The 51,806-nt window shown below is 55.7% G+C and carries 46 protein-coding genes, 1 tRNA gene and 2 rRNA genes (1 of these 49 running past the window's edge); 27 read left to right on the forward strand and 22 right to left on the reverse strand.

Translation table 11 applies throughout. The features are described 5' to 3' along the window. From LGM20_RS25300 to LGM20_RS25310, 3 genes are all read right to left on the reverse strand, one after another. Positions 1-152 (reverse strand): 23S ribosomal RNA (locus LGM20_RS25300); it reaches 2,750 nt to the left of the window's first position. Between the two features lie 190 nt (positions 153-342). Beyond that, positions 343-418, reverse strand: a tRNA-Glu gene (locus LGM20_RS25305). Positions 419-503: 85 nt separating this feature from the next. Next, a 16S ribosomal RNA gene (locus LGM20_RS25310) occupies positions 504-2,043 on the reverse strand. The 16S and 23S rRNA genes sit together here with 1 tRNA gene alongside, the layout of an rRNA operon. Positions 2,044-2,521: 478 nt before the next feature. Between LGM20_RS25310 and LGM20_RS25315 the strand changes: the two genes are divergently transcribed. Both LGM20_RS25315 and mdtD read left to right on the forward strand, forming a co-directional pair. Continuing rightward, the gene (locus tag LGM20_RS25315; RefSeq protein ID WP_023291487.1) at positions 2,522-3,223 is read left to right on the forward strand and encodes a FadR/GntR family transcriptional regulator; all 702 of its coding nucleotides are present in this window, start codon (positions 2,522-2,524) and stop codon (positions 3,221-3,223) included. 12 nt (positions 3,224-3,235) lie between these two features. Beyond that, a complete protein-coding gene (mdtD, locus tag LGM20_RS25320) occupies positions 3,236-4,633 on the forward strand; it encodes a multidrug transporter subunit MdtD (RefSeq protein ID WP_044525114.1) in 1,398 nt (465 codons plus the stop codon). On the opposite strand, the gene rbsR is transcribed toward mdtD, so the two are convergent. From rbsR to kup, 7 genes are all read right to left on the reverse strand, one after another. Further along, entirely contained in the window at positions 4,630-5,622 is a 993-nt protein-coding gene (gene rbsR / locus LGM20_RS25325) for a ribose operon transcriptional repressor RbsR (RefSeq protein WP_087672188.1), read from the reverse strand. The genes mdtD and rbsR overlap by 4 nt on opposite strands. Before the next feature lie 3 nt (positions 5,623-5,625). Then, positions 5,626-6,555 carry a ribokinase gene (gene rbsK / locus LGM20_RS25330; protein WP_023291484.1) on the reverse strand — a complete coding sequence of 310 codons (930 nt, stop codon included), beginning with the start codon at positions 6,553-6,555 and terminating at the stop codon, positions 5,626-5,628. 103 nt (positions 6,556-6,658) lie between these two features. After that, positions 6,659-7,549: a ribose ABC transporter substrate-binding protein RbsB gene (rbsB, locus tag LGM20_RS25335; protein ID WP_004202323.1), complete on the reverse strand. Its 891-nt coding sequence runs from the start codon at positions 7,547-7,549 to the stop codon at positions 6,659-6,661. 27 nt (positions 7,550-7,576) lie between these two features. Next, complete coding sequence (gene rbsC / locus LGM20_RS25340; protein ID WP_004202322.1) at positions 7,577-8,542, reverse strand: ribose ABC transporter permease; 966 nt, start codon at positions 8,540-8,542, stop codon at positions 7,577-7,579. A 5-nt stretch (positions 8,543-8,547) separates the two neighbouring features. Then, the gene (gene rbsA / locus LGM20_RS25345) at positions 8,548-10,053 is read right to left on the reverse strand and encodes a ribose ABC transporter ATP-binding protein RbsA (RefSeq protein WP_044525113.1); all 1,506 of its coding nucleotides are present in this window, start codon (positions 10,051-10,053) and stop codon (positions 8,548-8,550) included. A gap of 10 nt (positions 10,054-10,063) precedes the next feature. Further along, positions 10,064-10,483, reverse strand: a complete 420-nt coding sequence (rbsD, locus tag LGM20_RS25350; RefSeq protein ID WP_004202320.1) for a D-ribose pyranase — start codon at positions 10,481-10,483, stop codon at positions 10,064-10,066. A gap of 185 nt (positions 10,484-10,668) precedes the next feature. Beyond that, positions 10,669-12,537 (reverse strand): low affinity potassium transporter Kup, encoded by a 1,869-nt coding sequence (gene kup, locus LGM20_RS25355; protein WP_004202319.1) that lies wholly within the window; start codon positions 12,535-12,537, stop codon positions 10,669-10,671. Positions 12,538-12,754: 217 nt separating this feature from the next. Between kup and ravA the strand changes: the two genes are divergently transcribed. Both ravA and viaA read left to right on the forward strand, forming a co-directional pair. Beyond that, positions 12,755-14,254 (forward strand): ATPase RavA, encoded by a 1,500-nt coding sequence (ravA, locus tag LGM20_RS25360; RefSeq protein WP_044525112.1) that lies wholly within the window; start codon positions 12,755-12,757, stop codon positions 14,252-14,254. Then, positions 14,251-15,699 (forward strand): ATPase RavA stimulator ViaA, encoded by a 1,449-nt coding sequence (gene viaA, locus LGM20_RS25365; RefSeq protein WP_032454444.1) that lies wholly within the window; start codon positions 14,251-14,253, stop codon positions 15,697-15,699. Before ravA ends, viaA begins: the two co-directional genes overlap by 4 nt. Positions 15,700-15,702: 3 nt before the next feature. Here the strand turns inward: viaA and asnA are convergent, their stop codons facing one another. Then, positions 15,703-16,695, reverse strand: coding sequence for an aspartate--ammonia ligase (asnA, locus tag LGM20_RS25370; RefSeq protein ID WP_023291478.1), 993 nt, complete (start codon positions 16,693-16,695; stop codon positions 15,703-15,705). 151 nt (positions 16,696-16,846) lie between these two features. On the opposite strand from asnA, the gene asnC reads away from it, so the two are divergent. The 22 genes from asnC (at position 16,847) to LGM20_RS25480 (ending at position 40,698) form a co-directional block, all read left to right on the forward strand. Further along, positions 16,847-17,305, forward strand: coding sequence for a transcriptional regulator AsnC (gene asnC, locus LGM20_RS25375; protein ID WP_002882510.1), 459 nt, complete (start codon positions 16,847-16,849; stop codon positions 17,303-17,305). A 99-nt stretch (positions 17,306-17,404) separates the two neighbouring features. Then, positions 17,405-17,845 (forward strand): FMN-binding protein MioC, encoded by a 441-nt coding sequence (gene mioC / locus LGM20_RS25380; protein WP_017899651.1) that lies wholly within the window; start codon positions 17,405-17,407, stop codon positions 17,843-17,845. Positions 17,846-18,226: 381 nt separating this feature from the next. After that, positions 18,227-20,116: a tRNA uridine-5-carboxymethylaminomethyl(34) synthesis enzyme MnmG gene (gene mnmG / locus LGM20_RS25385; protein WP_044525111.1), complete on the forward strand. Its 1,890-nt coding sequence runs from the start codon at positions 18,227-18,229 to the stop codon at positions 20,114-20,116. Between the two features lie 115 nt (positions 20,117-20,231). Next, complete coding sequence (gene rsmG, locus LGM20_RS25390) at positions 20,232-20,855, forward strand: 16S rRNA (guanine(527)-N(7))-methyltransferase RsmG (protein ID WP_044525110.1); 624 nt, start codon at positions 20,232-20,234, stop codon at positions 20,853-20,855. Positions 20,856-21,471: 616 nt separating this feature from the next. Further along, a complete protein-coding gene (gene atpI, locus LGM20_RS25395) occupies positions 21,472-21,852 on the forward strand; it encodes a F0F1 ATP synthase subunit I (RefSeq protein WP_004202310.1) in 381 nt (126 codons plus the stop codon). 8 nt (positions 21,853-21,860) lie between these two features. After that, complete coding sequence (atpB, locus tag LGM20_RS25400) at positions 21,861-22,676, forward strand: F0F1 ATP synthase subunit A (RefSeq protein ID WP_023291475.1); 816 nt, start codon at positions 21,861-21,863, stop codon at positions 22,674-22,676. A 48-nt stretch (positions 22,677-22,724) separates the two neighbouring features. Next, complete coding sequence (atpE, locus tag LGM20_RS25405) at positions 22,725-22,964, forward strand: F0F1 ATP synthase subunit C (RefSeq protein ID WP_000429386.1); 240 nt, start codon at positions 22,725-22,727, stop codon at positions 22,962-22,964. Between the two features lie 50 nt (positions 22,965-23,014). After that, complete coding sequence (gene atpF / locus LGM20_RS25410; RefSeq protein WP_004107293.1) at positions 23,015-23,485, forward strand: F0F1 ATP synthase subunit B; 471 nt, start codon at positions 23,015-23,017, stop codon at positions 23,483-23,485. 14 nt (positions 23,486-23,499) lie between these two features. Then, entirely contained in the window at positions 23,500-24,033 is a 534-nt protein-coding gene (gene atpH / locus LGM20_RS25415) for a F0F1 ATP synthase subunit delta (RefSeq protein ID WP_004202307.1), read from the forward strand. Between the two features lie 12 nt (positions 24,034-24,045). Then, the gene (gene atpA / locus LGM20_RS25420; RefSeq protein ID WP_004144995.1) at positions 24,046-25,587 is read left to right on the forward strand and encodes a F0F1 ATP synthase subunit alpha; all 1,542 of its coding nucleotides are present in this window, start codon (positions 24,046-24,048) and stop codon (positions 25,585-25,587) included. A gap of 50 nt (positions 25,588-25,637) precedes the next feature. After that, on the forward strand, positions 25,638-26,501 hold the full coding sequence (gene atpG / locus LGM20_RS25425; protein ID WP_004144996.1) for a F0F1 ATP synthase subunit gamma: 864 nt from the start codon (positions 25,638-25,640) through the stop codon (positions 26,499-26,501). A 26-nt stretch (positions 26,502-26,527) separates the two neighbouring features. Then, positions 26,528-27,910: a F0F1 ATP synthase subunit beta gene (gene atpD / locus LGM20_RS25430; protein ID WP_023291474.1), complete on the forward strand. Its 1,383-nt coding sequence runs from the start codon at positions 26,528-26,530 to the stop codon at positions 27,908-27,910. A 20-nt stretch (positions 27,911-27,930) separates the two neighbouring features. Further along, complete coding sequence (locus LGM20_RS25435; protein WP_004107274.1) at positions 27,931-28,350, forward strand: F0F1 ATP synthase subunit epsilon; 420 nt, start codon at positions 27,931-27,933, stop codon at positions 28,348-28,350. 696 nt (positions 28,351-29,046) lie between these two features. Beyond that, complete coding sequence (glmU, locus tag LGM20_RS25440; RefSeq protein ID WP_044525109.1) at positions 29,047-30,417, forward strand: bifunctional UDP-N-acetylglucosamine diphosphorylase/glucosamine-1-phosphate N-acetyltransferase GlmU; 1,371 nt, start codon at positions 29,047-29,049, stop codon at positions 30,415-30,417. 186 nt (positions 30,418-30,603) lie between these two features. After that, positions 30,604-32,433, forward strand: a complete 1,830-nt coding sequence (gene glmS, locus LGM20_RS25445; RefSeq protein WP_023291472.1) for a glutamine--fructose-6-phosphate transaminase (isomerizing) — start codon at positions 30,604-30,606, stop codon at positions 32,431-32,433. A 339-nt stretch (positions 32,434-32,772) separates the two neighbouring features. After that, entirely contained in the window at positions 32,773-33,813 is a 1,041-nt protein-coding gene (pstS, locus tag LGM20_RS25450; RefSeq protein ID WP_023291471.1) for a phosphate ABC transporter substrate-binding protein PstS, read from the forward strand. Between the two features lie 127 nt (positions 33,814-33,940). After that, entirely contained in the window at positions 33,941-34,900 is a 960-nt protein-coding gene (gene pstC / locus LGM20_RS25455; RefSeq protein WP_004145004.1) for a phosphate ABC transporter permease PstC, read from the forward strand. Further along, entirely contained in the window at positions 34,900-35,790 is an 891-nt protein-coding gene (gene pstA, locus LGM20_RS25460) for a phosphate ABC transporter permease PstA (RefSeq protein WP_023291470.1), read from the forward strand. The genes pstC and pstA overlap by 1 nt, the downstream gene beginning before the upstream one ends. 45 nt (positions 35,791-35,835) lie before the next feature. Further along, entirely contained in the window at positions 35,836-36,609 is a 774-nt protein-coding gene (gene pstB / locus LGM20_RS25465; RefSeq protein ID WP_004145006.1) for a phosphate ABC transporter ATP-binding protein PstB, read from the forward strand. Positions 36,610-36,659: 50 nt separating this feature from the next. Then, on the forward strand, positions 36,660-37,385 hold the full coding sequence (phoU, locus tag LGM20_RS25470; protein ID WP_004145007.1) for a phosphate signaling complex protein PhoU: 726 nt from the start codon (positions 36,660-36,662) through the stop codon (positions 37,383-37,385). Positions 37,386-37,861: 476 nt separating this feature from the next. After that, complete coding sequence (locus LGM20_RS25475) at positions 37,862-39,493, forward strand: carbohydrate porin (RefSeq protein ID WP_044525107.1); 1,632 nt, start codon at positions 37,862-37,864, stop codon at positions 39,491-39,493. Positions 39,494-39,531: 38 nt separating this feature from the next. Further along, positions 39,532-40,698 carry an esterase gene (locus LGM20_RS25480; RefSeq protein WP_044525106.1) on the forward strand — a complete coding sequence of 389 codons (1,167 nt, stop codon included), beginning with the start codon at positions 39,532-39,534 and terminating at the stop codon, positions 40,696-40,698. A gap of 163 nt (positions 40,699-40,861) precedes the next feature. Here LGM20_RS25480 and yieH read toward each other — a convergent pair whose 3' ends face one another. Then, complete coding sequence (gene yieH, locus LGM20_RS25485) at positions 40,862-41,527, reverse strand: 6-phosphogluconate phosphatase (RefSeq protein ID WP_044525105.1); 666 nt, start codon at positions 41,525-41,527, stop codon at positions 40,862-40,864. Between the two features lie 169 nt (positions 41,528-41,696). Between yieH and LGM20_RS25490 the strand changes: the two genes are divergently transcribed. Then, complete coding sequence (locus LGM20_RS25490; protein ID WP_023291466.1) at positions 41,697-43,034, forward strand: NCS2 family permease; 1,338 nt, start codon at positions 41,697-41,699, stop codon at positions 43,032-43,034. A gap of 45 nt (positions 43,035-43,079) precedes the next feature. Here LGM20_RS25490 and LGM20_RS25495 read toward each other — a convergent pair whose 3' ends face one another. The 10 genes from LGM20_RS25495 to rpmH form a co-directional block, all read right to left on the reverse strand. Then, positions 43,080-43,646, reverse strand: coding sequence for an NADPH-dependent FMN reductase (locus LGM20_RS25495; protein WP_023291465.1), 567 nt, complete (start codon positions 43,644-43,646; stop codon positions 43,080-43,082). Positions 43,647-43,682: 36 nt separating this feature from the next. Then, on the reverse strand, positions 43,683-44,258 hold the full coding sequence (locus LGM20_RS25500; protein ID WP_072096716.1) for a 4'-phosphopantetheinyl transferase family protein: 576 nt from the start codon (positions 44,256-44,258) through the stop codon (positions 43,683-43,685). A 309-nt stretch (positions 44,259-44,567) separates the two neighbouring features. Then, complete coding sequence (gene yidZ / locus LGM20_RS25505; protein ID WP_004202291.1) at positions 44,568-45,527, reverse strand: HTH-type transcriptional regulator YidZ; 960 nt, start codon at positions 45,525-45,527, stop codon at positions 44,568-44,570. Further along, positions 45,496-46,680 carry an MFS transporter gene (locus LGM20_RS25510; RefSeq protein WP_044525103.1) on the reverse strand — a complete coding sequence of 395 codons (1,185 nt, stop codon included), beginning with the start codon at positions 46,678-46,680 and terminating at the stop codon, positions 45,496-45,498. Before LGM20_RS25510 ends, yidZ begins: the two co-directional genes overlap by 32 nt. 99 nt (positions 46,681-46,779) lie before the next feature. Further along, the gene (locus LGM20_RS25515) at positions 46,780-47,199 is read right to left on the reverse strand and encodes a GNAT family N-acetyltransferase (protein ID WP_044525102.1); all 420 of its coding nucleotides are present in this window, start codon (positions 47,197-47,199) and stop codon (positions 46,780-46,782) included. A gap of 118 nt (positions 47,200-47,317) precedes the next feature. Further along, positions 47,318-48,682: a tRNA uridine-5-carboxymethylaminomethyl(34) synthesis GTPase MnmE gene (gene mnmE / locus LGM20_RS25520; protein WP_023291461.1), complete on the reverse strand. Its 1,365-nt coding sequence runs from the start codon at positions 48,680-48,682 to the stop codon at positions 47,318-47,320. 122 nt (positions 48,683-48,804) lie between these two features. Beyond that, positions 48,805-50,451: a membrane protein insertase YidC gene (yidC, locus tag LGM20_RS25525; RefSeq protein ID WP_023291460.1), complete on the reverse strand. Its 1,647-nt coding sequence runs from the start codon at positions 50,449-50,451 to the stop codon at positions 48,805-48,807. A 2-nt stretch (positions 50,452-50,453) separates the two neighbouring features. Continuing rightward, positions 50,454-50,711: a membrane protein insertion efficiency factor YidD gene (yidD, locus tag LGM20_RS25530; protein WP_004151536.1), complete on the reverse strand. Its 258-nt coding sequence runs from the start codon at positions 50,709-50,711 to the stop codon at positions 50,454-50,456. Then, positions 50,675-51,034: a ribonuclease P protein component gene (rnpA, locus tag LGM20_RS25535; protein ID WP_004151535.1), complete on the reverse strand. Its 360-nt coding sequence runs from the start codon at positions 51,032-51,034 to the stop codon at positions 50,675-50,677. The genes yidD and rnpA overlap by 37 nt, the downstream gene beginning before the upstream one ends. Before the next feature lie 15 nt (positions 51,035-51,049). Beyond that, the gene (gene rpmH, locus LGM20_RS25540) at positions 51,050-51,190 is read right to left on the reverse strand and encodes a 50S ribosomal protein L34 (RefSeq protein WP_000831330.1); all 141 of its coding nucleotides are present in this window, start codon (positions 51,188-51,190) and stop codon (positions 51,050-51,052) included. Positions 51,191-51,806 lie beyond the last annotated feature (616 nt).

Below are 51,806 nucleotides of genomic sequence, written 5' to 3' on the forward strand. Positions count from 1 at the left end.
CGATAGTGCAACGAATTGCACTGGGTTTCCCCATTCGGACATCGCCGGTTATAACGGTTCATATCACCTTACCGACGCTTTTCGCAGATTAGCACGTCCTTCATCGCCTCTGACTGCCAGGGCATCCACCGTGTACGCTTAGTCGCTTAACCTCACAACCCGAAGATGTTTCGTAAAACATCATCGTGTCGCGAAAATTTGAGAGACTCGAACACACATTAACTGTGTGTCGTTTCAATTTTCAGCTTGATCCAGATTTTTAAAGAGCAAATATCTCAAACGTCACCCGAAGATGAGTTTTGAGATATATCGGTACGCGTCTTTCACTCACGAACCAGCAAGTGGCGTCCCCTAGGGGATTCGAACCCCTGTTACCGCCGTGAAAGGGCGGTGTCCTGGGCCTCTAGACGAAGGGGACACTGAAGTCTCAATCGCAAGACGCCTTGCTTCTCTACTTTCATCAGACAATCTGTGTGAGCACTACAAAGGCAGGTTCTTTAAGGTAAGGAGGTGATCCAACCGCAGGTTCCCCTACGGTTACCTTGTTACGACTTCACCCCAGTCATGAATCACAAAGTGGTAAGCGCCCTCCCGAAGGTTAAGCTACCTACTTCTTTTGCAACCCACTCCCATGGTGTGACGGGCGGTGTGTACAAGGCCCGGGAACGTATTCACCGTAGCATTCTGATCTACGATTACTAGCGATTCCGACTTCATGGAGTCGAGTTGCAGACTCCAATCCGGACTACGACATACTTTATGAGGTCCGCTTGCTCTCGCGAGGTCGCTTCTCTTTGTATATGCCATTGTAGCACGTGTGTAGCCCTGGTCGTAAGGGCCATGATGACTTGACGTCATCCCCACCTTCCTCCAGTTTATCACTGGCAGTCTCCTTTGAGTTCCCGGCCTAACCGCTGGCAACAAAGGATAAGGGTTGCGCTCGTTGCGGGACTTAACCCAACATTTCACAACACGAGCTGACGACAGCCATGCAGCACCTGTCTCACAGTTCCCGAAGGCACCAAAGCATCTCTGCTAAGTTCTGTGGATGTCAAGACCAGGTAAGGTTCTTCGCGTTGCATCGAATTAAACCACATGCTCCACCGCTTGTGCGGGCCCCCGTCAATTCATTTGAGTTTTAACCTTGCGGCCGTACTCCCCAGGCGGTCGATTTAACGCGTTAGCTCCGGAAGCCACGCCTCAAGGGCACAACCTCCAAATCGACATCGTTTACGGCGTGGACTACCAGGGTATCTAATCCTGTTTGCTCCCCACGCTTTCGCACCTGAGCGTCAGTCTTTGTCCAGGGGGCCGCCTTCGCCACCGGTATTCCTCCAGATCTCTACGCATTTCACCGCTACACCTGGAATTCTACCCCCCTCTACAAGACTCTAGCCTGCCAGTTTCGAATGCAGTTCCCAGGTTGAGCCCGGGGATTTCACATCCGACTTGACAGACCGCCTGCGTGCGCTTTACGCCCAGTAATTCCGATTAACGCTTGCACCCTCCGTATTACCGCGGCTGCTGGCACGGAGTTAGCCGGTGCTTCTTCTGCGGGTAACGTCAATCGACAAGGTTATTAACCTTATCGCCTTCCTCCCCGCTGAAAGTGCTTTACAACCCGAAGGCCTTCTTCACACACGCGGCATGGCTGCATCAGGCTTGCGCCCATTGTGCAATATTCCCCACTGCTGCCTCCCGTAGGAGTCTGGACCGTGTCTCAGTTCCAGTGTGGCTGGTCATCCTCTCAGACCAGCTAGGGATCGTCGCCTAGGTGAGCCGTTACCCCACCTACTAGCTAATCCCATCTGGGCACATCTGATGGCATGAGGCCCGAAGGTCCCCCACTTTGGTCTTGCGACGTTATGCGGTATTAGCTACCGTTTCCAGTAGTTATCCCCCTCCATCAGGCAGTTTCCCAGACATTACTCACCCGTCCGCCGCTCGTCACCCGAGAGCAAGCTCTCTGTGCTACCGCTCGACTTGCATGTGTTAGGCCTGCCGCCAGCGTTCAATCTGAGCCATGATCAAACTCTTCAATTTAAGTTTGATGCTCAAAGAATTAAACTTCGTAATGAATTACGTGTTCACTCTTGAGACTTGGTATTCATTTTTCGTCCGAGGACGTTAAGAATCCATGTCACTTTGAGTGCCCACACAGATTGTCTGATAAATTGTTAAAGAGCAGTGCCGCTTCGTTTTTCGCTGCGGCGCGGGGGTGTGCATATTACACTTTCCCGCTGCAGAGTCAAGCATTTATTTTCGCTTTTCTCTGCGAGGTTCTCACCGGAACCCCGCTGACCCGGCGGCTTGCTTGCCGTTGTTCCGTGTCAGTGGAGGCGCATTATAGGGAGTAATTCTGAGGTGACAAGGGGAAATGCAAAAAAACTTTTCAACCGTCTCTTTTTTCAACAATGCGGCGAGGAATGTCGCAAAAAACCGCCGTTTTGCTGTTTTAACCGACGAAACGGGGCGCCTGGTGGCATACTGTTAGTGTAGAGAAAAGAAAGGAACGGCATTTATGTCTTTAAGCGCACAGCAACTGGCGGCACAAAAGAACATCTCCTGGGTACTGGCCGAGAAGCTCGCCCAAAAGATACTGACTGGCGAATATCAGCCGGAAAGCATTCTTCCCGGCGAAATGGAGTTAGGGGAGCAGTTCGGCGTGAGTCGTACCGCCGTCCGCGAAGCGGTGAAGACGCTGACTGCAAAAGGCATGCTGCTGCCCCGCCCTCGCATTGGCACCCGGGTAATGCCGCGCAGCAGCTGGAACTTCCTGGATAAGGAACTGCTCTCCTGGTGGCTCACGGAAGATAACTTCGAAGAGGTGGTGAGCCACTTTCTCGTCATGCGCAGCAGCCTGGAGCCACAGGCCTGTTTCCTCGCCGCCGCCCACGGCACCGCAGAGCAGAAAGCGCAACTCAATACCCTAATGGAAGAGATGATTGCCCTGAAACGTCATTTTCAGCGCGATCGCTGGATAGACGTCGATATGGCCTGGCATGAACATATCTATGAAATGAGCGGCAATCCTTTCCTCAGCTCATTCGCTTCTTTATTTCATTCCGTCTACCACACCTACTTCACGTCGATTACGCAAAATGAAGTCGTGAAGCTCGATCTCCACCAGGCGATCGTCGATGCCATTCTCAATAGCGATGCGCCAGGTGCCTTGCTCGCCTGCCAGGCGCTGCTGAACGCCCCACACCACGTAAATCAATAACAAGGATTTGGCATGAGCGGAAAAAAAGGGCGCAGCATGGCAGGCCTGCCGTGGATCGCGGCGATGGCCTTCTTTATGCAGGCGCTGGATGCCACCATTCTTAACACCGCCCTCCCGGCTATCGCCCACAGTCTTAATCGTTCTCCCTTAGCGATGCAGTCGGCCATCATCAGCTATACGCTGACGGTGGCGATGTTGATCCCGGTCAGCGGCTGGCTGGCCGATCGCTTCGGCACGCGCCGGGTCTTTATCATCGCCGTTAGCCTGTTTACTCTCGGCTCCCTCGCCTGCGCGCTCTCGAGTTCATTAACGGAGCTGGTCATTTTTCGCGTTATTCAGGGGGTCGGCGGGGCGATGATGATGCCGGTGGCGAGGCTAGCCCTCCTGCGCGCCTATCCGCGCAGCGAACTGCTGCCGGTACTGAACTTTGTCACCATGCCGGGACTGGTAGGACCGATTCTGGGCCCGGTTCTCGGCGGGGTATTTGTGACCTGGGCCAGCTGGCATTGGATTTTCCTGATAAACATTCCCATCGGCGTGATCGGCATTCTGTATGCCCGTAAATATATGCCAAATTTCACAACGCCGCGCCGACGCTTCGATATAACCGGTTTTCTGTTATTTGGCTTAAGCCTGGTGTTATTTTCCAGCGGTATTGAACTGTTTGGCGAAAAAATCGTGGCGACATGGCTGGCGCTGGCGGTGATCGCCGTCAGTCTGATACTGCTCATGGCCTATGTCCGTCACGCGCGCCGCCATCCTGCGCCGCTGATCTCGCTCTCTTTATTTAAAACCCATACGTTCTCGGTCGGCATTGCCGGCAACCTTGCCACGCGGTTGGGTACCGGCTGCGTACCTTTTCTGATGCCGCTCATGCTGCAGGTTGGCTTTGGCTATCCGGCCATTATCGCCGGCTGTATGATCGCCCCCACCGCTATCGGCTCGATTATTGCGAAATCTACCGTTACCCAGGTGCTGCGCTGGTTTGGCTATCGTAAGACCCTGGTGGGGATCACCGTGTTTATTGGCCTTATGATTGCCCAGTTCTCGCTGCAGTCGCCAGAAATGCCGCTGTGGATGCTGCTTCTGCCGCTGTTCGTGCTGGGGATGGCGATGTCCACGCAGTTTACCGCCATGAATACCATTACCCTGGCCGATCTGACGGATGACAATGCCAGCAGCGGCAATAGCCTGCTGGCAGTCACCCAGCAGCTTTCCATCAGTCTCGGAGTGGCCATCAGCGCTGCGGTGCTGCGCTTCTATGAAGGTTTTGACAGCGCCAGCACCGTAGAGCAGTTTCACTACACCTTTATTACCATGGGCGTGATAACCATCGTGTCGGCGCTGATGTTTATGCTGTTGAGAGCGAAGGATGGCCGCAACCTGATTAGCGAGCGGCACAAACGCTAAGCGGAACCGCGGACCACCAGCTCCGGGGTTAACTGTACGCGCTGCTGTTTTTGCTGCGGGTCGGCCATGCGATGGATCAGCACGTCGATGGCCAGTTCCCCCAGCTCATCTTTCGGCTGGTGAATGGTGGTTAACGGCGGCGTCATATAGCGAGCCAGTTCAATATCATCGTAACCCACCAGCGCCATATCCTGCGGGATCTGCAACCCGGCCTGGTATAACGCCTGATAAGCGCCAACCGCCATGGCGTCGTTACCGACAAACACCGCCTGCGGCCGCTGCGGCAACGCCAGCAGCTGCTGCATCGCGCTAAATCCGCCGCCAAACTCAAAATCACTGGTCACCACGTATCCCTCGGCTACGGGCAGAGCGCAGCGCGCCATCGCGGCATGGTAACCTTCAAGGCGCAGACGCGCCGGGGTTTTATCCAGCGGGCCGGCAATGCAGGCAATGTGTGAATACCCTTGATCGATCAGGTACTGGGTCGCCATATCGCCACCGAGCAGCGAGTTATCCTGAATCAGATCGCTATCGCCATCAAACGGCGCCCAGTCCATCATGACCGTCGGAACCGACGGATAGCGCTGCATAATTTCCGGGGAGGGTTGGTGGGTCTCAGTGCACAGCAGCAGTAATCCATCGACGCGTTTTTGCATTAACGTCTCCAGATTACGATTCATTCGCTGCTCATCACCTTCCGTATTACAGAGTACGAGACTATAACCCCGCTCAAAGCAGCTGCGCTCCACGCCCCGCACCAGCTCGGAATAAAACGGATTGGTACTGGCGGTGATCAGCATGCCGATGGTGCGGGTTTGATTAAGCTTGAGGCTACGCGCCAGCGCCGAGGGGGCGTAGTTGAGGCTTTTGATCGCGGCGTCGACTTTGGCGGTAATCGCCTCGCTGACAAAGCGGTCCTTATTGATGACGTGTGACACCGTCGATGTGGAAACGCCCGCGACGCGGGCCACATCTTTCATCGTAGCCAAGCATTACCCCTGTTGCGCTAAAAATTCATCAATCTCTGTGCGCCACGGCACGGAAGGCTGCGCGCCTTTGCGAGTCACGGCAATCGCCGCCGCGGCATGCGCAAAGCGGATCGCCTCCGGCAGGGCAGTCCCTTCCAGCAGCGCGGTCACCAGCGCGCCGTTGAAAGTGTCGCCGGCCGCGATAGTATCAATAGCCTGCACGCGAAACCCTGGGATCCGGCGGCTTTCGCCTTCGGCACTGAGCCAGACGCCGCGACTGCCGAGGGTGATCATCACCGTACCAATGCCTTTGGCATGCAGCACGTCGGCGGCTTTTGCCGCATCCTCGTCACTCTCAACGCGAATCCCCGTCAGCTTTTCCGCTTCGGTTTCGTTGGGGGTAATGATATCCACCAGCGCCAGCAGTTCATCGGACAGTTCACGCGCTGGCGCGGGATTAAGCACCACGGTGGTCTGATGGTGATGGGCGATTTTCGCCGCCGCCAGCACGCTCTCCAGCGGTGATTCGAGCTGCATCAACAACGCCTGCGCGCTGGCGATCCGCTCTTTTTCCGCCTCTACCTGAGCGACGGATAAGGCCGCATTGGCGCCGGCATGAATACCGATGACATTCTCACCTTCGGCGTTAACGAAGATTAACGCCACGCCGGTTGCTTCCCCGGCGACCGCGCGCACAGGCGCCACATCGATTTTATCGCTCGCCAGCTGGCGACGGATGCGTTCACCGATGTCGTCATCGCCGGTGCAGGCGATAAACGCGATATCCGCCCCGCTGCGCCCGGCGGCCACCGCCTGGTTGGCCCCTTTACCACCGAACGCCAGCTGGTAGTGGTTGCCGGTGACGGTTTCACCCGGTGTCGGGAAAGCGTCAAGGTTGAGAATGTGATCGGCATTGATGCTGCCAAGGACGACAAGTTTGCCTGCAGTTTTCATCGTTTCTGTTCCCGGGAAAGCGCGCCACCGGGATCCGGTGGCGCATGCCCTGCTTTTCTTTTTTTATATTGTCCCTCGGACCGTTGCCAGTCCGAATCGCATATTACTGCTTAACGACCAGCTTCAGCTCAACCGGGTAGTTAGCTTCCACTTTTTCGCCCTTCAGTACCTTATCAGCAGTCTCAACGCCTTTCGCGCCGATCTGCTCCGGCAACTGTGCGACGGTCGCCGCCAGTTTGCCACTGTTTACTGCTTTTTCGCCATCCGGAGTGCCGTCAAATCCAACCACCATCACATCGGACTTGCCTGCGGTCTGCAGCGCGCGCAGAGCGCCGAGCGCCATTTCATCATTCTGCGCGAACACCGCCTGGACGTCAGGATGGGCGGTCAGCAGGTTCTGCATCACGTTCAGCCCTTTGGTACGGTCGAAATCGGCCGGCTGGCTGGCCAGAACGTTGAACTTGTGCGCCGCCACGGCCTGTTTGAAGCCTTCGCCGCGCTCACGCGCCGCGGAAGTCCCGGCAATGCCCTGCAGCTCAATGACTTTCGCACTTTCACCCAGCTTTTTCGCAATGTAATCGCCCGCCATTTTTCCGCCCTGCACGTTGTCAGAGGCGATGTGGCTCACGACATCGCCTTTTGTCGCCTGACGGTCGAGGGTGATGACCGGGATTTTCGCCTGGTTCGCCATCTTCACGGCATTGCCGACGGCATCAGAGTCGGTTGGGTTGATCAGCAACAGCTTCGCGCCGCGCACCGTTAAATCCTGTACGTTAGCCAGCTCTTTCGCCGGGTTGTTCTGGGAATCGAGCACCACCAGGTTGTAGCCCAGTTTGTCAGCTTCTTTTTGCGCGCCGTCTTTCAGCGACACGAAGAAGGGATTGTTGAGAGTAGAGATAACCAGAGCGATGGTGTCTTTGGCCATCGCGTTCGCGCTAACGGTCGCACTTAGCGCAACAGCAGAGACCAGGGTCGCCAGTTTTTTCATATTCATAGTTAAGATGTCCTGTAGAGTTCTCAGTTACTGCTTTTTGTTATCTACCAGTACCGCCAGCAAAATCACCACCGCTTTAACGATCATCTGGTAATAGGAAGAAACGCCTAAAAGGTTCAAACCATTATTCAGGAAGCCAAGGATCAGCGCGCCAATCAGCGTGCCGACAATGCGTCCTTTGCCGCCCGCCAGACTGGTGCCGCCGAGCACGACTGCCGCAATGGCGTCCAGCTCATAGCCTGTCCCGGCCGTCGGCTGCGCGGAGGAGAGGCGCGCCACTTCGATAATCCCGGCCAGCGACGCCAGCATCCCGCACAACGCGTAGACGATAATTTTGACTTTATTGACGCTAATCCCGGACAGGCGCGTCGCCGCCTCATTACCGCCAAGGGCGTAGATATAACGACCCAGGCGAGTATGGTGCAGCATGTACCAGGCCGCCAGGAAGACAATCGCCATGATCCATACCGGCGTCGGGATCCCCAGCGGACGCCCGATACCAAACCAGCCGAACAGATCGGCATTATCGCTAAAGCCGGTATTGATCGGGCTGCCGTTGGTGTACACCATGGTCACGCCGCGCAGCAGCAGCATCATCACCAGGGTGGCGATGAAAGCCTGCACGCGGCCTTTCGCCACAATCACCCCGGTGACTGCGCCGATCGCCGCACCTAATGCGAGGGCAGCAGCGACCGCCACCAACGCATTCACTTCAATGCCAACGATCGACGCCGCCACCGCGCCGGTGAGCGCCAACAGGGAACCGACGGACAGGTCGATCCCCGAGGTCAGTATGACCAGCGTCATCCCTACCGCCATAATGGCGTTAACGGAGGTCTGCTGCAGAATATTGAACAGGTTATTGACGGTAAAAAAGTTGGGGCTCATGGTCGATACCACCGCGATCAGCACCAGCAGGGCAATCAGCGATTTTTGCTCCATCAGCCACGCTTTCGTGAAATAACGGCGACCAGAAACAGCCTGGGTTGTCATCTTTCTTACTCCTGATTCACACGGTTAAGCTTGCCCACAGCGGCAGCCATCAATACTTCCTGGGTGGCCTGCTCGCGTGTGAATTCACCGCCGAGATGCCCTTCATGCATCACTATGATGCGATCGCTCATGCCCAACACTTCCGGCATCTCGGAGGAGACCAGAATGATGCTCAGGCCATCGGCTTTGAACTGATTGATAAGCTGGTAGATCTCTTTCTTCGCCCCAACGTCGACGCCACGGGTCGGCTCATCGAGGATCAGGACCTTCGGCCGGGTCATCAGCCCGCGGGCGATGGCGACCTTTTGCTGGTTGCCGCCGGAGAGCAGGCCGATCGCCTGCTCCATGGACGGCGTTTTCACGTTAAACAGCCGGATGAAATCACTGACCGCCTGCTGTTCATCTTTATGCTTGAGACTCCCCCCCGTCCGGCTGAAGTAGCGCAGGGCGGTCAGGGACATGTTTTCTTTTACCGACATCCCGAGCACTAAGCCGTCACGCTTACGGTCTTCGGAGATATAGACAATGCCGTTCGCCAGACCATCCTGCGGCGAACGGGTCACCACTTCGTGACCGTCGAGCGTCACGGAGCCGCTGCTGCGCGGCAGCGCGCCATACAACACTTTCATCAGCTCGGTCCGCCCGGCGCCCATCAGCCCGGCGACGCCGAGGATTTCCCCCTGGCGCAGGGTAAAGGTCACGTTTTCCACGCCCGGGCCGCAGAGATTACCGACTTTCAGGCGCACCGCGCCCGGCGCCTTAGCCAGATGCGGATACTGATCTTCCAGCTTCCGGCCAACCATCATTTCAATCAGACGGTCTTCATCCAGCGAGGAGACCTCGCGTTCGGCAATAAACTGCCCGTCGCGGAACACGGTCACGTCATCGCAAATCTCGAAGATCTCTTTCATGCGGTGGGAGATGTAGACGATGCCGCGCCCCTGCGATTTCAGTTCGCGGATCACACGGAACAGCGATTCGGTTTCGGTATCGGTCAGCGCGTCGGTCGGTTCATCCATAATGATGACCATCGACTCGAAGCTCAGCACTTTGGCGATCTCCACCATTTGCTGATCGCCAATCGACAGATCGCCCACCAGCTTCTGGCTGGTAAAACGGAGATTCAGCTTCGCCAGCAGCTTGTCGGCTTCGGCATACATCCGCTTCCAGTCGATTTTGCCAAAGCGGTTAACGAATTCGCGGCCGAGGAAGATGTTCTCGGCGATCGTCAACTGCGGGATCAGGTTCAGCTCCTGATGGATAATGCCGATCCCGGCTTCCTGGGAAGATTTTGGGCCGCTAAAGGTGGTCTCTTTGCCCAACCACAATAAAGCGCCAGCATCACGGGTATAGATCCCGGTCAGCACTTTCATCATGGTGGATTTACCGGCGCCGTTCTCACCCACCAGCGCCATCACCCGGCCAGGGTAGACATTCAGCGAGGCGCCGGAGAGCGCCTTGACGCCAGGGAACGCTTTATCGATCCCTTTCAGTTGCAATAAGGCTTCCATGACGGCGATCTCAGAAGGTGACGCCGGCACAGAGAATGATATTCGCAAACGGGGAACACTCCCCGCTGCGAATTACCGCCTGACTGTCTGCGGTTTGTTTTTTGAACTGCTCATGACTGGTGTAACGAATTTCAATGGTGTTTCCCTGGTGCTGCTGCAGCTGCTCAAGATGGTTGAGCAACGTCGCGTGGAGCTGCGGATTATGCGTCTTAATTTCCTCCGCGATGACAGCCGCTTCAACCTGCATTTCCGTCGTCACCACTTCCAGAACCTGCATAAATGAAGGTACGCCCTGGGTCAACGCCATATCGATGCGCGCGCTGCTGCGGGGAACCGGTAATCCGGCATCGCAGACCACCAGCGTATCGGTGTGGCCCAGGCGGGAGATAACCGCGGAAATATCAGCGTTAAGTACGGTGCCTTTTTTCATTTTTTCTCTTTTGCTCCACTAGCGAAACGTTTCGCTAAAATAATTATTATCAATGCGTGAGCAGAAAACCATCACCAGAAGAGAGAAATGTGATCGCTATCGAAACGTTTCGCGAGACAGCGACAGGAGATGACAGCCGGAGTGAGAAACAAAAAGCCCTTCGCAATGGAAGGGCTTTTTTGACATCAGATTTCGACCTGAGTACCGAGCTCGATAACCCGGTTTGGCGGGATTTCAAACTGATCCGGCGCGCGCAGGGCGTTACGCTGCAGCAGCAGATAAAGCTTGCCGCGCAGGCGCAGATACCACGGTCGTTTGCCGATAATCAGCGACTCATGGGACATAAAGAACGAGGTCTCCATCATCCGGCAGCTGAGTCCTTCCAGGCCACAGCGATGGAACACCTCTTCGACATTTGGCGTTTCCCGCCAGCCGTAGCTGGCCACCACCCGCCAGAACGAGGGCGAAAGCTGCTCAATCTGCACCCGGCGAACGTTATGCACGTAAGGCGCGTCTTCGGTGCGCAGGGTCAGGAGGATCACTCGCTCATGCAGCACCTTGTTGTGCTTCAGGTTATGCAGCAGGGCAAACGGGATCACGTTCAGGGCGCGGGACATATACACCGCAGTACCCGGCACGCGCACCGGCGGCGATTTCTCCAGCGAAGAGATCATCGCCTCCAGCGAGTTGCCGTGCTCGTGCATTCGACGCAGCAGGCGGAAACGCTCGCTCTTCCAGGTGGTCATCACCGTAAACATCACCAGACCCAGCGACAACGGCAGCCAGCCGCCGGAGACAATCTTATCGAGGTTCGCCGAGAACAGCGGAACATCAATGCACAGGAAGGCCACCAGCATCAGCCCAACGAACAGTTTATTCCAGTGCCAGTTTTTGCGCGCCACCGTTGCCGACAGGATGGAGGTCAGCACCATGGTCCCCGTGACCGCGATACCGTACGCCGCCGCCAGGTTAGACGAATGTTCGAAGCTGACGATGACGATCACTACCGAGACATACAGCAGCCAGTTAATGAACGGGATATAGATCTGGCCGGACTCCATTTCCGAGGTGTGGATGATGCGCATCGGCGACAGATAGCCCAGACGCACCGCCTGACGGGTTAAGGAGAAGACCCCGGAGATCACCGCCTGCGAGGCGATAACCGTCGCCAGTGTGGCGATAATCAGCATCGGGATCAGCGCCCACTCCGGCGCCAGCAGGAAGAACGGGTTTTTAATCGCTTCCGGATGCTTAAGCAGCAATGCCCCCTGGCCAAAATAGTTCAGCACCAGCGAAGGCAGCACGACGGAGAACCAGGCGACACGGATCGGCAGTTTGCCGAAGTGCCCCATATCGGCGTACAGCGCTTCCACCCCGGTAATCGACAGCACCACCGCGCCAAGCGCAATAAAGGAAACCGTTTTGTACTGCAGGAAGAAGTGCACCGCCCAGTAGGGGTTTAGCGCCTGCAGAACTTCCGGGTTAGCGTAAATGCTTCGCGCGCCAAGCACCGCCAGCAGCAAGAACCAGATCAGCATAATCGGCGCAAACAGCTTGCCGACCATCCCGGTCCCGTGCTTCTGGATCATAAACAGCAGGGTAAGCACGATAATGGAGATCGGCACAATCCAGCTATCGAGTTGCGGAGCGATAATTTCTAACCCCTCTATCGCCGACATCACCGAAATCGCCGGGGTAATCACCACTTCGCCATAGAAGAAACTGCCGCCGATCAGGCCGAGGATCACCAGCACAGAGGTCATCCGCGCCGAGGTATTGCGTCCGGCCAGCGACATCAGCGTTAAGATCCCGCCTTCCCCGGCGTTATCCGCCCGCATCACGAAGGTGATGTATTTTATCGATACGGTAAAGATTAACAGCCAGAAAATCAGCGACAAAAAGCCAAAAACGGCATCGCGCTCAACGCCAAAGCCAAACTGACCTGACAGGCATTCACGCAGGGTATACAGTGGACTGGTACCGATATCACCGTACACCACGCCGATGGCCGCCAGCGTTAACGCCGGCAACGATTGTTTATTATCAGTGCTCATAGACTAGTCTTTTCGTTTATAAAACAAATGTGTGCCTAGTCCCTTGGCCCACAAAAAGCGCACAGTATGCACGATTATTTGTGAAATCGTACCCCTAACAGACACCATATTAACCTGGCTCAAAAAAAATAAATCGATTCTTCAGGCTATTACCGCCCCTGCTCTAACATCTATACTCGTCCCAATAACGATACATGACAAAGCACGCAACTCAATTATGGCTCAAACACATTTACTGGCTGAAAGAATTTCCCGACTCAGCGCGGCACTCGAAAAAGGACTCTTTGAACGCAGCCACGCGATACGCCTGTGCCTGCTGGCGGCGCTCAGCGGCGAGAGCGTATTTTTGCTCGGTCCGCCGGGGATCGCCAAAAGCCTGATTGCCCGCCGCCTCAAGTTCGCCTTCCAGCAGGCGCGCGCTTTTGAATACCTGATGACCCGCTTTTCCACCCCGGAAGAGGTTTTTGGCCCGCTGTCCATTCAGGCGCTGAAAGATGAAGGCCGCTACGAGCGTTTAACCGCCGGTTACCTGCCGGAAGCAGAAATCGTGTTCCTCGATGAAATATGGAAAGCGGGGCCGGCTATCCTCAACACCCTGCTGACGGCGATTAACGAACGTCACTTCCGCAACGGCGCTCACGAAGAGAAAATCCCGATGCGCCTGCTGGTGGCCGCCTCGAACGAACTGCCCGAAGCCGACAGCAGCCTGGAAGCGCTGTATGACCGAATGCTGATCCGTCTGTGGCTCGATAAAGTACAGGATAAAGGTAATTTCCGTTCGATGCTGGTCAGCCAGCAGGATGAAAACAGCAATCCGGTGCCCAGCGCGCTGCAGGTTAGCGATGAAGAGTTTACGCAATGGCAGCAGCAGATCGGCAATATCAAACTGCCGGACGCGGTGTTTGAGCTGATATTCCAGCTGCGCCAGCAGCTGGATGCCCTGCCAAACGCGCCATACGTTTCGGATCGCCGCTGGAAAAAGGCTATTCGCCTGCTGCAGGCCAGCGCCTTCTTCAGCGGCCGCGACAGCATCGCGCCGATAGATCTTATCCTGCTGAAAGATTGTCTGTGGCACAACGTCGAGAGCATGAACCTGATGTCGCAGCAGTTGGAAACGCTGATGACCTGCCACGCCTGGCAGCAGCAGGCGATGCTGACGCGGCTCGGGGCGATTGTGCAGCGACGCATTCAGATCCAACAGCAGCAAAGTGACAAAACGGCGCTAAAGGTCACCCGCCTTGGCGGCATGTTTAGCCGCAAGCCGCACTATGAGCTGCCGGCGGAGATCCAGGGGACCAGCCTGACCCTGCTGCTGCAGCAGCCGCTCAAACTCCACGATATGGAAGTGATCCACATTACTTTTGAGCGCGAGGCGTTAGCCAGTTGGCTGGAAAAGGGCGGCGAAATCCGCGGCAAGCTCAACGGGATCGGCTTTGCCCAACTGCTCAATATGGATGTCGATACCAGCCAGCATCTGGTTGTTCGCGACGTCAGCCTGCAGGGCTCACGCCTCTCGCTGCCCGGCAGCGCGTCGCAGGAAAACATGCCGGCGGAAATTCGCCAGCAGCTGGAGGCGCTGGACGATGAGTGGCACCAGCAACATAACCGCTTCAGCGAGCAGCAGAAGTGCCTGTTTATCCCGGTCGAGTGGCTGGGAAGAATCGAAGCCAGCCTGCAGGACGTCGGCGCGCAGATTAATCAGGCGAAGCAGCCATGACGCTCGATATGCTGAATGTCATGCTGGCAGTCAGCGAAGAGGGAATGATCGAGGAGATGCTGCTGGCGCTGCTGGCCTCTCCGCAGCTGGCGGTTTTCTTTGAGAAATTTCCCCGCCTGAAAAACATCATCGCGGCGGATATTCCGCGCTGGCGGGAAGCCGTTCGCGCCCGCTTAAAAGAGGTTAACGTCCCGCCGGATCTGGACGCCGAGGTGCAAACCTATCAGCAGGCTCAGCTGCTCTCTACCTCGCAGTTTATCGTCCAGCTGCCGCAGATCCTCGGCAAGCTACACCAGCTCCAGTCCCCTTTTGCCGCCCAGGCGCAGAAGCTGGTGGACGACAATGCGACCTTTACCCCGGCGCTGCATACGCTGTTTTTACAGCGCTGGCGCCTGAGCCTGGTGGTGCAAGCCACCAGCCTTAACCAGCAGCTGCTGGATGAGGAGCGCGATCAGTTGCTCAGCGAGGTCCAGGAACGAATGACGCTCAGCGGTCAGCTCGATCCGGTGCTGGCTGAGAATGACACCGCCGCCGGACGCCTGTGGGATATGAGCGCCGGCGAACTCAAACGTGGCGACTATCAGCTGATCGTGCGCTATGGCGATTTTCTTAACCAGCAGCCGGAGCTACTGCAGCTGGCGGAACAGCTGGGGCGCTCACGGGAAGCGAAATCCGTGCCGAAGAAAGACGCGCCGATGGAGACCTTCCGTAGCCTGGTGCGCGAGCCAGCGACGGTGCCGGAACAGGTCGACGGCCTCCAGCAGAGCGATGACATTCTGCGCCTGCTGCCGCCGGAGCTGGCGACGCTCGGCATCACGGAGCTGGAGTTTGAATTTTATCGCAAGCTGGTGGAGAAACAGCTCCTGACTTACCGGCTGCACGGCGACGCCTGGCGCGAAAAAATCACCGAACGCCCGGTGACGCGGCAGGATTTTGATGAACAGCCGCGCGGGCCCTTTATTGTCTGCGTCGATACGTCAGGATCGATGGGCGGTTTTAACGAGCAGTGCGCCAAAGCCTTTTGTCTGGCCCTGATGCGCGTCGCGCTAGCGGATAACCGCCGCTGCTTTATTATGCTGTTCTCCAGCGAAGTGGTGCACTACGAACTGACCTGCGAGGGCGGCCTGGAGCAGGCGATCCGCTTTCTGAGCCAGCGCTTTCGCGGCGGCACCGATCTGGCCAGCTGTTTTCGCGCCATTATTGAACGTCTGCAAAACCCGCAGTGGGTGGATGCGGATGCCGTGGTGATCTCCGACTTTATTGCCCAGCGGTTGCCGGATGAGGTGATTGCTCAGGTGGGGGAGTTACAGCGAAAGCATCAGCACCGTTTTCACGCGGTGGCGATGTCGGTACACGGCAAACCCGGCATCATGCGCATCTTCGATCATATCTGGCGCTTTGATACCGGGTTGCGTAGCCGCCTGCTGCGACGCTGGCGGCGCTAATCGTTACAGCAGCGCGGAAACGCTTTCGCGAACCTGTGCCGGCCATACGCCGCACTGCACCTGGCCGATATGGTCGAGCTGCAGCAACAGCATCGTCAGCCGAGACTGGCCAATGCCGCCGCCGATAGTCTGCGGCATCTCGCCGCGCAGCAGCGCCTGGTGCCACTCCAGTTTCAGGCGATCTTCATCGCCGGTCAGCGCCAGCTGGCGTTTCAGCGCCGCGGCGTCAACGCGGATCCCCATTGAGGAGATCTCGAACGCATCTTCCAGCACGGGGTTCCACACCAGGATATCGCCGTTCAGTCCGGCAAAGCCTTCAGAAACCTCAGTGCTCCAGTCATCATAGTCCGGCGCACGTACATCATGGCGCTTGCCATCAGAGAGTTTGCCGCCGATGCCGATTAAGAAGACGGCGCCCAGCTCTTTAGCAATCGCTCGCTCGCGGCCCTTGGCATCAAGATCCGGATAGCGACTCAGCAGCGCCTGGCTGTGAACAAAGTGGATCTGTTCCGGCAGGAACGGCGTCAGGCCAAATTCCTGGCTGACCGCCAGCTCGGTGGCTTTGATCCCGGCGTAAATCGCTTCGACGGTCGCCTTCAGCGTGCCGACGTGGCGCTCTTCATCCCCCATCACCCGCTCCCAGTCCCACTGGTCGACATAGACGGAATGGATCGGCGTCAGACGGTCTTCATCGGGGCGAAGGGCCTTCATGTGCGTGTACAGCCCTTCGCCCGCGCTGAAGTCGTGTTGTCCCAGGGTTTGACGCTTCCACTTCGCCAGCGAATGCACCACTTCGAACTGGGCGTCGGGCAGTGTTTTCACTTTCACCTGAACCGCTTTCTCACAGCCGGACAAGTTATCCTGCGTCCCATCGCCCACGCGGCTTAAGATTGGCGCCTGGACTTCAATCAGGCCAAGCTTCTCTTCCAGCTGACGGGAAAAGTGGGATTTAACGAAACTGATCTGGCGTTGTTTTGCGATATATGCGGTTTTCATTTTTATGACTCCTGCGTCCTGTTGCCATTGATTAAGCAACAAAAAAGGCCACCAATACAATAATCAATCAATAAAAAGGCTCATCAACTTTTAATTCATCAAAATATGGCGCTAAAATAGTAAGAACCCTCAAACTTCATAAGAAAAAGATATGGAAAATTATCAGATCGACAATCTGGACCGCGGCATTCTCGATGCGCTAATGGCCAACGCCCGTACCGCCTATGCCGAACTGGCCAAACAGTTCAGCGTCAGCCCCGGCACTATTCATGTACGCGTCGAAAAGATGAAACAGGCGGGCATCATTACCGGCGCGCGCATTGACGTCAGCCCCAAACAGCTGGGCTACGACGTCGGCTGCTTCATCGGCATTATTCTCAAGAGCGCCAAAGACTATCCCTCCGCCCTCGCCCGCCTGGAAAGCCTGGAGGAGGTCACCGAGGCTTACTACACCACCGGCCACTACAGCATCTTTATTAAGGTGATGTGTAAATCCATCGATGCCCTGCAGCAGGTACTTATCAACAAGATCCAAACAATTGATGAAATTCAGTCCACCGAGACCCTGATCGTGCTGCAGAACCCGATCATGCGCACCATTAAGCCCTGATCGTTTTTTTTAATCCCACATTTTTCCACAGGTAGATCCCAGCTCGCTCACAGCGTACAATACGCCACTCTGAACAGTTGAGCGGGCGATCGGCGATCTATGGCAGACATTACACTTATCAGCGGCAGCACCCTGGGCAGTGCGGAATACGTAGCGGAGCATCTGGCGGAAAAGCTGGAAGAAGCAGGCTACAGCACTGAAATCCAGCACGGCCCGCTGGTGGACGATCTGCAGGCGCAGGGGATCTGGTTAGTTATCTCTTCCACCCATGGCGCCGGCGACATTCCCGACAACCTGGTTCCCTTCTATGACGCGCTGCTGGCGCAGCAGGCCGATCTTTCCGCCGTGCGCTTTGGCGCCATCGGGATCGGCAGCCGCGAATACGACACTTTTTGCGGCGCGATCGATAAATTAGAAGCGGCGCTGAAGGCCTGCGGGGCAAAACAGATCGGCGAGACCCTGAAGATCAACGTGCTGGAACATGAAATTCCCGAGGATCCGGCGGAAATTTGGCTGGGATCCTGGAAAAATTTGCTCTGAGAATTGTAAAGATCGTCCGTTCTTCTGTGGATAACCATGCTTAAAAGCTTGGATCAACCGGTAGTTATCCAAAGAATAACCGCAGTACGGTTTTTGAGCTGTGTATAACCCTTCATTCTGATCCCAGCTTATACGGACCAGGATCACCGATCATTCACAGATAGTGATCCTTCTTAAGCTTTTGATCTTACTTCGCGGATCCGACTTATCCACAAAGAGAGTCGATCCTAATAAGAGATCACAATAGAACAGATCTCTATATAAAGATCTTCTTTTTAATACTCAGGATCCCGGAGTCTTTCTCAAAAGACCAAAGCCGAGTAGAATCCACGGCCCGGGCTTCAATCCATTTTCAAACCGCGTTATGCGAGGCAGACCACCATGTTTTATCAGGATCCTTTTGACGTCATTATCATTGGCGGGGGTCATGCAGGCACTGAGGCCGCAATGGCCGCAGCGCGTATGGGTCAACAGACCCTGCTTTTGACACACAATATCGACACGCTGGGGCAGATGAGCTGCAACCCGGCGATTGGCGGCATTGGGAAAGGACACCTGGTAAAAGAAGTGGACGCGCTCGGCGGCCTGATGGGCAAAGCGATCGATCAGGCAGGCATCCAGTTTAGGATACTAAACGCCAGCAAAGGCCCCGCGGTGCGCGCCACTCGCGCCCAGGCTGACCGCGTGCTGTACCGTCAGGCGGTACGCACTGCGCTGGAGAACCAGCCGAATTTGATGATCTTCCAGCAGGCAGTGGAAGATCTGATTGTCGAAAACGATCGCGTCGTAGGCGCAGTCACCCAGATGGGCCTCAAATTCCGTGCCAAAGCGGTGGTGCTGACCGTCGGAACCTTCCTTGACGGCAAAATCCATATTGGTCTGGATAACTACAGCGGCGGACGCGCCGGCGATCCGCCGTCGATCCCGCTGTCTCGTCGTCTGCGTGAACTGCCGCTGCGCGTAAGCCGACTGAAAACCGGGACCCCGCCGCGCATTGACGCGCGCACCATCGATTTCAGCGTGTTGGCTCAACAGCATGGCGATAACCCGATGCCGGTCTTCTCGTTTATGGGATCTGCCGATCAGCATCCGCGTCAGGTGCCGTGCTACATCACCCACACTAACGAGAAAACCCATGACGTGATCCGCAATAACCTCGATCGCAGCCCCATGTACGCTGGGGTGATCGAAGGGATCGGTCCACGCTACTGCCCGTCGATCGAAGACAAAGTCATGCGCTTTGCCGATCGCAACCAGCATCAGATCTTCCTCGAACCGGAAGGCCTGACCTCAAACGAAATTTATCCGAACGGCATCTCCACCAGCCTGCCGTTCGATGTGCAAATGCAAATCGTCCGCTCCATGCAGGGGATGGAAAATGCGCGGATCGTCCGTCCTGGCTACGCTATTGAGTACGACTTCTTCGACCCGCGCGATCTGAAACCGACGCTCGAGAGCAAATTCATTCAGGGTCTGTTCTTCGCCGGTCAGATCAACGGCACTACCGGTTATGAAGAAGCGGCGGCTCAGGGTCTGCTGGCCGGTCTTAACGCTGCTCGCTTCTCGGCGGAAAAAGAGGGCTGGGCGCCGCGTCGCGATCAGGCCTACCTCGGCGTGCTGGTGGATGACCTGTGTACTCTGGGTACCAAAGAACCGTACCGCATGTTTACCTCTCGTGCTGAATATCGTCTGATGCTGCGCGAAGACAACGCCGACCTGCGTCTGACTGAGCAGGGGCGTGAGCTGGGTCTGGTGGATGATGAACGCTGGGCGCGTTACAACGAGAAGCTGGAAAGCATTGAGCGCGAACGCCAGCGCCTGAAATCGACCTGGGTGAACCCGCAGGCTGAGAGCGCTACCGAAGTGAACGCTCACCTGACCGCGCCGCTGTCGCGCGAAGCCAGCGGTGAAGATCTGCTGCGTCGCCCGGAAATGACCTACGAGCAGCTGGTTCAGCTCTCGCCGTTCGCGCCGGGGCTGGAAGATCGGCAGGCGGCTGAGCAGGTTGAGATCCAGGTGAAGTATGAAGGCTATATCGCGCGCCAGCAGGATGAGATCGAGAAACAGCAGCGCAACGAGAATACCTTGTTACCGGCGACACTCGACTACCGTCAGGTCACCGGACTGTCTAATGAAGTGATCGCTAAACTAAACGACCATAAACCGTCGTCGATAGGGCAGGCGTCACGTATTTCCGGGATCACCCCGGCGGCGATCTCTATTTTGCTGGTTTGGTTGAAAAAGCAGGGGATGCTGCGTCGCAGCGCCTGATTGCGGCAGCCTGCCGCGCTGATTTCCCACTTGCATAATCAGCTTTCGCCTTTATTATTCCTGGCCCGGTAAGCGTTAGCGCCTCCGGGCTCATTATTTTTTGAAGGTACTTACCGTGCTCAACAAACTTTCTCGTCTGCTGGATGAAGCGGGTATTTCGCTCACCGATCACCAGAAAAATCAGCTGGTGGCTTACGTCGGGCTGCTCGATAAGTGGAACAAAGCCTATAACCTGACCTCCGTTCGCGATCCAAATGAGATGCTGGTGCGTCATATCCTCGACAGCATCATCGTCGCGCCTTATCTGCAGGGCTCGCGCTTTATCGATGTCGGTACGGGACCGGGGCTGCCGGGGATCCCGTTGGCTATCGTGCGCCCGGAGTCGCATTTCACCCTGCTGGACAGCCTTGGCAAACGCGTGCGCTTCCTGCGTCAGGTGCAGCATGAACTGAAGCTGGATAACGTCACGCCGGTGCAGAGCCGCGTGGAAGCTTTCCCGGCCGAGCCGCCGTTTGATGGCGTGATAAGCCGCGCCTTCGCGTCGCTTAATGATATGGTGAGCTGGTGCCATCATTTGCCGGCCGCGAACGGTCACTTCTATGCGCTCAAAGGGTTAGCGCAAAAAGACGAAATGGAAAACCTGCCGGAAGGGTATGCCATAGCCGAGGTCATTGAGCTGCATGTTCCTCAGCTGGAAGGGGAGCGGCACCTGGTGGTGATTACGCCAAAATCGAGTTAATTTTTATCAAAAAATGTGGAAAAAATGTGGCCCATGAATGTTACAAAAATAAAGGTCACCTTCCGTTCTTATCGGGCTGCATTTAACCATGTTTTTACTATGGTTTTTCTTGCGGTTAACTTAGCGTAACTGATTCACTGACAAAATAGTCAACTTTGAAAATATCAGGGTGCTAAAAATCGACAACGATAAACAGCATAGCGATGTTAAATTTTTATTATAAATGTCAATAAAAGGTTTTTATTGTATGTGGGGTTGTTTTAGATAATGTCCTCACTTTTTATCTTGAATATCAAAAACATGAAAAATAGTGTTTTATGTCCTTGATTCATTAAAGGGCGCTCGAAATGTTTATTATGTGATCTAATGCACGCTTTAATTGCCGTGTTTCCACGTTATTTGCAGTTTTGTATGACCGCTCACAGAACGCTGAAATGCACGGAAAGTTGTCCGTTGGAAAATAATTAAACATTTATTCACTATTTTGCTACTTATTGTTTGAAATCACGGGGCGTCACCGTATAATTTGTCCGCTTTTTGATGCTTGACTCTTCGTCTTAAAGGACGTTTTATACGACACGCGACATACCTCAAAGGGAGCAGGAGTAAAAACGTGATGTCAGTGTCGCTCTTGAGTCGAAACGTTGCTCGCAAGCTTCTGTTTATTCAGTTACTGGCAGTAATGGCAAGTGGACTGCTGTTTAGCCTCAAAGACCCCTTCTGGGGCATTTCCGCGGTATGCGGCGGTTTGGCAGTGGTTTTGCCAAACCTGATGTTTATGATTTTTGCCTGGCGTCATCAGGCGCATACACCAGCAAAAGGCCGTGTGGCCTGGACCTTCGCCTTCGGTGAAGCCTTCAAGGTGTTGCTGACCTTCGCCCTCCTGGCGGTGGCGCTGGCCGTTTTAAAAGTGGTATTTTTGCCACTGATCGTGACGTGGGTTTTGGTGCTGGTGGTACAAGTTCTGGCGCCAGCTGTAATCAACAACAAAGGGTAAAAGGCATCATGGCTTCAGAAAATATGACGCCGCAGGAATACATAGGTCACCATCTGAACAACCTTCAGATTGATCTGCGTACTTTCTCGCTGGTGGATCCGCACAACCCCCCGGCCACCTTCTGGACGCTCAACATTGACTCCATGTTCTTCTCGGTGGTTCTCGGTCTGCTGTTCCTGGCCATGTTCCGTAGCGTTGCTAAGAAAGCGACCAGCGGCGTACCAGGGAAATTCCAGACCTTCATCGAAATGATCATCGGCTTCGTCCATGGCAGCGTCAAAGACATGTACCATGGCAAGAGCAAGGTTATCGCGCCGCTGGCGCTGACCGTGTTCGTCTGGGTCTTCCTGATGAACCTGATGGACCTGCTGCCAATCGACCTGCTTCCTTATATCGGCGAACACATTTTCGGCCTGCCTGCACTGCGCGTGGTTCCGTCTGCTGACGTGAACATCACCCTGTCGATGGCGCTTGGCGTGTTCATCCTGATTATTTTCTACAGCATCAAAATGAAAGGCGTAGGTGGGTTCGTTAAAGAACTGACCATGCAGCCGTTCAATCACTGGGCGTTCATTCCTGTCAACTTAATCCTTGAAGGGGTAAGCCTGCTGTCCAAACCGGTCTCTCTCGGTCTGCGACTGTTCGGCAACATGTATGCCGGTGAGCTGATTTTCATTCTGATTGCTGGTCTGTTGCCGTGGTGGTCACAGTGGGTTCTGAATGTGCCTTGGGCCATTTTCCACATCCTGATTATTACGCTGCAAGCCTTCATCTTCATGGTTCTGACGATTGTCTATCTGTCGATGGCGTCTGAAGAGCATTGATTTTTACCAACACTACTACGTTTTAACTGAAACAAACTGGAGACTGTCATGGAAAACCTGAATATGGATCTGCTGTACATGGCTGCCGCTGTGATGATGGGTCTGGCGGCAATCGGTGCTGCGATCGGTATCGGCATCCTCGGAGGTAAATTCCTGGAAGGCGCAGCGCGTCAGCCGGATCTGATCCCTCTGCTGCGTACTCAGTTCTTTATCGTTATGGGTCTGGTGGATGCTATCCCGATGATCGCTGTAGGTCTGGGTCTGTACGTGATGTTCGCCGTCGCGTAGTAAGTTGTTAGAAACCTAAGCCACAGAGTTAATTAAAGAGGTATTGTGCTGTGAACATGAACGCAACAATCCTCGGCCAGGCCATCGCGTTTGTTATCTTCGTATGGTTCTGCATGAAGTACGTATGGCCGCCTTTAATGGCTGCCATCGAAAAACGCCAGAAAGAGATTTCTGACGGTTTAGCTTCTGCAGAACGCGCTAAGAAAGATTTGGACCTTGCACAGGCCAACGCGACCGACCAGCTGAAAAAAGCGAAAGCGGAAGCCCAGGTAATCATTGAGCAGGCGAACAAGCGCCGCTCTCAGATTCTGGACGAAGCTAAAGCTGAAGCAGAACAGGAACGCACCAAAATCGTTGCACAAGCGCAGGCTGAAATTGATGCTGAGCGTAAACGTGCACGCGAGGAGCTGCGTAAGCAGGTCGCTATCCTGGCTGTTGCTGGCGCCGAGAAGATCATCGAACGTTCCGTGGATGAAGCTGCTAACAGCGACATCGTGGATAAACTTGTCGCTGAACTGTAAGGAGGGAGGGGCTGATGTCTGAATTTGTAACGGTAGCTCGCCCCTACGCCAAAGCAGCTTTTGACTTTGCCGTCGAACACAACAGTGTTGAACGCTGGCAGGATATGCTGGCGTTTGCCGCCGAAGTGACCAAAAACGACCAAATGGCAGAGCTTCTCTCCGGTGCTTTGGCGCCGGAAACGCTCTCAGAAGCGTTTATCGCTATCTGCGGCGAGCAACTTGACGAAAACGGCCAGAACCTGATTAAGGTGATGGCGGAAAATAATCGTCTGAAGGTGCTCCCGGACGTTCTTGAGCAATTCATTCACCTGCGCGCGGCCAGTGAGGCCATCGCAGAGGTAGAAGTCATATCTGCCAACCAACTGAGTGATGAACAGCTTGCCAGGATCGTCAGCGCGATGGAAAAACGTCTGTCACGCAAAGTTAAGCTGAATTGCAAAATCGATAAGTCTGTTATGGCAGGTATTATCATCCGTGCGGGTGATATGGTCATTGATGGCAGCGTACGCGGCCGTCTTGATCGCCTTGCAGACGTCTTGCAGTCTTAAGGGGACTGGAGCATGCAACTGAATTCCACCGAAATCAGCGAACTGATCAAGCAGCGCATTGCTCAGTTCAATGTTGTGAGCGAAGCTCATAACGAAGGTACTATTGTTTCTGTAAGTGACGGTGTTATCCGCATCCACGGCCTTGCCGAATGTATGCAGGGTGAGATGATCTCCCTGCCGGGTAACCGTTACGCTATCGCACTGAACCTGGAGCGCGACTCCGTTGGTGCGGTGGTGATGGGTCCGTACGCTGACCTCGCCGAAGGCATGAAGGTGAAATGTACTGGCCGTATCCTGGAAGTTCCGGTTGGCCGTGGCCTGCTGGGCCGCGTGGTTAACACCCTGGGCGCGCCAATTGATGGTAAAGGTCCGCTGGAAAACGACGGTTTCTCCGCCGTTGAAGCGATCGCGCCGGGCGTAATCGAACGTCAGTCCGTCGATCAGCCGGTACAGACCGGTTATAAATCCGTTGACGCCATGATCCCAATCGGTCGTGGTCAGCGTGAACTGATCATCGGCGACCGTCAGACCGGTAAAACTGCGCTGGCTATCGATGCCATCATCAACCAGCGTGATTCCGGCATCAAGTGCGTCTATGTTGCTATCGGCCAGAAAGCGTCCACCATCTCTAACGTGGTGCGTAAACTGGAAGAGCACGGCGCGCTGGCTAACACCATCGTGGTGGTAGCGACTGCATCCGAATCTGCTGCACTGCAATACCTGGCGCCATACGCGGGTTGCGCAATGGGCGAATACTTCCGCGACCGCGGTGAAGATGCGCTGATCGTTTACGATGACCTGTCTAAACAGGCTGTTGCTTATCGTCAGATCTCCCTGCTGCTCCGTCGTCCGCCAGGACGTGAAGCGTTCCCGGGCGACGTATTCTACCTCCACTCTCGTCTGCTGGAGCGTGCTGCGCGTGTTAACGCCGAATACGTTGAAGCCTTCACCAAAGGTGAAGTGAAAGGGAAAACCGGTTCTCTGACCGCGCTGCCGATTATCGAAACCCAGGCGGGTGACGTTTCCGCGTTCGTTCCGACCAACGTAATCTCCATTACCGATGGTCAGATCTTCCTGGAAACCAACCTGTTCAACGCCGGTATTCGTCCTGCGGTTAACCCGGGTATCTCGGTATCCCGTGTGGGTGGTGCAGCGCAGACCAAGATCATGAAGAAACTGTCCGGTGGTATCCGTACCGCGCTGGCGCAGTATCGTGAACTGGCGGCGTTCTCCCAGTTTGCATCCGACCTTGACGATGCAACCCGCAAACAGCTGGACCACGGTCAGAAAGTGACCGAACTGCTGAAACAGAAACAGTATGCGCCGATGTCCGTCGCGCAGCAGTCTCTGGTTCTGTTCGCAGCAGAACGTGGTTATCTGGCTGATGTAGAACTGGCGAAAATCGGTAGCTTCGAAGCCGCTCTGCTGGCTTACGTCGACCGTGATCACGCTCCGCTGATGCAAGAGATTAACCAGTCCGGTGGCTATAACGACGAAATCGAAGGCAAGCTGAAAGGCATCCTCGATTCCTTCAAAGCAACCCAGTCCTGGTAACGTCTGGCGGTCTGTCTTAGGGCAGGCCGCAAGGCATTGAGGAGAAGCTCATGGCCGGCGCAAAAGAGATACGTAGTAAGATCGCAAGCGTCCAGAACACGCAAAAGATCACTAAAGCGATGGAGATGGTCGCCGCTTCCAAAATGCGTAAATCGCAGGAGCGCATGGCGGCCAGCCGTCCTTACGCAGATACTATGCGCAAAGTGATTGGTCACCTTGCGAACGGTAATCTGGAATATAAGCACCCTTACCTGGAAGAACGCGACGTTAAGCGCGTGGGCTACCTGGTGGTGTCGACCGACCGTGGTTTGTGCGGCGGCTTGAACATTAACCTGTTCAAGAAACTGCTGGCGGAAATGAAAGCATGGTCCGATAAAGGCGTTCAGTGCGACCTCGCAATGATCGGCTCTAAGGGCGTCTCTTTCTTTAACTCCGTTGGCGGCAACGTCGTTGCACAGGTGACCGGTATGGGGGATAACCCATCCCTGTCCGAACTGATCGGCCCGGTAAAAGTGATGTTGCAGGCCTATGATGAAGGCCGTCTGGACAAGCTGTACGTTGTCAGCAACAAATTTATTAACACCATGTCTCAGGTTCCGACGATCACTCAGCTGCTGCCGTTACCGGCATCAGAAGACGCTGATCTAAAACGTAAATCCTGGGATTACCTGTATGAGCCCGATCCGAAAGCGCTGCTGGATACCCTCCTGCGCCGCTACGTCGAGTCTCAGGTTTATCAGGGCGTGGTTGAAAACCTGGCCAGCGAGCAAGCCGCCCGTATGGTGGCGATGAAAGCCGCGACCGATAATGGCGGCAGCCTGATTAAAGAGCTGCAGTTGGTATACAACAAAGCTCGTCAGGCCAGCATTACTCAGGAACTCACCGAGATCGTCTCGGGGGCCGCCGCGGTTTAACCAGGTTATTTCGTAGAGGATTTAAGATGGCTACTGGAAAGATTGTCCAGGTAATCGGCGCCGTGGTCGACGTCGAGTTCCCTCAGGATGCCGTACCACGCGTGTACGAAGCCCTTGAGGTACAGAATGGTAATGAAGTTCTGGTGCTGGAAGTTCAGCAGCAGCTGGGCGGCGGTATCGTGCGTACCATCGCCATGGGTTCTTCCGATGGTCTGCGCCGCGGTCTGGATGTAAAAGACCTCGAGCACCCGATCGAAGTCCCGGTTGGTAAAGCTACGCTGGGTCGTATCATGAACGTACTGGGTCAACCGGTCGACATGAAAGGCGACATCGGCGAAGAAGAGCGTTGGGCTATCCACCGCGCAGCACCGTCTTATGAAGAGCTGTCCAGCTCTCAGGAACTGCTGGAAACCGGCATCAAAGTTATCGACCTGATGTGTCCGTTCGCGAAGGGCGGTAAAGTCGGTCTGTTCGGTGGCGCGGGTGTAGGTAAAACCGTAAACATGATGGAGCTGATCCGTAACATCGCGATCGAGCACTCCGGTTACTCCGTGTTTGCGGGCGTAGGTGAACGTACTCGTGAGGGTAACGACTTCTACCACGAAATGACCGACTCCAACGTTATCGACAAAGTATCCCTGGTGTATGGCCAGATGAACGAGCCGCCGGGAAACCGTCTGCGCGTTGCGCTGACCGGCCTGACCATGGCTGAGAAGTTCCGTGACGAAGGTCGTGACGTTCTGCTGTTCGTCGATAACATCTATCGTTACACCCTGGCCGGTACTGAAGTATCCGCACTGCTGGGTCGTATGCCTTCAGCGGTAGGTTACCAGCCGACTCTGGCGGAAGAGATGGGCGTTCTGCAGGAACGTATCACCTCCACCAAAACCGGCTCTATCACTTCCGTACAGGCGGTATACGTACCGGCGGATGACTTAACTGACCCATCCCCAGCCACTACCTTTGCTCACTTAGATGCAACCGTAGTACTGAGCCGTCAGATCGCATCCCTGGGTATCTACCCGGCCGTTGACCCGCTGGACTCCACCAGCCGTCAGCTGGATCCGCTGGTTGTTGGTCAGGAGCACTACGACACCGCTCGTGGCGTTCAGTCCATTCTGCAGCGTTATCAGGAACTGAAAGACATTATCGCCATCCTGGGTATGGATGAACTGTCTGAAGAAGATAAACTGGTGGTAGCTCGCGCACGTAAGATCCAGCGCTTCCTGTCCCAGCCGTTCTTCGTGGCAGAAGTATTTACCGGTTCTCCGGGCAAATACGTCTCCCTGAAAGACACCATCCGTGGCTTTAAAGGCATCATGGAAGGCGAATACGATCACCTGCCAGAGCAGGCGTTCTACATGGTCGGTTCTATCGACGAAGCCGTGGAAAAAGCCAAAAAACTTTAACGCCTTAATCGGAGGGTGATATGGCAATGACTTACCACCTGGACGTCGTCAGCGCAGAGAAACAAATGTTCTCTGGTCTGGTCGAGAAAATCCAGGTAACGGGTAGCGAAGGTGAACTGGGTATTTACCCGGGGCACGCGCCGCTGCTCACCGCCATTAAGCCTGGTATGATTCGCATCGTTAAGCAGCACGGTCACGAAGAATTTATCTACCTGTCAGGCGGCATTCTTGAAGTGCAGCCGGGTAGCACGACCGTCCTGGCGGATACCGCAATTCGTGGCCAGGATCTCGACGAAGCGCGAGCCCTGGAAGCGAAACGTAAGGCTGAAGAGCACATTAAGAGCTCTCATGGTGACGTGGATTACGCTCAGGCGTCCGCGGAACTGGCCAAAGCGATCGCTAAACTGCGCGTTATCGAGTTGACCAAAAAAGCGATGTAACACCGGCTTGAACGTAAAAAGCCAGTCTGGTTTCCAGGCTGGCTTTTTTTATGGCCAGCTGCTGACGAGCGGATGAAGTGAAAACAGAGTTCACCCTTAATTGTTATTGATTAGTTAAATGATGAAGCGTAGACTCTGTTTTATGTGATGTGTGTCACATAAAATAGCGTTATCAAATTGCACCTGCGTCAGGAATTCATCATGAAACTGTTCCATAAAATCATCGCTAAATTTAGCGTCCTGAGCTTCTAAGCTCCGCGCTATCTCCCCCGCTGACACGACGTATCGCCCATCAAAACGACAACACTGGCGATGTGAAACCGGGCAAAGAAGGTCACCTGACGGTGGCCTTTCGTTTTTAATCACTACATCAATCACTTTGCCGCCCTCCCCCCGCCAGCGACTGGCGACGATTATCCTGGTTCTTCCCGCTATGGGTGCTGAAAACCGCTTTCCGCAGCGGCTTTATTCAGGTGGCGAAAAAACAGCAAAAGCAGTGAGATAGTCAATGATTATCCTCCCTACCCTCCTTTTTCAGCGTTAAACTGATTTGCAGTGGTTAAAAATAGCGTCATAAAATGGTGTATAGCGGTGAGCCTGGACGTTTTCTCCACGTCTCGTTTTATGATGAAAAATATGTAGAAATTTCAACGTGAAAGGCTTTTACTTTTCGTTCTAACTACCGTCAGGATGAGTATGTCAAATAGTGCGATGAGCGTGGTTATCCTTGCCGCAGGCAAAGGGACCCGCATGTATTCCGATCTTCCTAAGGTGCTGCATACCCTGGCCGGGAAGCCAATGGTGCAGCATGTCATTGATGCCGCTAACGATTTAGGCGCATGTGCGGTACACCTGGTGTACGGCCACGGCGGCGATCTGCTGCGTCAGACGCTGCATGAAGACAACCTGAACTGGGTGCTGCAGGCCGAGCAGCTAGGAACCGGGCACGCCATGCAGCAGGCGGCGCCGTTCTTCAATGATGATGAAGACATCCTGATGCTCTACGGCGACGTGCCGCTGATCTCCGTCGAGACGCTACAGCGCCTGCGCGCCGCGAAACCGCAGGGCGGGATTGGTCTGCTGACGGTGAAGCTGGATGATCCAACCGGCTATGGCCGCATTACCCGTGAGAATGGCCAGGTGACAGGCATCGTTGAGCACAAAGATGCCAGCGAGACGCAGCGCCAGATTCAGGAAATTAACACCGGGATCCTGATCGCCGGCGGAGCAGATCTCAAGCGCTGGCTTGCGAAGCTCACCAATAACAACGCCCAGGGCGAATACTACATCACCGATATCATCGCCATGGCGCATCAGGAAGGTCACGAGATCGTTGCCGTGCATCCCCAGCGCCTGAGCGAAGTCGAAGGCGTCAACAATCGCCTGCAGCTTGCGCGCCTGGAGCGCGTCTACCAGGCTGAGCAAGCGGAAAAGCTGCTGCTGGCGGGGGTGATGTTGCGCGATCCGGCGCGTTTCGATCTGCGCGGTACGCTGCAGCACGGGCGCGATGTGGAGATCGATACTAACGTTATTCTGCAAGGCCGCGTCGTGCTGGGCGATCGCGTGAAAATCGGCGCCGGCTGTGTGATTAAAAACAGCACTATCGGCGATGATTGCGAAATCAGCCCCTACAGCGTGGTGGAAGATGCCCAGCTGCAGGCGGCCTGCACCATCGGCCCATTTGCCCGTCTGCGCCCGGGCGCCGAACTGCTGGAAGGCGCCCACGTTGGCAACTTCGTGGAAATGAAAAAGGCGCGTCTCGGCAAAGGCTCCAAGGCGGGTCATCTGACCTATCTGGGCGATGCGGAGATCGGTGATAACGTCAATATCGGCGCGGGCACCATCACCTGCAACTATGATGGCGCGAATAAACATAAAACGATTATTGGCGATGATGTCTTTGTCGGCTCGGATACCCAGCTAGTGGCCCCGGTCACGGTAGGCAACGGTGTCACGATCGCCGCCGGCACCACCGTCACACGCAATATCGCCGATAACGAACTGGTGTTGAGCCGCGTACCGCAGGTCCACAAACAGGGCTGGCAGCGTCCGGTGAAGAAAAAATAAACAGGATTGTCGCCGGGGGTGAAAAACGCCCGGCGAACCAGGATGAGAGGGTCAATATAGATCCCCGTCCGCAGGCAGTACCATAACAATAACCCCACTCTCTACAAGGCTCGGGGCGCCCGGAAAACGGGCAAATACAGGTCAGCGACAACGCATGGCATATCGCCATTATCAGGAAATTTAACTATGTGTGGAATTGTTGGCGCAGTCGCGCAGCGTGATATTGCTGAAATCCTTCTCGAAGGTTTACGTCGTCTGGAATACCGTGGCTATGACTCTGCCGGTCTGGCGGTAGTCGACAGCGAAGGTCATATGACCCGCGTGCGTCGCCTGGGTAAGGTACAGATGCTGGCTCAGGCGGTCGAAGAGCAACCGTTACACGGTGGTACCGGGATCGCCCATACTCGTTGGGCGACGCACGGCGAACCGTCTGAGAGCAATGCGCATCCGCATGTTTCTGAACACATTGTGGTGGTCCATAACGGGATCATCGAAAACCACGAGCCGCTGCGCGCACTGCTGCAGTCTCGCGGCTATGTCTTCGTCACTGAGACCGATACCGAAGTTATCGCCCATCTGGTGCACTGGGAGCTGGAACAAGGTGGTACCTTACGTGAAGCCGTGCTGCGCGCCATCCCGCAGCTGCGCGGCGCCTACGGCACCGTCATCATGGATACCCGCGACCCGGGAACTCTGCTGGCGGCCCGCTCCGGTAGCCCACTGGTTATCGGTCTGGGCATGGGGGAAAACTTTATCGCCTCCGACCAGCTGGCGCTGCTGCCGGTTACCCGCCGCTTCATCTTCCTCGAAGAGGGCGATATTGCGGAAGTGACTCGTCGCTCGGTGGTGATTTTCGATAAATCCGCTGCGCAAGTGAAGCGCCAGGAGATCGAATCCAATCTGCAGTATGACGCCGGCGATAAAGGTATCTATCGCCACTATATGCAGAAAGAGATTTTCGAACAGCCGAACGCGATTAAGAACACCCTGACCGGGCGTATCAGCCACGGCGAAGTCGATCTCAGCGAGCTGGGGCCGAACGCCAATGAAATGCTGGCTCAGGTCGAACATATTCAGATTGTTGCCTGCGGGACCTCCTATAACTCCGGGATGGTCTCCCGCTACTGGTTTGAAGCGTTAGCCGGCGTGCCGTGCGATGTGGAAATCGCCTCCGAATTCCGCTATCGCAAGTCCGCGGTGCGTCGTAACAGCCTGATGATCACCCTTTCCCAGTCCGGTGAAACTGCCGATACGCTGGCGGCGCTGCGATTGTCGAAAGAGCTGGGCTATCTCGGCTCGCTGGCCATCTGCAACGTGCCGGGCTCGTCGCTGGTGCGCGAATCCGATCTGGCGCTGATGACCAAAGCCGGAACGGAAATTGGCGTGGCCTCGACCAAGGCCTTTACCACTCAGCTGACGGTGCTGCTGATGCTGGTGGCGAAACTGGCGCGATTGAAAGGTCAGGATGCGTCCATTGAGCATGATATCGTCCACGGCCTGCAGGCGCTGCCGAGTCGTATCGAGCAGATGCTCTCTCAGGACAAGCGTATTGAGCAGCTGGCAGAGCGTTTCTCTGATAAGCACCATGCGCTGTTCCTCGGCCGCGGCGATCAGTATCCGATCGCCATGGAAGGGGCGCTGAAGCTGAAAGAGATCTCCTACATTCACGCGGAAGCCTACGCGGCGGGCGAGCTGAAGCACGGCCCGCTGGCGCTGATTGATGCGGAAATGCCGGTGATCGTGGTGGCGCCGAACAACGAGCTGCTGGAAAAACTGAAATCCAACATCGAAGAAGTTCGCGCCCGCGGCGGTGAGCTGTACGTCTTCGCCGACGGTGACGCCGGCTTCAACGGCAGCGACAACATGCACATCATTGAGATGCCGCATGTCGAAGAGACCATCGCCCCCATCTTCTACACCGTGCCGCTGCAGCTGCTGGCTTATCACGTTGCGCTGATCAAAGGCACAGACGTTGATCAGCCGCGTAACCTGGCGAAATCGGTCACGGTTGAGTAACGTATTACCTCTTTTGCAAAGGGCTGCCGGCGGTGGCCCTTTTTTATTTTCACCTGCTGTTTTTCGCCGATCTTGTGCGCAATATGTGGGATGGCGATAGACGACAAACGATCGTTTTGCACTGCGATTTGGTTGTCATAAAAAGAAAATTATTCCGTCATTGTATGGTCATGCTTGCAGATAACCGTTTGAGTTATAAGCGTATTATTTGACGCAAAATCCCGTCTCCCGGCCTGTCATAAAACTGTCATAATTCGTACATTTTACTGTCACCTCTTTGACCTATTTTGCTCACCATAGCCTCGAAACAATGATTTACGAATCCCAGCAGGAGACATTATGAACGTTATGCGTACCACCGTCGCAACAGTTGTCGCCGCGACCTTATCGATGAGCGCTTTCTCTGCTTTCGCAGCAGCAAGCCTGACTGGCGCAGGTGCAACTTTTCCTGCGCCGGTGTATGCCAAATGGGCTGACACCTATCAGAAAGAAACCGGCAATAAAGTGAACTACCAGGGAATTGGTTCCTCTGGTGGCGTTAAGCAGATTATTGCCAACACCGTTGATTTCGGTGCTTCTGATGCTCCGCTGGCTGATGACAAACTGACCCAGGAAGGTCTGTTCCAGTTCCCGACCGTGATTGGCGGCGTGGTGCTGGCGGTTAACCTGCCTGGCGTGAAATCCGGCGAGCTGGTGCTGGATGGCAAAACCCTCGGCGATATCTATCTGGGTAAAATTAAAAAATGGGATGACGAAGCGATCGCTAAACTCAACCCGGGTCTGAAGCTGCCGTCGCAGAATATCGCCGTGGTTCGCCGCGCCGATGGTTCCGGTACCTCCTTCGTCTTCACCAGCTACCTGTCCAAAGTGAATGAAGAGTGGAAATCGAAAATCGGCGCAGGCTCTACCGTTAACTGGCCAACCGGTCTTGGCGGTAAAGGCAACGACGGTATCGCCGCCTTTGTTCAGCGTCTGCCGGGCTCGATTGGTTACGTCGAATACGCTTACGCCAAACAAAACAATCTGGCGTACACCAAACTGGTCTCTGCCGATGGCAAACCGGTTAGCCCGACTGAAGACAACTTCGCTAACGCCGCAAAAGGCGTTGACTGGAGCAAGTCTTTCGCTCAGGACCTGACTAACCAGAAGGGTGAAAATGCATGGCCGATCACCTCAACCACCTTCATCCTGGTGCATAAGGCGACTAACAAGCCTGAGCAGACCGCTGAAGTGCTGAAGTTCTTCGACTGGGCGTATAAAAACGGCGGGAAAGAAGCGAATGCGCTGGATTACGCATCGCTGCCGGAAAGCGTGGTTGAGCAGGTTCGTGCGGCATGGAAAACCAACGTCAAAGACAGCAGCGGTAAAGCGCTGTACTAACAGTAGATTTTTGACGAAGATGGCGGGGGCGTTCAGCGCTGCCCGCCCTACGGTTCAGACTGTAGGCCCGGAAGCGAACGCCACCGGGCATTTATTCGAACAAGCTTTAATACGTAAAGAGTAATCTATGGCTGCAACCAAGCCTGCATTTACCCCTCCGGGGAAAAAGGGTGACATGATTTTCAGTGCGCTGGTAAAACTGGCTGCGCTGATTGTGCTATTGATGCTGGGCGGCATCATCGTTTCCCTGATCATCTCTTCCTGGCCGAGCATTCAAAAGTTTGGCTTTGCCTTTTTGTGGACCAAAGAGTGGGATGCGCCCAACGAAATCTTCGGCGCGCTGGTGCCGATTTACGGGACCCTGGTGACCTCCTTTATCGCGCTGCTGATCGCCGTACCGGTGAGCTTCGGCATCGCGCTGTTTCTGACGGAACTGTCCCCCGCCTGGCTCAAGCGTCCGCTGGGCATTGCGATTGAGCTGCTGGCCGCGATCCCGAGTATCGTGTACGGCATGTGGGGCCTGTTTATTTTCGCCCCGCTGTTTGCGACTTACTTCCAGGAGCCTGTCGGTAACGTCCTGTCGACTATTCCGTTCGTCGGCGCGCTGTTTGCTGGCCCGGCGTTTGGTATCGGTATTCTCGCCGCTGGCGTTATTCTGGCCATCATGATCATCCCTTATATCGCCGCGGTAATGCGTGATGTTTTCGAACAGACGCCGGTGATGATGAAAGAGTCGGCCTATGGCATCGGCTGCACCACCTGGGAAGTGATCTGGCGCATCGTTTTACCGTTCACCAAGAACGGGGTGATCGGCGGCGTGATGCTCGGTCTGGGCCGTGCGCTGGGTGAAACCATGGCGGTCACCTTTATCATCGGTAACACCTACCAGCTCGACAGCATATCGCTGTATATGCCGGGGAACAGCATTACCTCCGCGCTGGCCAACGAATTCGCCGAAGCCGAAACCGGTCTGCACGTGGCGGCGCTGATGGAACTGGGTCTGATCCTGTTCGTTATCACCTTTATCGTTCTGGCGGCGTCGAAGTTCATGATTATGCGCCTCGCGAAGAATGAGGGGGCACGCTAATGGCGACCATTGAAATGCAAAGCACCGCCGAGCTGGCGGAGTCTCGCCGCAAGATGCAGGCTAAACGCCGCATGAAGAACCGTATCGCCCTGGCGCTGTCGATGGCCACCATGGCGTTTGGTTTGTTCTGGCTTATCTGGATCCTGATGGCGACGATAACCCGCGGCTTCGACGGCATGAGCCTGGCGCTGTTTACCGAAATGACGCCGCCGCCGAATACCGCGGGCGGCGGTCTGGCCAACGCCCTCGCCGGCAGCGGCCTGCTGATCCTGTGGGCAACTATCTTTGGTACGCCGCTGGGTATCCTCGCTGGAATTTATCTGGCGGAGTATGGCCGCAAGTCGGTGCTGGCGGAAATTATCCGTTTTATTAACGATATTCTGCTTTCCGCGCCGTCTATCGTGGTTGGTCTGTTCGTCTACACCATCGTGGTGGCGCAGATGCAGCACTTCTCCGGCTGGGCGGGGGTGATCGCCCTGGCGCTGCTGCAGGTGCCTATCGTTATTCGTACCACCGAAAACATGCTGAAACTGGTGCCGGATAGCCTGCGTGAAGCGGCCTATGCGCTGGGTACGCCGAAGTGGAAGATGATCTCGGCGATCACCCTGAAAGCGTCCGTCTCGGGGATTATGACCGGGATCCTGCTGGCTATCGCCCGTATCGCCGGGGAAACGGCGCCCCTGCTGTTTACCGCGCTGTCCAACCAGTTCTGGAGCACCGACATGATGCAGCCGATTGCCAACCTGCCGGTGACCATTTTCAAATTTGCCATGAGTCCGTTTGCGGAGTGGCAGCAACTGGCATGGGCCGGGGTATTGATTATCACCCTGTGCGTCTTGCTGCTGAACATCCTGGCGCGCGTTATCTTCGCCAAGAAGAAACACGGTTAATTTTGCGGCGCAGCGACAGCTGCGCTGAATGAGGAAGAGATTGAGATGAGTATGGTGAATACAGCCCCGGGTAAGATTTCAGTTCGCAACCTGAACTTCTACTACGGTAAATTCCATGCCCTGAAGAACATCAACCTGGATATCACCAAAAACCAGGTGACGGCGTTTATCGGTCCGTCAGGCTGTGGTAAATCCACCCTGCTGCGTACGTTCAACAAAATGTTTGAACTGTATCCGGAGCAGCGCGCGGAAGGCGAGATCCTGCTGGATGGCGACAACATTCTGACCAACACCCAGGATATCGCCCTGCTGCGTGCCAAGGTTGGCATGGTATTCCAGAAGCCAACGCCGTTTCCGATGTCCATTTACGACAACATCGCTTTCGGCGTGCGCCTGTTTGAAAAGCTGTCCCGTGCCGATATGGATGAGCGCGTGCAGTGGGCGTTGACCAAAGCCGCATTATGGAATGAAACCAAAGATAAACTGCACCAGAGCGGGTATTCTCTCTCCGGCGGTCAGCAGCAGCGCCTGTGCATCGCCCGCGGTATCGCGATCCGCCCGGAAGTCCTGCTGCTTGATGAACCTTGCTCAGCGCTGGACCCGATCTCTACCGGGCGTATCGAGGAGCTGATCACCGAGCTGAAGCAGGATTACACCGTCGTTATCGTGACTCACAACATGCAGCAGGCTGCGCGTTGCTCCGACCATACGGCATTTATGTATCTTGGCGAGCTGATTGAGTTCAGCAACACGGATGACCTGTTCACCAAGCCCGCGAAGAAACAAACTGAAGATTATATTACTGGCCGCTACGGTTGATTTGCCCTTGTGCTTTCAGGCTCTCACCAGTTGGGCAATCAGGAGACACCATGGACAACCTAAATCTTAACAAACATATTTCCGGCCAGTTCAACGCTGAACTGGAGTATATCCGCACCCAGGTGATGACCATGGGTGGGCTGGTGGAGCAACAGCTTTCTGATGCGATCACCGCCATGCATAACCAGGACAGCGATCTGGCGAAACGCGTGATTGACGGCGACAAGCAGGTCAACATGATGGAAGTGGCGATCGATGAAGCCTGCGTGCGCATCATCGCCAAGCGCCAGCCGACCGCCAGCGACCTGCGCCTGGTGATGGCGATCATCAAGACCATCGCTGAGCTGGAACGCATTGGCGACGTGGCGGATAAAATCTGCCGTACCGCGCTGGAGAAGTTTTCCCAGCAGCACCAGCCGCTGCTGGTGAGCCTCGAATCGCTGGGCCGCCATACGGTGCAGATGCTGCATGACGTGCTGGATGCCTTCGCGCGTATGGATCTCGACGAGGCGGTACGTATCTATCGCGAAGACAAGAAAGTCGACCAGGAGTATGAAGGCATCGTGCGTCAGCTGATGACCTACATGATGGAAGACTCGCGCACTATCCCCAGCGTTCTGACGGCGCTGTTCTGCGCGCGCTCCATCGAACGTATCGGCGACCGCTGCCAGAATATTTGCGAATATATTTTCTACTTCGTCAAAGGCCAGGATTTCCGTCATGTGGGCGGCGATGAACTGGATAAACTGCTCGCCGGGAAAGATCCGAAAGAGTAATAATCATTTTGTCTAATTCTGATAAATGGATTTATCAGAATTAGATATGATTCCTCCAGCGGCAGCGATATTGCTGCGATTATCGTCACAATTAACAGGCTGCCCGTTTGAGTTCTTCATTTTATCGCGTAACAATCAGTATCCACTGACTGAGCACGCAAGCTCAGAATGTTTTAAACGGATTGTTACTGCGACAGCAGGCAAAACCTGATATTGCCCCCCCCACGGCGGCGATATCAGGTTTTTTTATGCGCGCTAAGAATGACTTAATAAGGGTTGCTACCGCGATGCGCGGGCAAAACCTGAAGAGGATTATCTGTTTAGGCAGATCGTCTTCTTCGGGTTTTTTTGCTTTTTTCTCACCGCAAAAATAACAGCCCTCGCGCCCTTAAGCGGTATGGATACAGCTATTAGAACCCGCGCGATGCTTGTCGCTGTCGTATTTATTTATGCCAACACTTATATAAGGGAATATTATGTTTAGAAAAACCAGGATCGCTTCGGCGATGGTATTGCTGGCGCCGCTTTGTTATTCAACCACGCTGTTCGCGAGCCAGTTGACGGTAGAGCAACGGCTTGAGTTGCTGGAAAAAGCGCTTAGCGATACGCAAAAAGAGCTCAAAAAATATCAGGACCAGGAGAGAAAAAGAGACCAGATTTGGGCCACATGGTCTTCGCCTGCAGAGAGCCAGAAGCGCACTGTCGCGGCGGCGGCAGGACCGAAAGCAGCAGTGAAACCGGATGCGGTACTGGTCAAAAATCAACAACCTGCCACAGACGGCGCGCCAGCCTACAGCGCGATGACGCTGAAAGACTTTAGCAAGTTCGTCAAAGATGAAATTGGCTTTAGCTATAACGGCTACTTCCGCTCGGGCTGGGGAACCGCCTCGCATGGCTCGCCAAAGTCGTGGGCCATTGGCTCGCTTGGCCGTCTGGGCAATGAATATTCCGGCTGGTTCGATCTGCAGCTGAAGCAGCGGGTGTTTCAGGAAGGTGATAAACGCGTCGACGCCATCGTGATGCTCGACGGGAACGTTGGCCAGCAGTATTCCACTGGCTGGTTTGGTGACAATGCCGGCGGCGAAAACTACATCCAGTTCTCGGATATGTACGTCAACACCAAAGGATTCCTGCCGTTTGCCCCGGAAGCCGATTTCTGGGTCGGCAAACACGGTGCGCCAAAAATCGAGATCCAGATGCTGGACTGGAAAACGCAGAGAACCGATGCGGCGGCTGGCGTGGGGCTGGAAAACTGGCAGATAGGCGCCGGGAAATTCGATATCGCGCTGGTCCGGGAGGATGTGGATGACTACGATCGTTCTTTAAGCAATAAGCAGCAAATTAACACCAATACCCTCGATATCCGTTACAAAGAGATCCCGTTGTGGGATAAAGCCAGTCTGATGGTCAGCGGACGCTATGTCGCCGCCAACCAAAGTTCTTCTGAGAAATATAAAGAGGGCAATGAAGGCTATTATCCATGGAAAGATACCTGGATGGCCGGTACCTCGTTAACGCAAAAATTTGCTCACGGCGGCTTTAACGAATTTTCTTTCTTGCTGGCGAATAACTCCATTGCCAGCAGCTTCTCGCGCTATGCCGGATCCAGCCCCTATACCACCTTTAACGGCCGCTATTATGGCGACCATACCAATGGCACCGCCGTGCGCTTAACCTCGCAAGGGGAAACCTATTTACGCGATGACATTATTATGGCGAATGCCATCGTTTACTCCTTTGGCAACGACGTTTACAGCTACGAGACCGGGGCCCACTCCGATTTTGAATCCATCCGTACGGTCCTGCGGCCGGCCTATATCTGGAATAAATATAACCAGACCGGCGTCGAACTGGGGTACTTCAGGCAGCAAAACAAAGATGTGGCCGGCAAGAAATATAACGAGTCCGGCTATAAGACCACGCTGTTCCATACCTTCAAAGTTAATACCAGTATGCTGACCTCGCGCCCGGAAATTCGCTTCTATGCCACCTATATTAAAGCGAAGGATATCGACCTGGATAAGGCCGCGAATAACACCACCCGCATTTTTGAAGACGGTAAAAACGATCAGTTTGCCGTAGGGGCGCAGGCGGAAATCTGGTGGTGAGACGATAACAGAACGGACACAACGTAAGAGGAATAACGATGAAACGACATGCCATATATTTCGCCCTCGCGCTGGCGGGCGCGGCGTTCACCATTCAGGCGGCACCGTTGCCAGCGGTGCCCAAGCCCTCCCTGCCGGTGAGCCACTTTATCACTCAGGTTAACGCGGATAAGAGTATCACTTACCGCCTGTTTGCCCCTGATGCCCGGCGGGTTTCGGTAGTGACAGGCGCCACGCCGGACACCTTTGTCTCGCACGACATGACCAAAGCGGACCACGGGGTCTGGACATGGAAAAGTGAGCCAATGAAACCCAATCTCTATGAATACTATTTTGATGTGGACGGCTTCCGCTCGGTGGATACCGGCAGCCGCTATCAGAAGCCGCAGCGTCAGGTGAACACCAGCCTGATTCTGGTTCCCGGCAGTATTCTGGACGATCGCCCGGTCGCGCACGGCGATCTGCGCACCCTTACCTATCACTCGAAGGCGCTGAATGCGGAACGGCGGCTCTATGTCTGGACGCCGCCGAACTATAGCGGCAGCGGCGAGCCGCTGCCGGTGCTCTATTTCTATCATGGCTTTGGCGACAGCGGGCTGTCGGCCATCGATCAGGGGCGTATTCCGCAAATCATGGATAACCTACTGGCGGAGGGCAAGATCAAGCCTATGCTGGTGGTGGTCCCGGATACCGAAACCGACACCCCGGAAGCCATCGCGGAAAACTTCCCGCCGCAGGAGCGACGCAAAACCTTCTATCCGCTGAATGCGCAGGCGGCGGATAAGGAGCTGATGCAGGACATTATTCCGCTGATCGATGCCCGGTTTAACGTGCGTAAAGATGCCGACGGTCGGGCGCTGGCTGGCCTCTCTCAGGGCGGGTATCAGGCGCTGGTTTCCGGGATGAATCATCTGGAGAGCTTTGGCTGGCTCGCCACGTTTAGCGGCGTCACGACCACCACGGTGCCGAATGCCGGTGTGGAAGCGCAACTGAAACATCCTGAGGCGATCAATCAACAGCTGCGTAACTTTACCGTGGTCGTCGGGGAAAAAGATTCCGTGACCGGCAAAGACATCGCGGGTCTGAAAAGCGAACTGGAAAAACAGAAGATCAACTTTGACTATCACGCCTATCCCGGCCTGAACCATGAAATGGACGTCTGGCGCCCGGCCTACGCGGAGTTTGTGCAAAAACTGTTTAAATAGCCGGTGGGGGCGTTTAGCCCCCGCTTTCCACAAGTGAAGAAAGACAAGATGAAAGTGATTGCGTCCCAAGATGATGAAGAGATAGCCGGTCGCCAGCCGTCCTGTTCTGGGCTCGATCATAGCGCTACCTGCCAACCGTCGCCCGGTTGGGCGACGCCGGGGGCTAGCGAGTGATATCCCAACCGCGCGCTTTCCACAATGCCGGCAGCGCAGCCAGATCGGTAAAGGTCGTCACTTTGGGATGATCGATGGGCGGGTTGTGCGGATCGGCGCAGAAGTAGAACACCTCCATGCCGGCGGCTATTCCCGATTGTGCACCTGCCCTGGAATCATCAACCAGAATACAGTTCTCAACGTTAACGCTCATCGCCTTTGCGGCATGAAACATCAGCGCCGGATCGGGTTTCCAGCGCTGAATATCGTAGCCGCTGTATAACCGGTCAGCGAAATGGTGCAGCAGGCCGGTGCGGCCGAGAGAGTGTTGCATCTTACTGACCGGGCCATTGGAAACCACGCACATCGGGACGCTTACCGCATCCAGCAGCGCCTGGGCTCCGGCAATCACCTCCAGTTCGCTATCAAACAGGCGGGCGACTTCCGCACGGTAAATCGGCTCCAGAGTGGCCTTTTGCAGGTTAACGCCATGCTCGGCGTTGATGGTGTCGATTATTTCGTACAGCTTTACGCCTTTGAAGCGCTTAAAAATCTCTGCCAGCTCCAGCGTAATGCCAAATTCCTGGAACATGTGCACGTAGGCGCGGGAGCAAATCACCTCGCTGTCGACCAGCGTGCCGTCACAGTCAAAAAATACTGCTTCTGGTTGAGTCATAGCTATTCCATATTAACAAGTTTAACGTTTTCGTCATGTCCAATACCGCGACGCAATCGTTGCCGTATAAGCAAAATAAATGAAAAAAATTACCATACAACCGCGCCTGGTGCTGTAATTTGGTATAGGATAGCGTCGAATTTTCCCTCCTTACGTTCGGAAACCGATAATGAGTCAACAACAAACCAGCCAGTCTTCTGGCCAGGGTCTGCTGGAGCGCGTATTTAAACTGCGCGAGCACGGCACCACGGTGCGCACGGAAGCCATCGCCGGTTTCACCACGTTCCTGACGATGGTGTATATCGTTTTTGTTAACCCACAAATTCTTGGCGTAGCGGGCATGGATACCAGCGCCGTGTTTGTGACCACCTGTCTGATTGCCGCTTTCGGCAGTATCCTGATGGGGCTGTTCGCGAACCTGCCGGTCGCCCTGGCGCCGGCGATGGGCCTGAATGCCTTTTTCGCCTTTGTGGTGGTGCAGGCGATGGGCCTGCCGTGGCAGGTCGGGATGGGCGCGATTTTCTGGGGCGCCGTCGGCCTGCTGCTGCTGACGATCTTCCGCGTACGCTACTGGATGATCGCCAATATTCCGCTGAGCCTGCGCGTGGGCATCACCAGCGGTATCGGTCTGTTTATCGGTATGATGGGCCTGAAGAACGCCGGGGTTATCGTCGCAAACCCGGAAACGCTGGTCAGCATTGGTCATTTGACCTCCCACAGCGTGCTGCTGGGCGTGCTGGGCTTCTTTATCATCGCGATTCTGGCGTCGCGCAACATTCATGCCGCGGTTCTGGTCTCTATCGTGGTGACCACCCTGCTGGGCTGGATGCTGGGTGATGTACACTACACCGGAATCGTCTCGGCGCCGCCGAGCGTGACTTCGGTGATCGGTCATGTCGATCTGGCGGGCTCCCTGAATCTGGGCCTGGCCGGGGTGATCTTCTCCTTTATGCTGGTCAACCTGTTTGACTCCTCCGGGACGCTCATCGGCGTGACGGATAAAGCGGGTCTGGCGGACGCCAACGGTAAATTCCCGCGCATGAAGCAGGCGCTGTTTGTCGATAGCGTCTCGTCGGTGGCAGGCTCCTTCATCGGCACCTCGTCGGTAACAGCGTATATCGAATCCTCCTCCGGCGTTTCCGTGGGCGGGCGCACCGGCCTGACCGCCGTGGTCGTCGGTATCCTGTTCCTGCTGGTTATCTTCCTGTCTCCGCTGGCGGGGATGGTTCCGGCCTATGCGGCCGCCGGCGCGCTGATTTACGTCGGTGTGCTGATGACCTCAAGCCTGGCGCGCGTGAAGTGGGATGACCTGACGGAAGCGGTACCGGCGTTTATCACCGCGGTGATGATGCCGTTTAGCTTCTCGATCACCGAAGGCATTGCCCTGGGCTTTATCTCCTACTGCGTGATGAAAATTGGCACCGGCCGTCTGCGCGACCTCAGCCCTTGCGTCATTATCGTCTCGCTGCTGTTTGTGCTGAAGATTGTCTTTATCGATGCACATTAATCCGCACGTATGATGAAAAAGCCCGGCATCGCTGCCGGGCTTTTTTTATGCTTTAACCCGCTGAATATAGTCGCCAAAGGCAGTCAGCTGGCCGCGCAGATGGTCGAGGGTGCTCTGATCGACCACTTCACCCGACTGCGGATCCACTTTGTTCTGGATCACGCCGCCCATAAATTCCGGTTTATTCATCACCATCGCATCGAGGAACACCAGAATCTGCCGCAGATGATACTGGCAGCGCGCGCCGCCGATGGCGCCCATAGAGCTGGTTTGAATCAGCACCGGCTTGCCGGACAGCGGCTGCTCGGGCAGGCGTGAAAGCCAGTCGATGGCGTTTTTCAGGCCGCCAGGCACGGAATAGTTATACTCGGGGGTGACAATCACCACGCCATCCGCCTCGCGGATCTGCTGCGCAATCTCCTGCACGCTCTGCGGGAATCCCTCTTCCTCCTGAATATCAGCATCGTACAGCGGAATATCGCCGATCGACGGCAGCGCGGAGATGTGCATACCCGCCGGCGCGATGCCGGGCAGGGTACGCGCGACCATTCCATTAAACGACCCTTTACGCAGGCTGCCGAGTAACGTAACCACTTTCAAGGTATCTGACATGATTGCTCCTTTGGATCATGATGCCGGCAAGACCGGTCAATTGAGGGATAAGGTTTTTTCCGTGGGCAGACTGGTAAAGCGCATCAGGCGGGCTGAGGGTTCGCGTGCGCGGCGCTGAGCGTCCGCCAGGCTGTGCCAGTCGCCTCCCTTAGCATCATACTCCCAGACCTTCAGCGGGCCGATATTCGGGGTAGCGGCAATCGACCACACCAGCAGCGATTCGGCGTCACAGACGGCTTCGATCGGCAGGCTGCCGGCGGTACGCAGGCGGCCGGAGCCAGGCAGCAGCTGCAGCTGCGTTGATGTCTCACCGGTCAGCTTCAGCACGCTGCGGCGCAGCGCCACCAGCTGGCTGCGCGCTTCGTCCGGGTCATGCTGAATGTTAATCCACAGATTCTCATTGTTACTGAAATTTTGCCGGTCGGCGTCGTGGCTGCGAACGGCGCGCTGCAGCTCCATGTCGAGGCCGCAATCCCCCTCGGTGGTCAGCGCCACGCCAACGATATTGCCAGTATAAGAGATAGAGAAGCGGGGAAGGTGACGATCGCTAAAAACCGGTCTGCCATTGGCTTCGTTAACGATTTCAGGCAGCTCGCTGATGCCGTAAAGCATAAACAGCAGTTCGGCGAGCAGCGACCGCGAAGCGCGAAAGCGGGCTTGCCGGTATTCAGGGAGCCGACGTGCGGATTGATGACAGGCCGCTGACAAACGTGTCGATAGCGGCTCCCCGGTACTGAGTATCCCTCGTGCAAAATGCGTTGCCATACGTCGCTCCGTGAGTAATGGTCTGAATAAAACGGCGGGCGCTATTATCGCCTGGTATTAACAGGTTTTAATGCCGAAATCCCCCCTTGAAAAGGGAATTTGTTTGAATTTTACAAATTCTTGCGCAAATAAGGTGCTATGGGCACGAAACAAGGCTTACAGCGTACCGGAATAGAGCGCTTTCAGCGTATCTCTAAGCCAGACAAGCTTCGGGTTGTAGCTGTTGCGTTTATGCCATAGCAAGGTGAAGGGGACGCGAAGCTTTTCCAGATGCTGCGGCTCCAGCGGCAGCGGTCGGGAGACCAGGGGGAGCTGGTGCTGCTGATTATAGTGCTGGCAGTAGCGCGGCGCGGTGGCCAGCATGGTGTGCTGCGGCTGGGCCGCCATAAAGAGGGATTGCTCAAACCCCGGCACGGTCAGCGCCACGTTACGTTTATGCCCCAGCTCCTGCAGCACGTCGTCCAGCGCCCAGGTATCGCGTTGTTCCCAGCAGATGGTGATATGCGGATAGCGTAAGAATGCCGCCAGATCCCACTCCTCCCTGAGCGCCGGATGATCGGCGCGCAGCCAGACCTGCGGCAGGTCGGTGAACAGCACATCAAAATCGATATACCACGGCAGCAGGCTTAGCAGCTCACGCGACTGCGGATGGCTTTCGCGCCCGCAGAAGCCGATATCCACCTCGCCGCGAATGATGGCGTCCAGGGAGTCGTAGTCCCAGTTGCGCAAACGAATCAATGCCTGCGGATAGCGCTGATAGATGCGCTGGGAGAGGGTGTTAAACAGGATCATCAGCAGCGGCGTTTCCGCCGCCAGCTCGAACTTGAGGCCGCTCGGCATGGTGTGGTGCGGTTTATCGAGGATCTGGTTGCCCATCTGCATCCAGTCCGCCAGATCCTGCTCCATGCTGCTGACCAGCGGCGTGGGCGCCAGGCCCAGCGGCGTTTTGACAAACAGCGGATCGTCAAACCAGGCGCGCAGTTTGGCCAGCGATTTGCTCACCGCCGAGGGCGAAACGTTCATCCGCTTCGCCGTACGGGTAACGCTGAGCTCCTGGGTCAGGAGCTGCAGGCAGAGGAGTAAATTAAGATCGAGACTCGAAAGCGGCTTCTTCATCGTGTTGCGCAACCCGCGGCGGGGTGGCGACCAGTAGCAGAACAAGACTCACTATGCTACAGGCAATGAGTATCCCGATCAGCATATTCATTGCGCTGAGCCCGATGATAGCGGCGAGCCAAATCCACAGCGACGAACCGCACACCTGCGCGATGCCGAGGACCGAGCTGGCGACACCGGCGCGCAGCGTGAATGGCCCCAGGGCCTGGCTCATCGCGACGCCGAAGCCGACGGAGAAGCCGGCGCAAATCATGCCCAGCCCGACCAGGGTGACGGCCTGGTGGGTGGCGAGGCTCAGCGCCACGCCAGCCGCCAGGAACAGCAGCTGTGAGGTTATCATCAGGGTGCGCGGTTTAAACAGCGACAGGGCGAACGGCGTCGAGAAGGAGACCGCCATGCTGACCATCGCCATCAGCGCCATCGTCATGGAATAGGTGCCGCGATCGAACCCCATCTCCTCCATCATCAGTACCGGCGAGACGTTCACGTAGGTGAGGATCGCCGTTACGCTGAGGGTGGTGATGAGAATGCGGCTGAGGAAAAAGCGATTCAACAGCGATTCGTCCGCGCCATGCTGCGGCATAGCCGTCTGCGGAGGCGCCGTCGGACGCGTCTCGCGCAGGATAAATACCGCCAGTAAACCCACCGTTACCCCCATGCCGATCATGGTGTAGAACAGACTCTGCCACGGGTATTTCAGCATGATCAGGTGGCCGAGCACCGGCGCCAGAACGGGGATGATGCAGGTAATGCCGTTGAGCAACGACAGCACTTTGGCCCGCCGACGGTCGTCCAGCGTATCGCGCAGAATAGCGAAAGCCACCACGTAGCAGCAGCCGGCGCCAATCCCCTGGATAAAGCGTCCGGTAAGGAAGTGGCTGCTGGTGTGCGCCTGCGCGCAGAGCAGGGAGGCGATAACAAAGATCGCCGCGCCCACAATGGCGACAGGCTTGCGCCCCGAGCGGTCGGCGATACGGCCAGCAAACAGCATCGCGGAGGCCATTCCGGCCAGATAGACCGAGAAGGCGATATGTAATTGCGCCTCGCTGGCTCCCAGATCCTGAGCAATACGCGGCAGGCCGACGAGATACATATCGATGCCGGAGGGATAGAGCAGAACCAGGGCAAAGCTGCAGAGAAGAAAGCGTGTCATGAGATCCTCGCGATGTGAATGGCGTTCAGCATAGTGAGATACGCTCCGCAAGACGAGTTGCCATTTGGACAACGCTATTTTCCTGGCAGGAAACGCGAACTAGCGGCCCCGGCGTCGCCAGACGCGGGCCATCCCTTCGCTTTCCGGCCGAACGCTTTCGAAGCCAAACTTCGCGTACAGCTCCGGAACATCCGCCACCAGCGTAACGTAGGCGCCGTCAAAGGCGTTCGCATCCAGCCAGGCGACCAGTTTCTCCATCACCAGCCGGCCAAGGCCCTTCCCCTGGTGAGCCGGATCGACGGCGACGTCGACAATGTCGAAATTAATCGCGCCGTCGCCGACGATGCGCCCCATGGCGATCGGCGTCTCCTGCCAGAGGATATGTACGCCATAACAGCTTTGCGGCAGCCCGGCTCTGGCGCCTTCTATGGGGCGCGGCGACATGCCCGCTACCACCCGCAGGTGGCAAAACGCTTCGGCGGAGGGCACCTTCTCGATCACGGTATATTCAACGATCATGCTTTAGTCTCGTGGTTAGGGGGAGATAAAAGTAGAGAACGTTGCGCCGCAAAGGGCAAGAAAAAACCCGCATTAACGCGGCGCTAATGCGGGTGAGTGAACGTTTACGGACTAAACGTTATTTGCCGATACAGAAGCTGGAGAAGATGCGGCCCAGCAGGTCGTCGGAGGTGAACTCCCCGGTGATCTCGCTCAGCGCCTGCTGCGCGAGACGCAGCTCTTCCGCCAGCAGCTCGCCGGCCCAGGCGCCCAGCAGCTGGGCTTTGCCCTGCTGCAGATGGTTCGCCGCCTCTTCCAGCGCCTGCAGATGGCGACGGCGGGCGAGGAAGCCGCCTTCCATATTGGTATCGAAGCCCATGCTCTGCTTGAGGTGATTACGCAGCACCTCGACGCCTTCGCCGGTGCGTGCCGACAGGCGGATCAGTGAGTGGCCATTTACTTCGCTGATACCCAGCGCTTCGCCGGTAACATCGGCTTTATTGCGCACCACGGTAATCGGCAGTTTAGCGGGCAGGCGCTCGATAAAATCTGGCCAGATCTCCGCCGGGTCAACGGCGCTGGTGGTGGTGCCATCGACCATAAACAGCACCCGGTCAGCCTGCGCAATCTCCTGCCAGGCGCGCTCGATGCCGATACGCTCCACTTCGTCATTGGCGTCGCGCAGGCCCGCGGTATCAATGATATGCAGGGGCATGCCGTCGATATGGATATGCTCGCGCAGCACATCGCGGGTGGTGCCCGCAATGTCGGTGACGATCGCCGCTTCGCGGCCCGCCAGGGCGTTCAGTAGGCTTGATTTACCGGCATTTGGCCGCCCGGCGATCACCACTTTCATCCCTTCGCGCAGCAGACTGCCCTGACGGGCTTCGGCGCGGACGGCGTCGAGGTCGACCATCACCTCGTTCAGCTGGGCTTCAATTTTGCCGTCGGAGAGGAAATCAATTTCTTCATCCGGAAAATCAATCGCCGCTTCCACGTAGATGCGCAGGTGAGTGAGCGCTTCCACAAGGTGGTTCACCCGCGCGGAGAACGCCCCCTGCAGCGAGTTCAGCGCCGAGCGCGCCGCCTGTTCTGAGCTGGCGTCGATAAGATCGGCGATGGCCTCTGCCTGCGCCAGGTCGAGCTTGTCGTTAAGGAACGCGCGCTCGGAGAATTCGCCCGGTCTGGCGATGCGCAGGCCCGGCAGGGTCAGAATACGTTTGAGCAGCAGGTCGAGAATGACCGGGCCGCCGTGGCCCTGTAGCTCAAGCACATCTTCCCCGGTAAAGGAGTTCGGCCCGGGGAACCACAGCGCAATCCCCTGATCCAGCGGCGTACCGTCAACGTCGTTGAACGGCAGGTAGTCGGCATAGCGCGGCTTCGGCAGCTTGCCGAGTACCGCCTGCGCGACGTCGCGCGCTTTGAGGCCGGAGATACGCAGGATGCCCACACCCCCGCGTCCCGGTGGGGTTGCCTGGGCGACGATAGTGTCGTTATGGCTCATGGTGACTCTCTATGTAGATGTAAAAAAGGCGGTCCATTGACCGCCTTCTCTGGCATTAACGTTACCGTAACTACTCTAAATTATCCAGGTCGCAGATGCGTTGGCTTGAAGAATGAAGAGTATCAGGATTTCTTCTTCTCGCGGCTATGCAGGCCACGCTTCTCCAGACCACGGTAAATCAGCTGCTGCTGGATAATGGTCACCAGGTTGCTGACGATGTAGTACACCACCAGGCCAGACGGGAACCACAGGAAGAACACCGTGAAGATGACCGGCATAAAGGTCATGATCTTCTGCTGCATCGGGTCGGTCACGGTGGTCGGCGACATCTTCTGGATGAAGAACATCGTCGCGCCCATGATGATCGGCAGGATGTAGTACGGGTCTTGCGCAGACAGATCGTGGATCCACAGGATAAACGGCGCATGACGCAGTTCTACCGAGGCGCTCAGCATGTAGTACAGCGCAAGGAAGATCGGCATCTGGATAATCAGCGGGAAGCAGCCGCCCAGCGGGTTCACTTTTTCCGCTTTATACAGCGCCATCATCTCCTGGCTTTGACGTTGTTTATCGTCGCCCAGACGCTCGCGCATGGCCTGAATTTTCGGCTGCAGCATACGCATCTTCGCCATGGAGGTGTACTGCGCTTTGGTCAGCGGGTACATGATGCCACGAACGATAAAGGTGATGACGATAATCGAGAAGCCCCAGTTGCCGAGGAAGCCGTGGATGAATTTCAGCAGCTTGAACAGCGGTTGGGAGATGAACCACAGCCAGCCGTAGTCGACGGTCAGATCCAGGTGCGGCGCGACGGCAGCCATTTTGTCCTGAATCGCCGGGCCGACCCACAGCGTGCTCTGCAGTTTGTCGGTTTGACCAGGCTGCACCAGTACCGGCTGAGATTTATAGCCGATAGCGACAATGCCGTTGCCGAGGTTGGCGGTGTAGAAGTTATTCGTCCCGTTATTCTGCGGCACCCACGCGGTGGTGAAGTACTGCTGCAGCATGGCAACCCAACCGTTTTTGGTGCTGACGTTCAGGTTTTCATTGTCCAGGATGGTATCGAATTTGTATTTTTCGTATTTCGAATCCGCGGTGGAGAACGCCGCGCCACGGAAAGTATGCATCGTGGACAGGCCGCCGGTCTGCGTATCGCGACTGGACGGCAGCGCGGCGGTCTGCTTCAGCTGACCGAAGGTCGAGACTTCCAGCGGTTTCTCGCTGGCGTTCTGCACGCTATAACCCACGTTCACCGCATAATCACCGCGTTTCAGGGTGAAGGTCTTGGTGAAGACGTTGCCGGCTTTGTCGGTATAGGTCAGCGGAATAACGATTTCGTTCTGGCCATCAGCCAGTACATACGCATCTTTATCAGCGTTATACAGCGGACGCGGGCCGTTAGCCGGGTTATCCGGGCCGTCACGACCGGTTAAGCCGCTCTGCGCCTGGTAGATAAACTGTGGCGTAGTTTCCAGTAACTGGAACGGTTCAGTCGATTTCAGCGCTTTCGGGTAAGCCGGAAGCAGCGCTTGCTCAACATCACCACCGCGGGTGTTGATGGTCAGATCAAGCACATCAGTTTTAACCGTAATCAGTTTCCCCTGGCCACTGGCCGGTACGCCCTGGTCGGCGGCGCTACCCGCTGCTGTGGTCGTAGTCTGCGTGGTCTGCTGCTGGGGTTGCGGATTTTTGTCCTGCTCCCAGGCTTGCCAGATCATGAAAGACACGAACAACAAAGCGATGATAAGAAGATTGCGTTGCGAATCCATCGTTAGTGTTCTCTGGTATCAAATGGTCCAGGCGGGACGGGATCGTCACCACCAGGGTGTAAAGGGTGGCATTTTAATACGCGTTTCATCGTCAACCAACTGCCTTTTATCACTCCAAACCTGCGTAAGGCCTCAATTCCGTATTGAGAACAGGTTGGGGTGAAACGGCAATGCGGCCCGAGTAGCGGACTAATCAGGCGCTGATAAACTCGAATCAGGCCGATCAGGACCCGCGAGCCAGGCGACAATGGCGGCGCCATAATTTTTCCAACGCTTCCGAGAGAGCACGGTTATCGAGGTCGGCAACCCCTCTTTTCGCCACCACCACGAAATCCATTGGCGGGAGTTCATGTTGACGCAAACGAAAACTTTCACGCGTCAGACGTTTAATCCGATTGCGTTCATGTGCGCGTTTCACGTTTTTCTTGGCGACGGTGAGACCGATGCGGGGATGCCCCAGCGAATTCAGGCGGCCGAGGATGGTGATTTGCGGCGTGCCAGCCCGTTGTGGCTGCTGGAAGACGAAAGTGAAATGACTGGGAGTTAACAAGCGTAACTCCCTGGGAAATGCGAGCTTAACCACGCAGGGTTAGCTTTATTACTTGGAAACGGTCAGACGAGCGCGGCCTTTAGCACGACGACGTGCCAGAACCTGACGACCATTTTTAGTAGCCATACGAGCACGGAAGCCGTGAGAACGGTTGCGCTTCAGTACAGACGGTTGAAAAGTGCGTTTCATGGCGATTTCTACCTAAACTTGAATAAATTCACTGACTTTTGCGTAGACCCGAACGAATTTCGAACGACTTACGCCTCAGCGTGGGTGATTAAAGAGGCCGGATTGTAATAATTGTACACTCCGGAGTCAATTCTCTTTCCTTATTTCTCGCACCTCGTCGCACAAAAAATAAGCTGAGACGCGTGACGAAAACGGGCATTACGCGCCGGGTGGGGGATTATACGGCCTGGCCAGTAAAGCGCAAGGATCCTGAAGGATCTTTGTTAGATCGTTTCCGCCCAAAAGCGGCATAGCTCATTAATTTTTCCAATATGCGGCGGAAATCGTGCTTCACTCTTCCCAGGATCGATTACACTTACCCGGTTTCGATCCTTCCTGTGGATAAATCGGGAAGAATCTGTTGAGAAACACAAGATCTCTTTCTCAGTTTAGGCTATGATCCCCGGTCCCGATCGCGATCCCCGGATCCGCAGCGGGAAATAACCGCAGATAGCGGTTCGCACGTCACCCCTTTTGTGCAGGGGCTTTTCGGCTAATGCAGGGTCTTGTCGACGTGTGCCAACAATCACGATTGTTTCAGTTTTTCTTTGATATCGATTTTATGTTCGAGTGGAGT

Origin of the sequence: Klebsiella quasipneumoniae subsp. quasipneumoniae (assembly GCF_020525925.1) — a bacterium.
In the GTDB taxonomy this organism is placed as follows: domain Bacteria; phylum Pseudomonadota; class Gammaproteobacteria; order Enterobacterales; family Enterobacteriaceae; genus Klebsiella; species Klebsiella quasipneumoniae.

Excerpts from the sequence above, each read along its gene's own strand:
- ravA (WP_044525112.1), top strand. The coding sequence starts at position 12,755 with ATGGCTCAAACACATTTACTGGCTGAAAGAATTTCCCGACTCAGCGCG.
- rbsB (WP_004202323.1), bottom strand. The coding sequence starts at position 7,549 with ATGAATATGAAAAAACTGGCGACCCTGGTCTCTGCTGTTGCGCTAAGT.
- rbsD (WP_004202320.1), bottom strand. The coding sequence starts at position 10,483 with ATGAAAAAAGGCACCGTACTTAACGCTGATATTTCCGCGGTTATCTCC.
- pstS (WP_023291471.1), top strand. The coding sequence starts at position 32,773 with ATGAACGTTATGCGTACCACCGTCGCAACAGTTGTCGCCGCGACCTTA.
- viaA (WP_032454444.1), top strand. The coding sequence starts at position 14,251 with ATGACGCTCGATATGCTGAATGTCATGCTGGCAGTCAGCGAAGAGGGA.
- yidZ (WP_004202291.1), bottom strand. The coding sequence starts at position 45,527 with ATGAAGAAGCCGCTTTCGAGTCTCGATCTTAATTTACTCCTCTGCCTG.
- mnmE (WP_023291461.1), bottom strand. The coding sequence starts at position 48,682 with ATGAGCCATAACGACACTATCGTCGCCCAGGCAACCCCACCGGGACGC.
- mnmG (WP_044525111.1), top strand. The coding sequence starts at position 18,227 with ATGTTTTATCAGGATCCTTTTGACGTCATTATCATTGGCGGGGGTCAT.
- yidD (WP_004151536.1), bottom strand. The coding sequence starts at position 50,711 with ATGGCGCCGCCATTGTCGCCTGGCTCGCGGGTCCTGATCGGCCTGATT.
- yidC (WP_023291460.1), bottom strand. The coding sequence starts at position 50,451 with ATGGATTCGCAACGCAATCTTCTTATCATCGCTTTGTTGTTCGTGTCT.
- rbsC (WP_004202322.1), bottom strand. The coding sequence starts at position 8,542 with ATGACAACCCAGGCTGTTTCTGGTCGCCGTTATTTCACGAAAGCGTGG.
- pstC (WP_004145004.1), top strand. The coding sequence starts at position 33,941 with ATGGCTGCAACCAAGCCTGCATTTACCCCTCCGGGGAAAAAGGGTGAC.
- asnA (WP_023291478.1), bottom strand. The coding sequence starts at position 16,695 with ATGAAAACCGCATATATCGCAAAACAACGCCAGATCAGTTTCGTTAAA.
- atpH (WP_004202307.1), top strand. The coding sequence starts at position 23,500 with ATGTCTGAATTTGTAACGGTAGCTCGCCCCTACGCCAAAGCAGCTTTT.
- mdtD (WP_044525114.1), top strand. The coding sequence starts at position 3,236 with ATGAGCGGAAAAAAAGGGCGCAGCATGGCAGGCCTGCCGTGGATCGCG.
- LGM20_RS25475 (WP_044525107.1), top strand. The coding sequence starts at position 37,862 with ATGTTTAGAAAAACCAGGATCGCTTCGGCGATGGTATTGCTGGCGCCG.
- rbsK (WP_023291484.1), bottom strand. The coding sequence starts at position 6,555 with ATGAAAACTGCAGGCAAACTTGTCGTCCTTGGCAGCATCAATGCCGAT.
- LGM20_RS25500 (WP_072096716.1), bottom strand. The coding sequence starts at position 44,258 with ATGCTTTACGGCATCAGCGAGCTGCCTGAAATCGTTAACGAAGCCAAT.
- atpB (WP_023291475.1), top strand. The coding sequence starts at position 21,861 with ATGGCTTCAGAAAATATGACGCCGCAGGAATACATAGGTCACCATCTG.
- LGM20_RS25435 (WP_004107274.1), top strand. The coding sequence starts at position 27,931 with ATGGCAATGACTTACCACCTGGACGTCGTCAGCGCAGAGAAACAAATG.
- LGM20_RS25510 (WP_044525103.1), bottom strand. The coding sequence starts at position 46,680 with ATGACACGCTTTCTTCTCTGCAGCTTTGCCCTGGTTCTGCTCTATCCC.
- yieH (WP_044525105.1), bottom strand. The coding sequence starts at position 41,527 with ATGACTCAACCAGAAGCAGTATTTTTTGACTGTGACGGCACGCTGGTC.
- atpG (WP_004144996.1), top strand. The coding sequence starts at position 25,638 with ATGGCCGGCGCAAAAGAGATACGTAGTAAGATCGCAAGCGTCCAGAAC.
- kup (WP_004202319.1), bottom strand. The coding sequence starts at position 12,537 with ATGAGCACTGATAATAAACAATCGTTGCCGGCGTTAACGCTGGCGGCC.
- glmS (WP_023291472.1), top strand. The coding sequence starts at position 30,604 with ATGTGTGGAATTGTTGGCGCAGTCGCGCAGCGTGATATTGCTGAAATC.
- glmU (WP_044525109.1), top strand. The coding sequence starts at position 29,047 with ATGTCAAATAGTGCGATGAGCGTGGTTATCCTTGCCGCAGGCAAAGGG.
- rpmH (WP_000831330.1), bottom strand. The coding sequence starts at position 51,190 with ATGAAACGCACTTTTCAACCGTCTGTACTGAAGCGCAACCGTTCTCAC.
- LGM20_RS25490 (WP_023291466.1), top strand. The coding sequence starts at position 41,697 with ATGAGTCAACAACAAACCAGCCAGTCTTCTGGCCAGGGTCTGCTGGAG.
- atpE (WP_000429386.1), top strand. The coding sequence starts at position 22,725 with ATGGAAAACCTGAATATGGATCTGCTGTACATGGCTGCCGCTGTGATG.
- LGM20_RS25515 (WP_044525102.1), bottom strand. The coding sequence starts at position 47,199 with ATGATCGTTGAATATACCGTGATCGAGAAGGTGCCCTCCGCCGAAGCG.
- LGM20_RS25495 (WP_023291465.1), bottom strand. The coding sequence starts at position 43,646 with ATGTCAGATACCTTGAAAGTGGTTACGTTACTCGGCAGCCTGCGTAAA.
- atpA (WP_004144995.1), top strand. The coding sequence starts at position 24,046 with ATGCAACTGAATTCCACCGAAATCAGCGAACTGATCAAGCAGCGCATT.
- phoU (WP_004145007.1), top strand. The coding sequence starts at position 36,660 with ATGGACAACCTAAATCTTAACAAACATATTTCCGGCCAGTTCAACGCT.
- LGM20_RS25480 (WP_044525106.1), top strand. The coding sequence starts at position 39,532 with ATGAAACGACATGCCATATATTTCGCCCTCGCGCTGGCGGGCGCGGCG.
- mioC (WP_017899651.1), top strand. The coding sequence starts at position 17,405 with ATGGCAGACATTACACTTATCAGCGGCAGCACCCTGGGCAGTGCGGAA.
- atpI (WP_004202310.1), top strand. The coding sequence starts at position 21,472 with ATGTCAGTGTCGCTCTTGAGTCGAAACGTTGCTCGCAAGCTTCTGTTT.
- rbsA (WP_044525113.1), bottom strand. The coding sequence starts at position 10,053 with ATGGAAGCCTTATTGCAACTGAAAGGGATCGATAAAGCGTTCCCTGGC.
- atpD (WP_023291474.1), top strand. The coding sequence starts at position 26,528 with ATGGCTACTGGAAAGATTGTCCAGGTAATCGGCGCCGTGGTCGACGTC.
- pstB (WP_004145006.1), top strand. The coding sequence starts at position 35,836 with ATGAGTATGGTGAATACAGCCCCGGGTAAGATTTCAGTTCGCAACCTG.
- pstA (WP_023291470.1), top strand. The coding sequence starts at position 34,900 with ATGGCGACCATTGAAATGCAAAGCACCGCCGAGCTGGCGGAGTCTCGC.
- LGM20_RS25315 (WP_023291487.1), top strand. The coding sequence starts at position 2,522 with ATGTCTTTAAGCGCACAGCAACTGGCGGCACAAAAGAACATCTCCTGG.
- asnC (WP_002882510.1), top strand. The coding sequence starts at position 16,847 with ATGGAAAATTATCAGATCGACAATCTGGACCGCGGCATTCTCGATGCG.